Genomic DNA, 57,671 nt, shown 5'->3' on the forward strand with positions numbered 1-57,671 from the left:
CGCGAGATCCCCGACGCCCACGACCTGACCTCCCTGCGCCTGCTCGGCTCCGTCGGCGAACCCATCAACCCCGAAGCCTGGCGCTGGTACCGAGAGGTGTTCGGCGCCAACAAGACTCCGATCGTGGACACCTGGTGGCAGACCGAGACCGGCGCCATCATGATCTCCCCACTGCCCGGCGTCACCGCCGCCAAGCCCGGCGCGGCCATGGCTCCGCTGCCCGGCATCTCCGCGAAGGTCGTCGACGAGGAGGGCAAGCCGGTCGAGCTCGGCGAGACCGAGGCAAACGGCTACCTGGTGCTCGACAAGCCGTGGCCGTCGATGCTGCGCGGCATCTGGGGCGACATGGATCGCTACCGCGCCACCTACTGGGAGCGCTATGCCGAGCAGGGCTGGTACTTCGCCGGCGACGGGGCCAAGCTCGACGCCGACGGCGACCTGTGGGTCCTCGGCCGTGTCGACGACGTCATGAACGTCTCCGGACACCGCATCTCCACGGCCGAGGTCGAGTCCGCGCTGGTCGGACATGCCGCCGTGGCCGAGGCGGCGGTCGTCGGCGCCAGCGACGCGACCACCGGGCAGGGCATCGTCGCCTTCGTCATCCTCACCGGCGAGGCGGCGGGGCGGGCCGGGGACGGCCTGGTCGACGAGCTGAAGGCCGAGGTGTCCAAGCAGATCAGCCCGATCGCAAAGCCGCGCGAGATCCACATCGTGCCGGAACTGCCCAAGACCCGCAGCGGCAAGATCATGCGCAGGCTGCTGCGCGACGTGGCCGAGGGCCGCGAACTCGGCGACACCTCCACCCTGGTCGATCCCGGCGTCTTCGAGGCGATCCGCGCCGGCGGCAACTGAGACGGGGCGCGCCGCGAAGGCGCAGGATACGGCCGGTGACATGCGATGTCACCGGCCGTATCCGTTAGAATTCCGTAGAGGTGTGCCGGGAAGTCTGGTCGGCATGCGGTCGTGAATCTGTGTCACCGAAGGGTGGGATGAGCGCCCGCAGTCCGCCCGTACCAGCCGGAAGGCCCCGATTGTGATCACGCGCGTTCGCTCCGAACTCACCCGCTATCTACGCACCGAGACCGTGGGCGGTTCGCTGCTGCTGATCGCCGCGGCGGTCGCGCTGCTCTGGGTGAACTCGCCGTGGGCCGCGAGCTATCAGACGATGGTCGACACCCGGCTGAGCATCGACGCGCTGCATCTGGACCTGAGCCTGGCCGACTGGACCAAGGACGGGCTGCTGGCGATCTTCTTCTTCGTCGCCGGACTCGAACTCAAACGCGAACTCGTGGTCGGCGAACTCGCCGATCCCCGGCGCGCGGCGCTGCCGATCATCGCGGCCGTCGGCGGCGTCGTCACGCCTGCTCTGATCGCGATGAGCGTCGGCTGGGGCGTGCCCGGCATGAACAACGGCTGGGCGATCCCGGTGGCCACCGACATCGCGTTCGCGCTGGCCGTGCTCGCGATGACCGGCTCCCGGATCCCCGCGAGCGCGCGGGTGTTCCTGTTGAGCTTGGCCGTCGTCGACGACCTGCTCGCGATCGTGCTCATCGCGGTGCTGTTCACCGCCTCGCTGTCGATGCTGTGGCTGGCCGCCGCGCTGGCCTGCTGCGGAGCCTGGGCGCTGGCTCAGCGGTGGCGGCTGCATACGCCGTTCCTCTATATCCCGATCGCGCTGGTCTGCTGGTACGCGCTGCACGAGGCGGGCATCCATCCGACGCTGGCCGGTGTCGCCCTCGGCCTGCTCACCCGGGTGCGCCGGGATCCGGGCGAAGATCAGGCGCCAGCGACACACCTCGAGCACGTCGTGCAGCCGATCTCGGCCGGCTTCTGCGTCCCGCTGTTCGCGCTGTTCGCCTCCGGCGTGCCGCTCAACGGTGACGTGTTCGGTCAGCTGTTCACCGAGCGGCTCTCGCTGGCGATCATCCTCGGGCTGCTCGTCGGCAAGACGGTCGGCATCTTCGGGATCAGCTGGCTGGCGATCCGCTTCGGCCTGGCGAAACGCCCGGTGGGGCTGGAATACCGCGACATGTTCGCCCTGTCGGTCCTCGGCGCGATCGGCTTCACGGTTAGCCTGCTCGTGGCGGAACTCGCGCTGGCCGACGAGGGCGCGGCCGTCATCGATCTGGCGAAGGCGGCGGTCCTGGTGACCTCCATGGCAGCATCGCTGCTCGGATCGGCGCTACTGTTGCGACGAGGGCGTGTGCACCAGGCGCGCCGCGACGCGGACGAGCTACAACCGGACAGTGAGGCCTAGTAGTGCCAGGACAGGGAGAAGGGTCGACGAAGTGAGTTACACCCAAGGCGGAAATGACGGTCGCACGGTCACTTCCATCCCGTTGACCGACGCCAACCCGCCCGGATCGGCGAGCATCGGCAGCCTCGTCCGTGACGCGACCGAACAGATGTCAACGCTGGTGCGCGCCGAGGTGGCGCTGGCCAAGGCGGAGGTCACCGCGGAGGTCCGCAAGGGCCTGACCGGCAGTGTGTTCTTCATCCTCGCGCTGACCGTGCTGCTGTTCAGCTCGTTCTTCTTTTTCTTCTTCCTCGCCGAACTGCTCGACGTGTGGCTGTACCGGTGGGCGGCGTTCCTGATCGTGTTCGCGCTGATGGTGCTGACCACCGCGCTGCTGGCCCTGCTCGGCTGGCTCAAGGTACGCAAACTCCGGGCACCGGAGAAGACCATCGACTCGCTCAAGCAGACCGCCGAGGTGCTGCCCGCGGCGCTGACCCACCGCGAGAGCGCCACGCCCGCGCTGGAGAAGTCGACCAACCGATGACGCGCCGGGCGGGCCCGGTCGCCACGGCCGGACCCGCCTACTAGGCTCGATCGGCGTGTCGTCCAACTCATTCCCGGATCCGTCCAGCGTCCGTTACGACGGACCGTGGACGCACCGGGACGTGCACGCCAACGGGATCCGCTTCCACGTCGTCGAGGCCGACGGGGCGGATCGTTCCGATATCCCCCTGGTGCTGCTGCTGCACGGCTTCGCCGACTTCTGGTGGTCGTGGCGGCACCAGCTCACCGGGCTCGCCGGACACGGCTACCGCACCGTCGCCGTGGATCTGCGCGGCTACGGCGACACCGACAAGCCACCACGCGGCTACGACGGCTGGACCCTCGCCGGTGACATCGCCGGACTCATCCGGGCACTCGGGCACACCGAGGCCACCCTCGTCGGACACGCCGAAGGTGGGCTGGTGTGCTGGGCGACCGCGGTGCTGCACCCGCGGCTGGTCCGCTCGATCGGCCTGATCAGCTCGCCCCACCCGGCCGCGCTCAAGAGCGCGGTGCTGCGTGATTCCGCCCAGCGCGCGACCTGGCTGCCCGAGTTCCTGCGCTACCAGCTGCCCCGCTACCCCGAGCATCTGCTCACCCGCGACGGCGGGGCCGAGGTCGAGCGGCTGTTGCGGGCCAGGGTCGGCGAATCCTGGTCAAGGACCGCCGAATTCACCGAGACCGCCGCGCGCATGCGCACCGCCATCCGCATCCCCGGCGCCGCGCACAGCGCGCTGGAGTACCAGCGCTGGGCCTTCCGCAGTCAGTGGCGGCCCGACGGCAAGCGCTTCATGGCGACCATGCGCACCCCGATCGACATCCCCGTCCTCGGCCTGCGCGGCGAGCACGACCCCTACCTGCTGCCCGCCACGTTCCACCGTGGCTCCCGGCTGGCGACCGACCGGACCCTGGTCTCCATCCCGAACGCGGGCCACTACGCGCACCAGGAGAACCCGGACCGCGTCAACGAAGTGCTGACCACCCGCTGGCGCGAACAGAACGGCGTCAACGGCTCACCCCAGGACGACCTGGTCTCCCCCTGAGCCCTGGCGCACCCACAACCTCTCGAGCACTCCAACAAACCCGGGGCGCGTGGCCCGCGTGAGCGACATCGACCCCACACTCCACAGCGCCCGCACGACCCGACCTCGAGGAGGGTCCGCCGACGCAGTCGGCGGGTCGCGGCCGTCCCGCCGATCAGGCGCCGTGGCGCAGGCGACGGAGGAGCAAGCCACGCCTGATCGGCGGGACCAAGGGGCCGCGACCTCGAGCGCGCCAGCGCTCCAACAACTCAGCTCAGGACGCAGGCTCCGGTGGGCACGGGCACGCTGCTCGTCGTCGCGGCCGCCAGTTCGGGGCCGACCTCGTTCAGCGTGAGCACGTAGCCGGTGTCGTCGTCGGTGACCGCGGCGCCGAAGACCACGCCGAGCACCTGGCCTTCGGTGTCGACCAGCGGGCCGCCCGAGTTGCCTGCGCGGACCTGGCCGCGGACCGTGTACACCTCGCGTTCGACGGTGCCGTCGCGGTGGATGGTGGGACCGGTGAGGTCGAGGGTCTCGCGCACGCGCGCGGCACTGGCCGTGTACGGCCCGCCGCCCGGGTAGCCGAGCACGATCGCGCTCTCCCCGGAGTTCGCCGCTTCGGGCGCCTGCGGGATGACCGGCGCGGTCAGGCCCGGCACCGCGAGCACGGCGATGTCCTTGGACGGATCGAACAGCACCACGCTGGCCTCCATCGCACCGCGCGCGGTGTCGACGGACACGGCGTTGGTCCCGGCGACGACGTGCGCGTTGGTCATCACGCGTTCCGGCGCGATGACGAAGCCGGAGCCCTCCAGCGCGCGCTGGCAGCTGGGCGCGACGCCACGAATCCGCAGCACACTCTGCTGCAGCGACGCCGCGACCGGGCTGGCGAGCACGCTGGCGTCCGGCGGTTCGACCGCGGCGATCGGCGCGCGCCCGAACGCGCCGATCACGTCCGGCAACCCTGAGGTGTTGAGCATTTTGGAGAACTCGTTGGGCAGCTTGCGCAGCCAGCTCGGCGCGACCGAGTTGACGTCGGCCAGCACCTTCGACCCGTTGATGGCGGCGGCGACGCTCGGCTGCGAGGCCGTGGCCAGCGGCAGCGCGAGCAGCCAGGCCGCGACCAGCACGGTCACCGCCTGCAGCACGGCGCCGGTGACGCTGTCCACGCTGCGCGCGATCGGGTTGCGGATACCGCTGCGCGCAGCGCGGCCGAGCACCATGCCCGCCACCTCGCCGACGATCACCAGCAGCACGATCAGCAGGATGCCTGCGAGGAGCCTGCTGCGCCCCTCACTGAGGTGCTTGAGGATGTGCGGCGCGATCAGAATGCCCGCGACCGCACCGAGCGCGACGCCGAAGAAGGCGAGCGCCGAGGCCACCGCGCCCTGCCGCCACCCGGTCGAGGCTGCGACCAACGCGATCAACACCACCGCGATGTCGAGCCATACCGACGCGCTCACAGGGTCATTCCGACCGCAGCCAGCGAGCTCTCCAAGTCACGCACGTCGCCCCGATCCCAGTCTCGTTCCCAGCCAGCTGTTTTGATGATGCCGGCGAGGATACCGCCGGTGAGCCCCCAGACCAGCATGCCGTCGACCTGGAAAGCGGGACTCTGGTAGCCGAGACTGCCACGGACCATGAATCTGTGTGCGGGATCGAGCAATTCGGCGAGGGGAACCCGGACCACACGCTCGGTTTCGGCCTGGTCGACCACGCCGACCGGGCTGGGTGCCCGCCAGTAGCCGAGTACCGGGGTGACGTCGAACTTCGACGGCGGCACGAACAGTTTCGGCAGCACGGCGAAGGGCTGCACGCCCGCGGGGTCGAGGCCGGTCTCCTCGGCGGCCTCGCGCAGCGCGGTGCCGACCGGGCCGTCGTCGCCCGGGTCCTCCGCGCCACCGGGGAAGGCGACCTGCCCACGATGCTGGCGCATGGTGGACGCGCGCTGGGTGAGCAGGACGTCGGCGTCGGCGGGCAGGCCACCCGGCGCCGCCGGGTCGGGCTCGGCCGCGCCGCCGAACAGGACGAGGACCGCGGCCTGGCGCGGCTTGCCGGTGATCGACATGGCCCGGCGCAGGGCGCGCGAAGCGGCCATGGTGTCGGCGGCGTCGGGCCCCGCGTGCCGGATGGCCGGGTGCAGCCAGGACGGGAGGCCGGAATCGTCCAGCCGCATCACACCGTTCATCACAACGTCCTTCGTCATACCGCGATCCGAACGCCGAGTTCTTCGGCCACCGTGTCGGCGATGTCGGCGACATCGGCGAACGTGCGCACCTCGACACTGGCAATGGTGCCGTCCGCGCGGACGAGCACCGACACCGGGAGTACCGCGGGCGCCCCGGCGGCCGTGCGCACGCGCGCCGCCGGATCCTCGACGCCGGGCAGCGTGATGCCGAGGCCGCTCAGCCTGGCCAGCGCCTTCGCCTCGTCGGGATCGCTGTGCACGGTGAGCACGGTGAGTTCCGGACCCGCGCGGCGCGCGAATTCCTGCAGGTGGGGCAGCTCGACGGCGCAGGGGCCGCACCAGTAGGCCCAGAGGTTGAGCAGCGCGGGCTTGCCCGCCAGCGCGGCGGCGAGATCGACGGGGGCGCCGTCGGCCAGGCAGGTGAGCGTGATGCCGGCCAGCGGTCCGGCGCCGGGGCCGGACGAGGCCGGGCAAGGCGCGAGTCCGGCGGCCGCGCGTTCCTCGGCCGAGATCGCCGCCGGTTGCGGCGTGGTCCGCGTAACCGGGCTCGCGGTGTCGGAGCCGCCGCGCGGCCACAGCGCGATCGCGGCCGCGATCACCAGGATCAGCGCGACCAGCGCCCAGCGCAGCGCTGGCCGCCGCAGCAACGACGGTTCGGCGGGATCACTCACAGTCCGACCATATCGAGCAGGTGCTCGCGCTCCGGCCCCTTGATCAGTTCGGCCGCCACGGCGGGATCGGTGGGCCCCGTCCCGAACGACGGGCAGTCGTTGGCGAGCACGCAGGCGCCGCACGCGGGCTTGCGGGCGTGACACACCCGGCGGCCGTGGAAGATCACCCGGTGCGAGAGCATCGTCCAGTCCTTGCGCTCGATCAGCGCGCCGACCGCGTGCTCGACCTTGACCGGGTCTTCCTCCTCGGTCCACTTCCAGCGGCGCACCAGCCGGCCGAAATGGGTGTCGACAGTGATACCTGGCACATCGAAGGCGTTGCCGAGGATGACGTTGGCGGTTTTACGTCCGATGCCCGGCAATTTCACCAATTCGGCCAGGGTGTGAGGCAATTCACCGTCGAAATCGGCTTCCAGCGCCTCGCCGAGGCCGATGAGGGAGCTGGTCTTGTTCCGGTAGAAGCCGGTCGGCCGGATGTATTCCTCCAGCTCGGCCCGGTTGGCCTCGGCGTAGTCGCGCGCGCTGCGGTACTTCGCGAACAGGGCCGGAGTGGTGAGGTTCACGCGGACGTCGGTGCACTGGGCCGAGAGGATGGTCGCCACCGCCAATTCCAGCGGCGTGGTGAAGTCCAGCTCGCAGTGCGCGTCGGGGAACGCGGCCGCGAGGGTGCGGTTCATCCGGCGGGCCCGACGGACCAAGCCGGTCCGCGTTTCCGCCGCTAGCGCGCGGTTCTTGCGCTTTCGCGCCGCGGACAGACCGGCGGGCGCCGCGGCGGTTCCGGCATCGCTCGCCGCCGCGGTGGAGGGGGAAACGGGCACCGCTCCACCATACGGAACCGCTACGACAACATTGGGCGCCGAGTTGGCCTCCTGTGTTCCATCTGAGACCTGGAACGTGTTTACTGCCTGTCATGCAAGGACTCGCTGTGGTGCTCTTCCCAGTGCTGTTGATGCTGTTCGCACTGGGGATGGAGCGGGTCGAGAACCGGCTCCGCAAGCTTCTCGAACCCGACGAAGAGGTTCAGCAGTACCTGGACAGTGCCAGCAACGCCGAAGTGAAAGAGCTGACGAAGCTCGGCCTGCCCGCCGCGGTCGGACGGGTGCGCAAGCGCCGTACCCGCACCGCCGAACTCGACGTGGCCCGCGCCAGCTGAACCCCCGTCATGGTGTGCGCGCCTGTGCGCAATCCACTCTTTACGTGGTGTCTGTCACTGTGCTGCCGTGATGCCGCGTAGACTGCGCTGTTGGTCGATTCGCTCGACCAGGTTCGCAAGCCATATCCCATAAGGAGCACATTCGTGGACGAGGCCCTCGCCAGAGCAGGCATCTTCCAAGGCGTCGAGCCCACCGCGGTGGCCGCGCTCGCCAAGCAGCTGCAGCCCGTAGATTTTCCGCGCGGCCACGTCATCTTCAACGAGGGCGAACCCGGCGATCGGCTGTACATCATCACGACGGGCAAGGTGAAGATCGGCCGCCGTTCCCCCGACGGCCGGGAAAACCTGCTGACCATCATGGGTCCGTCCGACATGTTCGGTGAACTGTCGATCTTCGACCCGGGCCCGCGTACCTCGACCGCCACCACGGTCACCGAGGTCCGCGCCGTCACGATGGACCGCGACGCACTCAAGTCGTGGATCGATCAGCGCCCCGAGATCGCTGAGCAGCTGCTGCGCGTGCTGGCACGACGCCTTCGCCGCACCAACAACAACCTCGCCGACCTCATCTTCACCGACGTGCCCGGCCGCGTCGCGAAGGCGCTGCTGCAGCTCGCACAGCGCTTCGGCACCCAGGAAGCGGGCGCGCTGCGCGTGACCCACGACCTGACCCAGGAGGAGATCGCCCAGCTGGTCGGCGCCTCCCGGGAAACCGTCAACAAGGCGCTGGCCGACTTCGCGCATCGCGGATGGCTGCGGCTCGAGGGCAAGAGCGTGCTGATCTCGGATTCCGAGCGCCTGGCACGTCGCGCTCGCTGATCGAGTAGTTCAGTTCGTCGACGTCTCGGCACGCCGGGACCACCGGTGCGGCTCCGGAGGAAGAGGGCCTCGTCCGCACCACCGTGGTTCCGGCGTGCCGTCGTTGTCTCAGCGCGTCCATCGCGCACGCCTGGAGCCGACGTGCTGATCGATGCACGCCGGCTCTCGGACCGGGCTCAGGACTCGCGTTCTGCCCGTAGATATTCCAGTTGTGCCTTCACCGAGCTGCGCGCGGCGGGCCACAGGCGTTTGTCCACATCGGCGTAGACCTTGCGGACAACCTCGAAAGCGCCTGCGTCCTGCCCCAATTCGACCAGGGCCGCCCGGATCTGATCGAGCCGTTCGCGGCGGTGGTTCAGGTAGTACTGCACCACCGGCGCCGCATCGGCATGGTCGGGACCGTGCGCGGGCAGCAGTGCCTTGCCCGCGCCGCGCTCGAGCAGCAGCTCCAGCGAGGACAGGAAATCGGCCAGCGCGCCCGCGGTCGACGCGAGCACCGTCGTGCCCTCGCCGAGCACCGTGTCACCGGTGACGATCGCGTCGTCGAGCAGGAAACTCACCGAGTCGCCGGTGTGGCCGGGGGTGGCCAGCACGGTGATTCGCAGGCCAGCCGCCTCGATGACCTCATCGGCGGACAGCGCGGTCACCTCGCCGCGCAGATACTTCGGATCCACCGACCGCACCGGCGTCCCGGTGGCTTTCACCAGGTGATCGATGCCGCCGGTGTGGTCGGGGTGGTGATGGGTGATCAGGGTCAGCGCGATCCGGCCGCCGGTCGCCTCGACGATGGCGGCGGTGTGCTTCTTGTCCTTCGGCCCCGGATCGACGACGACGAAGTCGTCACTACCGGGTCCGCGCAGCAGCCAGGTGTTGGTGCCGTCGAGCGTCATCTGCGACGGATTGTCGGCGAGCAGCACCGATGCCGTCGGCGTGACCGCCCTGACCTGGCCGTACGCGGGATGTTCCAGTGCCATGACGGCTGCCTATCCGACCTCGACGATCAATTCCACCTCGACGGGCGTGTTCTTCGGCAGTTCCGAGACGCCCACCGCCGAACGCGCGTGCACGCCCGCGTCGCCGAACACCTCACCGAGGAATTCCGACGCGCCGTTGATCACGATCGGCTGATCGGTGAATCCCGGTGCGGAGTTGACGAATCCGACCACCTTCACGATCCGCACCACCGAGTCGAGTCCGACCAGGTCGTGCACGGCGGCCAGCGCGTTCAACGCGCACAACCGCGCGGCCTCCTTCGCCTGCTCCACATCGACCTCGGCGCCGACCTTGCCGACCGCCGACAGCGCACCGTCGACGAAGGGCAGCTGGCCGGAGGTGTACACCAGCGAACCGGTCTGCACAGCCGGGATGTAGGCGGCCACGGGGGCGGCGACCGGCGGCAGGGTGACCCCGAGCCGATCGAGCGCGTCCTTCCACGCGGTGGCCACGACTACTTCCGCCGCTTCAGGTAGGCGACGTGCTGTTCGCCGGTCGGGCCGGGCAGCACCGTGACCAGCTCCCAGCCGTCGGCGCCCCACTGATCGAGGATCTGCTTGGTCGCGTGCGTCAACAGCGGCACGGTCGCGTACTCCCACAGGGTGACTTCACTCATGGTGTGAGTTTAGGGCTCACCCCGACCGCCGACGAGAAACGGGTTATAGGCTCGGCCACGTGGGAGCACCAACAGCAGAGCCGGTTTCGTCGGTTCCGGGACCGTCGACCGGATGGCCACAGCGCGCGGCCAAGGCCCGCTTGCACTACGTGACCGGCAAGGGAGGCACCGGCAAGTCGACCGTTTCGGCCGCACTGGCCCTCGCGCTGGCCGCGGGCGGTCGCAGGGTGCTGTTGGTCGAGGTGGAGAGCCGTCAGTCCATCGCGCAGCTGTTCGACCGGCCGCCGCTGCCACCCACCGAGACCAGGATCGCCAGCGCCGAGGGCGGCGGTGAGGTGTTCGCCCTCGCCCTCGACATCGAGCACGCGTTCCTCGAATACCTCGACATGTTCTACAACCTCGGCTTCGCGGGCCGGGCGATGCGCCGGATGGGCGCCATCGAGTTCGTCACCACCATCGCGCCCGGCCTGCGCGATGTGATCCTCACCGGCAAGATCAAGGAATGCGCGGTGCGCGTCGACAAGGACGGCAGGCCCGCCTACGACGACATCGTCGTCGACGCGCCGCCGACCGGCCGGATCGCCAGTTTCCTCGACGTCACCCAGGCGATGGCCGAGATCGCCAAGGGCGGCCCGATCGCCTCGCAGGCCGAGGGCGTGTCCAAGCTGCTGCACTCCGATCAGACGATGATCCACCTGGTGACGCTGCTTGAGGCGCTGCCGGTGCAGGAGACCGCCGACGCCGTCGCCGAACTCACTGCCAACGATCTGCGGATCGGCACGGTGATCGTCAACCGGGCGGCCAAGGCGCAGTTCGGTCCCGCCGAGCGTGAGCTGGCCGTGCGCGGCGAGCTCGACACCACCGAGATCGCCGCGAACCTGGCCAAGGCCGGGATCACCCTGTCGGACGCGGATTTCGCCGGCCTGCTCACCGAGAGCGTCGACCACGCCGTCATGCTGACCGCGCAGGACGAGAGCGCCACGGAACTGGCGGGCGTCGACGTGCCCCAGCTGCACCTGCCCGCCCTCGACGAGGGCGTCGACCTGGGCGGACTCTACGAACTGGCCGAACAGCTATCCGCGCAGGGAGTGCGATGAGTGAGCAAGTGACGACGACCCGCCTGGATGTCTCGGGGATCATCGCCGATCCCACGGCCCGCGTGATCGTCTGCTGCGGTTCCGGCGGTGTCGGCAAGACCACCACCGCGGCCGCGATCGCGTTGCGGGCGGCCGAGGCGGGACGCAAGGTCGTGGTGCTGACCATCGACCCGGCCCGGCGCCTGGCCCAGTCGCTCGGCGTCGCCGATCTGGACAACACCCCGCAGCGCGTCGAGCTCGGCCCCGAAGTGCCTGGTCAGCTGCACGCGATGATGTTGAACATGCGCCGCACCTTCGACGACATGGTGCTCGAGCACACCAGCCCGGAGAAGGCCGAGCAGATCTTCGCCAACCCGATCTATCAGACGGTCGCCTCCTCGTTCGGCGGGACGCAGGAGTACATGGCGATGGAGAAGCTCGGTCAGCTGGCCGGGCGCAAGGAGTGGGACCTGATCGTGGTCGACACTCCCCCCTCGCGCAACGCGCTGGACTTCCTCGACGCGCCCAAGCGTCTCGGCACCTTCCTCAACGGCAAGATGATCCGGCTGATCATGGCGCCGGGGCGCGGCGTCGGCCGGTTCGTCACCGGCGCGATGAGCCTGGCGATGCGCGGGGTGTCGACGATCGTCGGTGGGCAGATGCTCAAGGACGCCTCGACGTTCCTGCAGTCGCTGGAGTCGCTGTTCGGCGGTTTCCAGGAGCGGGCCGAGCGCACCTTCGCGATGCTGTCCAAGCCGGGCACGCACTTCCTCGTCGTCGCGGCCGCCGAACCCGACGCGCTGCGGGAGGCGTCGTTCTTCGTCGACCGGCTCTCCACCGAGCGGATGCCGCTGGCCGGCCTGGTGCTGAACCGCACGCACCCCGCGCTGTCGGGGCTGTCCGGCGATCACGCGCTGACCGCCGCCGATCAGCTGCGTGAGACGGACCCGCTCACCGCGTCGGTGCTGCGCATCCACGCTGAGCGGGTGGCGACCGCGAAGCGGGAGCAGCGGTTGCTGCATCGCTTCACCGGCGCCCATCCGCGGGTCCCGATCGTTTCGGTCACCGCGTTGCCGTTCGAGGTCTCCGACCTGGACGCCTTGCGCGCGGTGGGAAACCAGCTGGCGGGCGAGCCCGCCGCGGTCTGATTCAGTCGAATCGGCTATAGCTAACAAACCCGTAACACCGGCCGACGGCGCCGATTCCGCAAACCCCGCGGTCTCGGCGCCGTGTGTGATATCGGCCTTGTCTCGTCCCCTAGATGGCCACCTGATGCTGCCGCTGGGCCTGGAAGAAGTCGGCCCACGACGTCACGTCGGGATGCTGCTTGAGCAGCGCGCGCCGCTGCCGCTCGGTCATCCCGCCCCACACTCCGAACTCCACCCGGTTGTCCAGCGCGTCGGCGCCACACTGCATCAGCACCGGGCAATGGCGGCAGATCGTTGCCGCCTTGCGCTGCGCCGCACCACGAACGAACAGCTGATCAGGGTCCACTTCCTTGCATCGCGCCTGGGCAACCCAAGCGATCCTTGCCTCGGCCTGCTCTACATCCAGTCGAGCGATGGGGGTTGTGATGTGCATTTTGATGTGCCCCTTTGCAGTCCGAACACCGTTGTGCGGCGCTCCAGAATCGCGAGCGCGGATCACAGCAACCCAACTACCGCTGCGGTCCGCACCACATTCCACTTTGAGTGTTAGCTCTATCACACTGGGTTCTCAATCTAGGTAAAGGTATGGCGCTTGCGCAAGACCGACCCCCGATTTTTTGGTACGGCCGTCCATTCAAATCGCCGTCGCGCCGGGTAGTCGCGCTGATCACCGGCGCGGCCGGGCGCGACACGCCGATGTGATCATTTTGTTGACACGCCCGAGCAACCCCCCTGGCACCGACCGGACATCCCCGGTCGAGCAGCACAGCAGTGAACACCGACACCCCACCCTTTAGGCTGGGCTGGTGCCGATCACTCAAACGCTCGCGAGGCTGGCCGGCAGCTGCGCGCTGGCCGCCGTGCTAGTCGCCGGGCTGTTGTTCCCCCTGGCCGGTGGATTCGGGTTCATCTCCAACCGAGCCGCCGACGCCGTCGACAACGTGTCCGCCGAGCTGGTGGAGGGCACGGTCCCGGCCGTCTCGACCATGGTCGACGCGGGAGGCGCGCCTATCGCGTGGCTCTACGAGCAACGGCGCTTCGAGGTGCCCAGCGACAAGATCTCCAACAACATGAAGCTGGCGATCGTGTCCATCGAGGACAAGCGCTTCGCCGACCACAAGGGCGTCGACTGGCAGGGCACGCTGCGCGCGTTCCTCACCAACACCTCCTCGGGCGAGGTGCAGCAGGGCGCCTCGACGCTCGACCAGCAGTACGTGAAGAACTTCAACCTGCTCGTGGTCGCCAAGACCGACGCCGAACGCCGCGCCGCGATCGAGACCACCCCCGCGCGCAAACTGCGCGAGATCAGGATGGCGCTCACGCTGGACCGCGAGCTCAGCAAGGACGAGATCCTCACCCGCTATCTGAACCTGGTGCCCTTCGGCAACGGCTCCTACGGCATCCAGGACGCGGCGCAGACCTACTTCGGCGTCGACGCTGCGGACCTGACCATCACCCAGTCGGCGATGCTGGCCGGCATGGTGCAGTCCAGCTCCAAGCTGAACCCGTACACCAACGTCCAGGGCGTCACCGACCGGCGCAACACCGTGCTCGACACCCTGATCCAGAACATCCCGCACCGTGCCGAGGAGTTCCGCAAGGCCAAGGCCGAACCGCTCGGCGTGCTGCCCGAGCCCAAGGGCCTGCCGCGCGGCTGCATCGCCGCCCAGGACAAGGGCTTCTTCTGCGACTACGCGCTGCAGTACCTCGAGGACGCCGGGATCAGCCGCGAGCAGGTCGACAAGGGCGGCTACCTGATCAAGACGACGCTCGATCCGGTGCTGCAGGAGTCGGTGAAGCGTTCGGTCAACGAGCAGGCCGACCCGAACCTCGACAACATCGCCGAGGTCATGTCGGTGGTGGCGCCCGGTCAGGACTCGCACCCCGTTCTCGCGATGGCGTCGAGCCGCACCTACGGCCTCAACCGCGACGCCAACGAGACGCTGCTCGGCCAGCCCTACACGATGGCCGGTGACGGCGCCGGCTCGATCTTCAAGCTCTTCACCACCGCCGCCGCGATGGAGAAGGGTCTCGGCATCGCCGCCCAGGTGGACGTGCCGGGCACCTACGCGGCCAGGGGCATGGGCTACTCGAACTCACCCGGCTGCCCGGCCGACTCGTGGTGCGTCAAGAACGCGGGCAACTATCCGGGCTCGATGTCGGTGACCGACGCGCTCGCGACCTCGCCGAACACGACATTCGTGAAGATGATCCAGGACGTGGGCGTCGAGGCCGCGGTGGACATGGCCGTGCGCCTCGGCATGCGCGCCTACACCCAGCCGGGCACCTCGGGCCACGGCAACACCAGCCTGGCCGACCACATCAAGAACAACAACATGGGTTCGTTCACCCTCGGCCCGTTCGCGATCAACCCGCTGGAACTGACGAACGTGGCCGCCACGCTCGGCTCGGGCGGCAAGTGGTGCCCGCCCTCGCCGATCAGTGAGGTCATCGACCGCAGCGGCAAGACCGTCCCGCTCACCCAGCAGGCGTGCGAGCAGGTGGTCGAGCCCGGCCTGGCCAATACCCTCGCCAACGCGATGAGCAAGGACGACGTCAGCGGTACCGCCGCGGGCGCGGCGCGGGCCGCGGGCTGGTCGGCGCCGATGTCGGGCAAGACGGGTACCACCGAGAGCCACCGGTCCTCGGCGTTCCTCGGCTTCACCAACTCGCTGGCCGCCTCGGTCTACGTCTACGGCGACAGCCCGACGCCCGGCGAGATCTGCTCGTTCCCGCTGCGCAACTGCGGCGCGAGCAATGCCTCCGGCCTGTTCGGCGGTAACGAACCCGCCCGCACCTGGTTCAACGCCATCAAGCCGGTGCTCGACCGCTTCCCGCCGCCCGCACTGCCGCCGGTGGACGACAAGTACGTCCGCGGCGCGAACAACTCCCAGGTCCCCGACGTGGCGGGCAAGTCGCAGGGCGAGGCCACCTCGATCCTGTCCGGCGCCGGATTCCAGGTGTCGGCGGTGACCAGCCCCGGCTCGCAGGCCAAGGGCACGGTGATGGGCAGTTCGCCGAACGGCTCGGCCATCCCGGGCTCGGTCGTCACCATCTACATCAGTGACGGCTCGGTCCGCGTGCCGACGCCGACCACGCCGCCGCCCGCGGCGCCGGCGCCGGTGATCCCCGGTTTGCCTCAGATTCCGCGACTGCCACCGATCCCCATCCCGGTGCCCAGGTAGTTCCCGAACGCGAAGGGCCGCCGTCCACTCGGACGGCGGCCCTTCGTCGTACCGGTCAGAGACGCGCTTTGACCGCCGCGGACAGCCGCGACCCGTCGGCCTTGCCCTCGGCGAGCGCGGTGGCCGCCTTCATGACCTGGCCCATCTGCTTCATGCCGGGCCGCTCGCCGATCTCCTCGGCGACCTGGGCGATCGCCGTGTCGGCGACGTTGGCCACCTCGGCCTCGGTCAGCTGCGTCGGCAGGTACTGCTCGATGATCTCTTCCTCGGCGCGCTCGTTCGCGGCCAGTTCACCGCGCCCGTTCTGCTCGTAGATGACGGCCGCCTCGTTGCGCTTCTTGGCTTCCTTCTGCAGCAGCGCGAGCACGTCGGCATCGGCGAGTTCCCGCGCCTGCGCACCGGAGACCTCGGCGTTCTGGATCGCGGCGAGCAGCATCCGCAGGGTCGACAGACGCAGAGTGTCCTTGGCTTTCATCGCGGCGGTCATATCCGCGCGCAGTTGCGCTTTCAGTTCCGACATGCGCCTCACGCTAGCTGTTCGACCACTCGAGTCTCATCACATTTTCATCGCGGCCGAAATTCGGACCGTTTGTGCGGAAACACACGCGCCGTTCCGGGAGGGGGTCGCCTATGCTGGGCAAATGCCCGTTATCTCGACGTCCGCTGTCCGCCGCACCGCGTGGGGAGCCGCCGGGGCCGCCGTCGCCGGTATCGGATACGCCACGCTGATCGAACGGAACGCGTTCGTCCTGCGTGAGGCGACGATGCCGGTGCTCGCGCCCGGCTCGCCGACGCTGCGCATTCTGCACGTCAGCGACCTGCACATGATGCCGGGGCAACAGCTCAAACAGCAGTGGCTGCGCGAACTCGACCGGCTCGAACCCGACCTGGTCGTGAATACCGGTGACAATCTTTCGCACCCCAAGGCCGTGCCCGCCGTCGTGCAATCGCTCGGCGCGCTGCTGGCCCGTCCCGGTCTGTTCGTGTTCGGTTCGAACGACTATTTCGCGCCGGTGCCGAAGAATCCGCTGAAGTATTTCAAGAAGGATCATCGCCGCGTTTACGGCGACCCGCTGCCCTGGCAGGATCTGCGCGCGGCGTTCACCGAGCGCGGCTGGCTGGACCTGACGCATACCCGTCGCGACCTCGAAGTGGCCGGCATCCGCATCGCCAGTGCCGGGGTCGACGACCCGCATCTGCAGCGCGATCGCTACGACACCGTCGCCGGCGCGCCGAACCAGCTCGCCCAGCTCAGCATCGGTGTCACCCATTCGCCGGAGCCGCGGGTGCTCGATCGCTTCGCCGAGGACGGCTACGACCTCGTCCTCGCGGGCCACACGCACGGTGGACAGCTCGTCGTCCCCGGGTACGGCGCGCTGGTGACCAACTGCGGCATCGACAAGTCGCGGGTCAAGGGCGCCTCGAAGTGGGGCGAGCACACCCAGCTGCACGTCTCGGCGGGCATCGGCACCTCCCCGTGGGCGCCGTACCGGTTCTGCTGCCGCCCCGAGGCCACCCTGCTGACCCTGGTCGGCGCCCCGCCGAAGCGTCCCGCGGCCGACACCGGCCACGGCATCTCCACCTCGGAGGCCGTCGCCCGCTAGGGTTTCGCCCCGAACGACTTCTGTCAGTAGGGGAACGACGTGAGCAGTGGATCCGACGACCGGACCGATTCCGGTGGGCCCGGACAGCCCGACGCGCAATGGCAACGCCCCGCGCCCAGCGATCCACCCGACCCCACCGCGGTGTGGACCCCGGGCGGCCCCGGCCTCCCGCCCACCCTGCGCTGGGCCGGGTCGGGCCCACCCCCTGGCCTCCCCGACCCGACACCGTGGACGCCCGCGGGCCCGCAACAGTGGAACCCGTCGGGCGCCCCGGCCGAGCCCACTCAACTGAGCGGCTCCTCCTGGCCGGACCCCACTCCGCCTGCCCCGCAACATGGCTCGCCACAGCCCGGCCATCCCGCCCCCGGCGCTCAGCCCGGGTCACCACAGCCCTGGCAGGCTGACGCGACACAGCTGAGCCAGCCCGCCCCTGGCTACCAACCACCTGCCGCACAACCCGGGTCACCGCAGCCATGGCAGACCGCGGCGACACAGCATGGCGGCCCGGCCGCCTTCGGCACGAATCCACCTCCAGCACAGCCGAGTTCGGCACCGGCATGGCAGCCCGGCGCCGCCCAGCACGGCGATTCAGGCGCGCCGGAATTCGGAGCGCCGCAACCGTGGCAGGCGGAGGCGACACAGCTCGGTCCCGCCGCCTACGGCAGGACTCCGTCGGCGATGCCACCCGGGCCGCAACAGACTGGGGCTGACCAGGCGGGCATACCCGGTGCGCCGTGGCCGAGTGCACATGCGCCCGGTCAGCCAACGATGTGGGGGCAGCCGCCGGCGGCTGGGAGCGGGTCGCGGCAGTGGGATCCCGCGCAGGAGTGGGGCCAGGCCTGGCAGCAGCCCGCCCCGCGATACGGCGAGGTTCCGCCGCTCGAGCAGTACGGGCGCCAACCGAATGGGCAGCCCCCCGGACCGAAATCCGGCGGCAAGGCCGCGATCTGGGTCGGTGCCGGGCTCGCCGCGCTCCTGCTCGGCGGCGTCGCGATCACGGCTGTGGCGCTGACCCGCGACGACAAGGCGGCCGAAGCAGCCGATTCCGGCGCGACACCGTCGATGGTCAGCGCGCTCACCACGACGGGCGCGCCGTCGTCGTCGAGCAAGCCCAAGCCGAGTTCGACGACACCGACCCCCACCGGCGCCGCCGCCAACCGCAAGCCGCTCATCGAGGGCTACCAGGTCGTGGCATCGCCCGATCGCGGCGCCGCCTACGACGTGCCGCCCAGCTGGACGGTCGCCACCGAGACCACCATCGGCGGCGTCGGCGAACCGCCCGGCGACGCCGTCATCGGCAAGGGCTACGCCACCGACGGCCGCGACTACTGCCCCGGTTCCACCCGAACCATGTCGCTGCTGACCGGCTCGAAACTCGACGATCACGCGGCCGCGGCCGCCGAACTCGGCAAGAAGGCCGCCCCGTTGGCGTACCAGGGCTCCACCGGCACCCCCGGCCCCGCCCAGCCGCTCAAATCCATCGACGGCAAAACCGACGGCATGTTCACCGAGACCGCCGGCACCGTCCCCAACCCGAAGCCCGGCTGCGGCCCCACCTACTCCATCTACACCTACGCCTTCAAGGGCGCCAAGGACGGCAGCTTCGTGATGGTCATGATCGCCGACACCGGCACCCCCGACGCCGTCGATGCCGCCACCGCCAAACGCATCTTCAGCACCATCCGAGCCCTCAGCTGACCCCCTCTGACCTCCCAATTTAACGATTCCGACCACCTCGTTGTAAGCTACTTCAGGTTCGCCTCACGGGGTGTGGCGCAGCTTGGTAGCGCGCTTCGTTCGGGACGAAGAGGTCGCAGGTTCAAATCCTGTCACCCCGACGTGTTGGTTGAGACACAGAAGAGCCCCTGATCAGTTCACTGGTCAGGGGCTCCTCGTATTTCCGGGCGAGCAGCACTGACCCGCCCTCGATCCAGACGGCTGAGGTCGCCGATCGGTAACTCATGCACAACCTCCCACCACAGACCGGGGCCCGGCGGGGCGGGTCAGGGACGGTCGGGGCGGGGGGACGGTGGAGTGCCGTGGAGGGCGGGCTCTTCGGGGGTTTCGCGGTCGAGGGGGTTCGGCCACCAGACGGTGACGGCGATGACGGCGCACAGGCCCAGGATGAGGGCCAGGATCGCCGCGGCGGATTCGGTCATGTTCGCCCTTCCGGGTGAGCGGAGTGGGAGGGTCGAAGAGAAGGGTGCGCGCGGACTGTGTCGGCTGAGGTAAGCGCGTGTTCGCGAGGGGTTGAGAAGTGCTCTCCGCGGTGACCGAGCCGCGGTGAGGGTGCGGGCTGTGAGCACCCGATAACCTGCCGCTTACTTTCTGTCACTTGATAGAAATTACTGATCGATAGCGTATACACCCATGTCGACAAGGGTGGATGCACCGGAAGACGGCGCGGGCAGGCCACTGCGGGAGGTCGTCTACGAGACGCTGCGCGCCGAGCTGATGAACGGCGACATCCGCTTCGGCACGCGGCTCACCGAACCCAAGCTGTCGGCGCGCTTCGGGATCTCCCGGACGCCGGTGCGCGAGGCGTTGACCATGCTCTGCTCGGACGGCCTGCTCGAACGCGAGGAGTACGGCTTCAGCCCGGTCCGGCCGAGCGTGGCCCGCATCCGCGACCTGTACGAGCTGCGCCTCACCCTCGAACTGGGCGGCATGGACCGTGTGCGCGCCGACCCCGCGCTCACCCACGACGAGCCGCTGCTGCGCGCCGAACAGCGGCGGTGGGAGATGCTGCGCGCCGATCCGCCCGCGCAGGAGCCCGGGTTCGTCGTCGTCGACGAGGACTTCCATGTCGCGCTGCTCACCGCGGCGGGCAATGCCGAGATGGTGCGCGCTCTGGTCGCGGTGAACTCCCGGATCCGGCACGTCCGCATGTATGACTTCATGATCAACAACCGCATCGAGACCACGATCAGCGAGCACCTCGGCATTCTCGACGCCGTCCTCGCCGGCGAACTCGAGTCGGCGCGCCAGCTCCTGCACACCCACATCGGGGACTCGCTCGATGTCGTACTCGACCGCATCTCGCGCGCCGTCGCCGCCATGTCCATGAGCGATTAGGAGAACAGCCATGCCAGCAAGCCCGACAGCCAGGGTGGCCGCCGCGTACGCGCGGATCGCCGAGGTGGACCGGCCCGAGGTCTGGATCACGCTGCGCCCACAGGACGAACTCCACATCGAGGCAGCGGAATTGGAGCGCCGCCTCGATGCGGGCGAGCAGCTGCCGCTGGCCGGGCTGCTGGTGGCCGTGAAGGACAACGTCGACGTCGCGGGCCTGCCCACCACCGCCGCCTGCCCCGAATTCGGCTATCCGGCAACCGAAACCGCCGCGGCCGTGCAGCGACTCGTCACCGCGGGCGCGCTGGTGCTGGGCAAGACGAACCTGGACCAGTTCGCCACCGGCCTGGTCGGCACCCGCAGCCCGTACGGCGCCGTCCGGCACGCCACCCACCCCGAATTGATCTCCGGCGGTTCGAGTTCCGGCTCCGCCGTGGCGGTCGCTCTGGGCATAGCCGACCTCGCGATCGGCACCGACACCGCAGGCTCGGGTCGGGTGCCCGCCGCGCTGCACAGCATCGTCGGTATCAAGGCCAGCCTCGGCGTGATCCCCGCGCACGGCGTGGTCCCGGCCTGCGCCGACTACGACGCGGTCACCGTCTTCGCCGCCGACCTGGACCTGGCCGTCACCGCCGCCAGGACCATGGCGGGGCCGGAGGCACGTGATCCGCGCAGCCGCGCCTGGCCCGCCGACGTGCGCCTGGCCGCCTCCGCCCGGCCGAAGGTGGCGATCCCGCGCCCGGAAGATCTCACCCCACTGTGCGACGCCTACAAGACGGCCTTCGCCGAAACCGTTGCCGCCCTGCGTGACCAGGGCGTCGCGGTCCACGAGATCGACATCTCCGCACTGCTCGACGCCGCCCGCCTGCTCTACGACGGCGCGATCGTCGCCGAACGCTACGCGGCGGTCGGCGAATTCGTCGACAAGGGCGCACCGGGCCTCGATCCGACCGTCGCCGGAATCATCGGCGCGGCAAAGGACCTCGACGCGCACGCCTTCGCCACCGACCTCGACACCCTCGCGCAGGCCCGCGCCGCCGCCACCGCCCTGCTCGCCGGCTACGACGGCCTGCTGTTGCCGACCACCACCGAACATCCGTCGATCGCCGAGGTCACCGCGGAGCCGCTCGCGATCAATCGGCGCCTCGGCACATACACCAACTTCTGCAATCTGCTCGACCTCGCCGCCGTCGCCGTCCCCGGCACGCCCACCGCCGACGGCCTGCCGTTCGGGGTGATGGTGGTGGTGCCCGCCTTCGCCGACCAGCTCGCCGTCGACCTCGCCGCCCGCCTGACCGGCACCGCGTCCCTGTTGCTCGTGGAAAACGCTGTGCCACTGGCGGTTTTCGGCGCGCACCTGCGCGGCCAGCCACTGCACTGGCAGCTCGAACAGCTCGGCGCCCGGTTCGCCGGGGAGATCACCACCAGCGACGCCTACCGCCTCACCGCCCTCGACACCACCCCGCCGAAGCCCGGACTGGTCCGGCACGGCGACGGCCTCGGTGCCCCGATCAGCGGCGAGCTGTTCCTCGTCTCGCCCGGCGGGCTCGGCGGCTTCCTCGCCGAACTGCCCCCGCCGATGGCGCTGACCAGCATCGACCTGGCCGACGGCCGTTCCGTGGTCGGCTTCGCGTGCAGCTACGACGCGGCGGTCGCCGCCACCGACATCACGGAGTACGGGGGCTGGGTGGCGTACCTACGGGCTCGCTGACCTCGATGCCGAGTTCGGCGAACAGGCCGAGCACGCGGCGGTGGATGTCGTCGCGGATCGGCCGCACCTGGGCCAGTTCCAGGCCGGCCGGATCCTCGATGATCCACTCGTCGTAGCGCACGCCGGGCACCAGCGGACAGGTGTCGCCGCAGCCCATGGTGACGATGACTTCGGCGGCGCGGATGATCTCGTCGGTCCACGGCTTCGGATACTCGCGCGAGATGTCCACGCCCACCTCGGCCATCGCCGCCACCGCGGCCGGGTTGAGCTGTCCGCCCGGTTCCGAGCCACCCGACCAGGCGACGGCGCGCCCCAGCGCCAGTTCCTCGAAGAACCCCAGCGCCATCTGTGATCTGCCCGCGTTGTGCGTACACAGGAACAGCACCGTCGGCCGTGGCTTGGCGACCTTGCCCTCCAGCTTGGCCAGCGCCTGCAGCCGCTGCCTGCCGAACCGCTCGGCCAGCAGCGGCAGATACAGGGTCACCGTGGCGCGCGCGGCGAAATTCTCGTAGGAGGAGTACAGGTAGCGATGGATGGTGTCCAGTTCGAACATCGTCGCGAACTCTTCGCGCAGCCGTGCCTCGGCACGATCCAGCGCGTCTCGGTGCTCGGCAATCTCGACCACTACTCAACCCTTACCGCTGATCGTGACAAACGCAAACGACCGGGCCGGTAACTCTCGTTGCGACCCGGCCCGGTCGGCGTACTCCGCGACACCCCCGTGGAACTTCTCCGGCCCAGTCCGTCGGTGTGGTTACCGTCGGCAGTGCGTCTTCAGCGTCTGGAAGAGCCACCTTCTGGTCTGCACCGCCGGGTCCGACTGATCACCCCTCGAGACCGGTCGGACCCGGTAGTTCCGGTGTCTGACAAAAGGATGCGACGCGCGTCTCTAGAGGTTCTTAAGAACAACTTGTCGGCCCGCGGCGATACATCAGCGAGAATGGAAGTACCGACAAGATGGAGAAACGACGATGGAGACCTTGATCGTCTGGGTGCTGGCCAGCCTGCTGTACTGGTTCAGCAACTTCTGACAGATACGACAAGAGGCAGGCACGCCGTCGGCGTACCTGCCTCGTTCACTGCCGGATGGTCAGGCGCCCCTGACTCCCTCCTCGACTCGCTTGCCGAGCTCGGCGTCGACATTGCGCCAGTACTCGAACACCCGGCTCAACACCGGTTCGCTCACCCCGGCGCTGACATGCCCGACGATGTTGTCGACCAGCCGCTGCCGCGCCGCGTCGTCGAGGACCTCGCGCACCAGCGTGCCCGCCTGGGTGAAGTCACCGTCCTCGGCGTGCTCGATGTAGCCGGCCCGCACCATCGACGGATCGAATTCCCACAGCCCGCCATCGCCAGCCACGGCCGGATCCGCGTGCGGACCGCCGTACGAATTCGGCGCGTACACCGGCACATCCGCGGCGTTGTAGTGGTACCGCATGGCGCCCTCCTTCGAATAGGAGTTCACCTCGGCGGCCTTCGCCTGGTTCGGCGGCAGCTGCGCGTAGTTGGTGCCGATGCGGTAGCGGTGCGCGTCGGCGTAGGCGAAGACGCGGCCGAGCAGCATCTTGTCCGGCGAGAAGCCGATGCCGGGCACGATGTTGGACGGCTCGAAGGCGGCCTGCTCGATGTCGACGAAGAAGTTGCCCGGGTTCCGGTTCAGCGTCCACTTGCCGACCTCGATCAGCGGGTAGTCGCGCTGCGACCACACCTTGGTGAGGTCGAACGGGTTGAAGCGGTAGCCCTCGGCCTCGGCGACCGGCATGATCTGGACCTTCAGGGTCCAGCTGGGGAAGTCCCCGCGTTCGATCGCTTCCCACAGGTCCTTGCGGTGGTGGTCGGGGTCGGAACCGGCGAGGGTGTCGGCCTCGGCCTGGGTGAGGAACTCGATGCCCTGGTCGGTCTTGAAGTGGTACTTCACCCAGAATCGTTCGCCCTCGGCGTTGATCCACTGGTAGGTGTGCGAGCCGAAGCCGTCCATGTGGCGGTAGGTCTTCGGCAGGCCGCGGTCGCCCATCAGCCAGGTCACCTGGTGGGCCGACTCCGGGCGCAGCGTCCAGAAGTCCCACTGCATGTTGTGGTCGCGCAGGCCGCTGCCGGGCAGGCGCTTCTGCGAGCGGATGAAGTCGGGGAACTTCATCGCGTCCTTGATGAAGAAGACGGGGGTGTTGTTGCCGACGAGGTCGTAGTTGCCGTCCTCGGTGTAGAACTTCACCGCGAAACCGCGCGGGTCGCGCCAGGTGTCGGGGCTGCCCTGCTCACCGGCGACGGTGGAGAAGCGGGCCAGGGATTCGGTGCGCGCGCCCGGCTGGAACAGCTTGGCCTTGGTGTAGCGGCTCACGTCGCCGGTCACGACCAGCTCGCCGTAGGCGCCCGAACCCTTGGCGTGCACGATCCGCTCCGGCACCCGCTCCCGGTTGAACTGGGCCAGCTTCTCGATCAGGTAGTGGTCGTGCAGCAGCACCGGCCCCTGGGTTCCGGCGGTGAGCGACTCGTCGTCGCTCTCGACGGCGCTTCCGGTGTTGGTGGTGGTCGGCTTGGTCATTTCGCGGCCTCCTGATTTCGGCAGTCGGGGCACAGCCCCCAGAAGACGACCTCGGCCTCGTCGATCGCGAAACCGTGATCGTCCGCGGGCTGCAGACAGGGCGCGGCGCCGACGACACAGTCCGTGTCGACGACCGCCCCGCAACTTCGGCACACCAGGTGATGGTGATTATCCCCGGTCCGGGTCTCGAACCTGGCAGGCGAACCGGCCGGTTCGATCCGGCGCAGGATCCCCACTCGCACGCAGGCGTTGAGCACGTCGTACACCGCCTGCGTCGACACCGTCCCCAGCGCGGCCCTGGCGGCGGCGGTGATCGCCTCCGCGTCCGCGTGCGGCCGCGCCGCGACAGCGTTCAACACCGCGAGCCTGGGTGCGGTGACCCGCAACCCGGCCTCGCGCAGCAGTCGGCGAGCGTCGATCTCCTCGGTGTGCACGTTCCCCACTCTCCTCCTTTTCTGGAATTAGTCAAGAATTGGATGGTTTCAATCTTGCGTTGCGCGGATCACATCCAGGCGCTGGAATAGCTCACCGGGTGCTGTGGTTGAACCCCACTGTCGGCGTCCGAACAGCCCCGGGCCTCACCCCTTTGTCGCTACGAGCGACCACTCGCCGAGAGGCGCTTGTGGGGCGTCGACACCCCTGACGGGCCGTCCACGCGGCGGCCCTTCGACTCGAAACGCCGCCAGGTCTCCCTCATCGACCTGGCGGCGTTTTTCGTGTCGGGAGGCGCCGAACCCGTTCATGCTCGAGGATGGGCGCATGGGAGCTGACGCGCCGTTGCGACGCGGTTTGGGATTGCGGGACTCGGTGGTGATCGGGCTCGGGGCGATGGTGGGGGCCGGGGTGTTCGCGGCGTTGGGGCCCGCGGCGGGGGTGGCCGGGTCCTGGCTGCTGGTGGCGCTCGGGGTGGCGGCGGTGGTGGCCTACTGCAACGCGATGTCGTCGGCGCGGTTGGCGGCGCTGTACCCGGTCTCGGGCGGGACGTACGTGTACGGGCGGGAACGACTCGGGGAGTTCTGGGGATATCTGGCCGGGTGGGGGTTCGTCGTCGGGAAGACGGCGTCGTGCGCGGCGATGGCGCTGACGGTCGGGAGTTACGCCTGGCCGGAGTACTCGCACGCGGTGGCGGTGGTCGCGGTGCTGCTGGTGACCGGGATCAACTACGTCGGCGTGCAGAAGTCGGCGCTGGCGACGCGGGTGATCGTGGGGCTGGTGCTGGTGGTGCTGGCCGCGGTGGTCGTCGTGGGGATCGGTGGGGATCATTCGGCGGCGGCGGTGCTCGACAAGGAGATCGGGCCGTACGGGGTGCTGCAGGCGGCGGGGCTGCTGTTCTTCGCCTTCGCGGGATACGCGCGGGTCGCGACGCTCGGCGAGGAGGTGCGCGATCCGGAACGCACGATTCCGCGGGCGATCATGCTCGCGCTGGCAGGCGCGTTGACGGTGTACGCGCTGGTGGCGGTGGCCGCGCTGCTGACACTGGGCTCCGGCGGACTCGCCGCCGCGCACGATCCGCTCGCGCAGGTCGTCACCGCGGCGGGCGCGCAGTGGCTGGCACCGGTGGTCCGCGCGGGCGCGGTGCTCGCCGCCGCCGGATCGCTGATGGCGCTGATCCTCGGCGTCTCCCGGACGACGCTGGCCATGGCCCGCGACGGGCACCTGCCGCGCGCCCTGGCCGCGGTGCACCCGCGCTACGCGGTGCCGCATCGCGCCGAGCTCGCGGTCGGCGCTGTCGTCGCGGTGCTCGCGGCGAGCGTCGACCTGCGGACCGCGATCGGCTTCTCCTCGTTCGCCGTGCTCGGGTATTACCTGGTCGCGAACCTGTCGGCGGCCACGCTCACGGCGGCGGAGGGCAGGCCGGCGCGCTGGGTGCCGGTGGTCGGCGCGCTCGGCTGCGTGGTCGTCGCGTTCGCCCTGCCGCTCGCTTCGGTGCTCGCCGGACTCGCCGTGCTGGCCTGCGGCGCGGTGGTGTACCGCGTTCGGGGCTTTACGGGTGTGTGAACATACCGGTGGTCAGGGGATCGCGCGGCCCCGCTTTACGGGTTACGGTCGACGCGGCGGTCTAGTCTCGGCCGTATGGGGCTGATCAGGGGATTTCTCGCGGGGACGTTCGCGGTCGCACTGGTTTCGGGGTGCCTGCTCGGCGCCCCCGCGCAGGCGGCGCCCGCCACCGCGAAGAGCTGCGAGGTGACGTCCGCGCGCGAACTCGAACGCGCCCGCCCCGAACAGGTCGGCCTCGATCCCGCGAAACTCGAAGCGGCGCTGCGGTTCGCGGCCACCCGCAATCGCAACAATGTGCAGGTGTTCCGGCACAACTGCCTGGTCGGCGAGGGCCTGCGCAACGACGAGACCGGCAAGGTGGCCTGGAACATCTGGAGCGTCACCAAATCGGTGGTGTCGATGCTCGCCGGAATCGCCTCCGACCAGGGAAAACTCGCGATCGATGCCCCGATCGACCGCTATCTGCCCGCCGGTCTCGGCGACGCGACGCATCGCGCGATCACGGTGGAGAATCTGCTCACCGAGACCTCCGGCATGAAGACCGGCGTGCTCACCGAGGGCATCACCGCGGTGATCCCGGTCGATCCGAACAGCGCGGTGCAGGCGCTCGCGGTCGAGCTGGCCAACCCGCCCGGCACCGAATTCAGTTACAGCCAGCGCAATGTCGACCTGCTGTCGTACGTGATCGAGCTGGCCGTCGGCGAGCCGCTGCAGCAGTTCGCGCAGCGGGAGCTGTTCGACCCGCTCGGCATCGCGAAGACCGACTACTACTGGGCGCGCGATCGCTCCGGCCACACCTACGGCTACGCCCATCTGATGATGCCGCCCGACAACCTGTCCAAGATCGGCCTGCTCGTCGCCAACGAGGGCGACTGGGCGGGACAGCGCCTGATCTCCGCCGACTACCTGCGCACAGCGCGCACCCCGTCGCCACAGAACAGCTGCTACGGCTACCTGTTCTGGATCGGCGAGAACTGCGCCGAGTCACCGGATTTCCTGCCGTCGGACACCTTCTTCATGTCCGGCCTCGGCCTGCAGAACGTGTGGTTCATGCCGAGCCTGGACCTGATGGTGATGTGGACCGGCGCGTTCGGCAACGAGACGAAGTACGGACCGAGCGGGGTGATCGCGCACACCGAGGAGCTGCCGCACGAGTTCTTCCGCAGGCTGTTCGAGGCGTTCACCGACACGAAGGCGCCGACCGCCCAGCCGTACGTGGAGCCGCCGGTGCAGTTCGATCCGGCCACCCTCGTCGACAGCAACATCCTGCTCGCGGTCTTCGGCATCGGGCCGGGCGCGTACCCCGGCTGCACGGTGTTCGACTGCCTGAACCAGCCGCTGGCCGCGCCGTTCGCCAGCATTCCGCCGGGGTGCGCGATCCTGGTCTGTCTCGGCGACGACCCGCGCACCCCCGGCATCCGCTAGCGGTTCAGCTCGGTCGTCCAGCCGTGGTCGGTGTCGCCGCGCAGGGCGTCGGCGTGCCGCTTGCGCAGGGTGGTGGTGACCGGGCCGACGACACCGGCGCCGACCGTGCGCCCGTCGACCTCGAACACCGGCGCGGCGCCCGCCGAGGTGCCGGTGACGAACACCTCGTCGGCGATGTAGAGCTCGGTGAGATCGACGGTGCGCTCCTGCACCGGGATGCCCTCCTCGCGGGCGAGGGTGAGCACGGTGCGCCGGTTGATGCCGTCGAGGATGTCACAGGAGACATCGGGGGTGATCAGGGTGCCGCCGCGGACCAGGAAGATGTTGGCCGCCGACAGTTCGCAGACGTGGCCGTTGACGTCGAGGAAGACACAGTCGTCGTAGCCGCTGTCGATGGCGTCCTGCTTGGCCAGCACCGAGTTCACATACGCGCCGTTGACTTTCGCGCGCGACGGGATGGCGTTGTCGGGGATCCGGCGCCACGGGCTCGACTTCAGGCGCATGCCGTCCTGCGGCACGATCGGCACCGCGTCGTAGACGAACATGCTCACCTCGATGGCGCATCCGCGCACCCTGGTGCCCGGAATCGACTCCACCACATGCACACTCACGCGCACGAAGACGTCATCGGCCGGATCGTTCGCCGCGACGAGGTCGACCACGGCCGCCTGGAAGCGCGCGTAGTCCCACTCCTGGGCGAACCGGTCGATCCCGATGATCTTGCAGGACTCCTCGAGCCGGCGGAAGTGGTCGGCCAGCCGGAAGGCACTGCGCGCGCCGTCCGCGACCCGCACGGGGAACACCGTGTAGACACTGAGCCCGTAGAGCACTGCCGACGTGGCGATGCCGACAGTCGCCTGAGCAGCGGGAACGAGCTTGTCACCGAGGAATACGTGCGGATGCGGTTGCGCCATCCGGCAAAACTAACAGCAGCCACCGCCCCCGGCTAACCGTTTACCGAGCCGTGACCGGCACGGACACCGGCGACGCGCGGGGCGGTCGGGCGCGACGACGGGCCGGAACCTCGCAGCCCGGCCCGTCGTACGGCGACACTCAGCGGTTGTTCAGCAGAACTTCCGCGATCTGAATGGTGTTGAGCGCGGCGCCCTTTCGCAGGTTGTCACCCGAGATGAACAGGGCAAGACCGCGACCGCTCGGGACGCCGGGATCCTGGCGGATGCGCCCGACCAGCGAGTCGTCCTGACCGGCGGCGGCCAGCGGAGTCGGCACGTCGACCAGGCGCACGCCCGGCGCCTTGGCCAGCAGCTCGGTGGCCCGCTGCACCGAAAGCGGCTCGGCGAACTCGGCATTGATCGACAGCGAGTGCCCGGTGAACACCGGAACGCGCACGCAGGTGCCGCTGACCAGCAGGTCGGGCAGGCCGAGGATCTTGCGGCTCTCGTTGCGGAGCTTCTGGTCCTCGTCGGTCTCGCCGGAGCCGTCGTCGACCAGCGAACCCGCGAGCGGGATCACGTCGAACGCGATCGGGGCGACGTACTTGTTCGGCGCGGGGAACTCCACGGCCGAACCGTCGTGCACCAGCTTCTCGGCGTCGTCGGCCACCGCGCGGATCTGCGAGGCGAGCTCCTCGACACCGGCCAGGCCGGAGCCGGAGACGGCCTGGTACGACGACACGATCAGGCGCTGCAGGCCCGCCACGTCGTGCAGCGGCTTGAGCACCGGCATCGCGGCCATGGTGGTGCAGTTGGGGTTCGCGATGATGCCCTTGGGCAGGTTGCGGGTGGCCTCGGGGTTGACCTCCGAGACGACCAGCGGCACATCGGGATCTTTGCGCCAGGCCGAGGAGTTGTCGATGACCGTCACGCCGGCGGCCGCGAAGCGCGGGGCCTGCACGCGGGACATGGTGGCACCGGCCGAGAACAGCGCGATGTCCAGACCCGACGGATCGGCGGTCTCGGTGTCCTCGACGACGATCTCGCCGCCGCGCCACGGCAGGGTCTTGCCCGCCGAGCGAGCCGACGCGAAGAAGCGCACCTCGTCGGCCGGGAAGTTGCGCTCTTCCAGCAGTTTCCGCATGACGGCGCCGACCTGACCGGTCGCGCCGACAACGCCTACCCGTACACCCATGTCTTAACGCCCCGTTCCGCCGTGGACGACAGCGGCCTCTTCGCCGCCGAGATCGAAGGCCTGGTGCAGAACCTGCACGGCCTCGTCGAGTTCGGTGTCGCGCACGAGCACCGAGATCCGGATCTCCGAGGTGGAGATCAGATCGATGTTCACGCCCGCGTTGGCCAGCGCCTCACAGAAGGTGGCGGTGACGCCAGGGTGCGACTTCATGCCCGCGCCGACCAGGGACACCTTGCCGATGTGGTCGTCGTAGAGGACCTGCGCGAAGCCGATCTCGTCCTGCCGCTTGGTGAGCATCTCGACCGCGCGGGCGCCGTCGGTCTTGGGCAGGGTGAAGGTGATGTCGGTCTTGCCCGTGTCGACCTTGGAGATGTTCTGCAGCACCATGTCGATGTTGATCTCGGCATCGGCCACCGCACGGAACACCTTGGCCGCGTAGCCCGGCTCGTCCGGCAGGGCGACGACGGTCACCTTGGCCTCGCTGCGGTCGTGCGCGACGCCGGTCAGGATTGCCTGCTCCACGGGAATGTCCTCCATCGATCCGAAAACAGTGGTGCCGATCTTGTCGGTGTAGGACGACCGAACATGAACGGGAACGTTGTAGCGGCGCGCGTACTCTACGCAGCGCAGCATCAGCACCTTCGAGCCGCAGGCCGCCATCTCGAGCATCTCCTCGTAGGAGATCTTGTCGAGCTTCTGGGCGTCGCCGACGATGCGCGGGTCGGCGCTGAAGATGCCGTCGACATCGGTGTAGATCTCGCAGACATCGGCCTTCAGCGCGGCGGCCAGGGCGACGGCGGTGGTGTCGGAACCACCGCGGCCCAGCGTGGTGACGTCCTTGCTGTCCTGGCTGACGCCCTGGAACCCGGCGACGAGCACGATCTGCCCCTCGTCGAGCGCCTCCTTGAGGCGGCCGGGGGTGACGTCGATGATCTTGGCGTTGCCGTGCGCGCCGGTGGTGATCACGCCGGCCTGCGAGCCGGTGAACGAGCGCGCCTCGGCGCCGAGCGAATGAATCGCCATGGCCACCAGCGCGTTCGAGATGCGCTCACCGGAGGTGAGCAGCATGTCCATCTCGCGAGCCGGCGGCGCGGGCGCCACCTGCTCGGCGAGATCGAGCAGTTCGTCGGTGGTGTCACCCATCGCCGAGCAGACCACGACCACGTCGTGGCCCTGCTTCTTGGTCTCCACGATCCGTTCAGCGACGCGCCGGATCCGCTCGGCGGTGGCCACCGAGGATCCTCCGTACTTCTGAACAACGAGAGCCACGGCTAGGTCCTTCACGATCGACAGCAAGGCTTGGTATCAGCGACCAAGAGTACCGGCCCGAGTCCACCGGTTTCGCCGCTACCTCCCCAGCCTGTGGAAAACGACACAGGCTTGTCACCTGTGGATGACCACGGGATTCAGGCCCGTTCGAACCAGGTGACCAGGGCGCCGTTGCCGAATTCCTTGCGCCGCACGGGACGGAAGTTTGTCGGTTTGAAGACGCCGGTGAACGCCGCGACACCGGAGCCCGCGACCACCGGATAGCTCTTGACGACCATCTCGTCGATCTCGTCGAGGAGCTGCCCCGCCAGGTTTCCGCCGCCGCACAGCCAGATGTCGCCGCCCTCCTTGCCCTTGAGCTCGCGCACCAGCTCGCCGGGGTCGCCCGAGTAGATCTCGACACCGGGGTGGTCGGCCTGCTGGAGCGAGGACGAGACGACGTACTGCTTCAGGTGCGAGAACGGGCTCTCGATGTGCTCGTCCGGCAGGACGTAGGTGCCGCGACCCATCAGGACGGTGTCCCAGCGCTGGGCGGGCAGCTCGGGGTCCATGCCGAAATGGCCACGCAGGTGAGTGGGGATGGAGTCGGGGAACTCGTCCATCATCCACTCCACGTATTCGGGCGGCGTCGGATAGAAGTCGACCTCCCCGCCCGGGCCGGCGATGTAGCCGTCGAGGGAGACGCCGATGTAGTAGACGAGCTTTCGCATGGGGTACCGCCTCAGTTGTTGTACTCTGTCTGTAGTGATTTGAACCGTAGTACTACAGACGGAGTGGTGTCAAGTGCGAACTAACCCCGAACGACGACAAGCCCTGCTCGACGCGGCCATCGAGGTCCTCGCCGACGACGGCGCCCGCGGCCTCACCTTCCGCGCCGTGGACAAGAAGGCGGGCGTGCCCCTCGGCACCGCCTCCAACTACTTCGCCAGCCGCGACGACATGCTCACCCAGGCGGGCACCCGCTTCTACGAGGTGGTCGAGCCGACCGCGGAGACCATGGCGCTGGTCGATCAGGGACCCAAGACGGTCGAGAACATCACCGCGTTGATGAAGGAGGTCGTCGGCAGGCTGGAGTCACACCGCACCGCCTACCTCGCGCTGCTCGAATTGCGCCTGGAAGCGACCCGGCGTCCGGAACTTCGCAAAGTTCTCACCGAACGGGTACGCGCGGACCTCGACTTCAACATCCGCAACCACCTGGCGTCCGGTCAGCCCGGCGACGAGTCGACGGTCATCCTGCTGTACCTGGCCCTGAACTGGCTCGTCGTCGAACACCTCACGCTGCCAACCCTGTTCACCGAGCAACAGAGCATGGAGCTGATCGAAACCGCCGTCGAAAGGGCCATACGCAGCTGACACGGTCATTTGTCCAGACCATAGACGTGTTGACGATCACTGGTACAGCTGTGCACAATCGGGCGCGAAAGACAGCGGGGGTTTCGGAGGATAGACAAGATGCGCGCGAAGACCGACATCCGATTCACCGTTGATGCCAGCGTGGACCAGGTCATGGATGCCCTGCTCGCGGTCGATCGCCTAGCGGACTGGTCGCCGTCGTACAGTGATGTCCGCATGGGCCCGCTCGACGCCGACCGCAGGCCGCGCCGCGTCTTCGTCACCGCGCACTTCATGGGCGACTCCGACTCGCAGGTCCTCGAGTACACCTGGGAGCCCCATCGGGTCTCGTGGGAGGTCGTCGACAGCAGCCGCGGTTCCAAGGGCGGCGGCTCGTTCGACCTGTTCGAGACCGCGGAGGGCACCGAGATCGACCTGCACGTCGAGCTCAAGTACCCGCTGCCGGTCCCGGGCATCCTGTTCAACCGCACCCTGCGCAAGCAGTACGACGAGGCCGTCGCGAACTTCATCGACTTCGCCGAGCGGTACCCCGAGGTCGAGGGCTACGCCGTCGGCTAGTTTCTTTCCGCGCGTACCCGCCTGCGCAGTGCGACGATGAGCGCATGATCGGTACTCGACGGGTTCGGTTCCAAACGGTGTCCGAGGGCGCCACGGTGACCCAGCTCGAACTGTTCTTCGACCTCGTCATCGTGTTCGCGTTCACCATGGTCACCGCGCTGGCCGCCGACGATCCCACCGCCGCCAACCTGCTGCGGGCCGGGCTGGTCCTTGCGCTGATGTGGTGGCTGTGGATCGCCTACTCCTGGCTCGGCAATGTCGTGAAAGCCGACGAGGGCATCACCAGGGTGGCGATGTTCGTCGCCATGGGCGGCGCGTTCATCGCGGCGCTCACCATCCCCGAGGCGTTCAGCGACATGCCGGGCGGGTGGTTCGGGCCGCTGGTCTTCGCGATCGCGTACCTGGTGGTGCGGCTGGTGCACGTCGGCATCTTCTGGGTGATCAGCGCCGAGGACCCGCAGCTGCGCGGGCAGCTGCTGCGCTGGGCGCTCGGCTCGATCACCTTCGGCACCACCCTGCTGGTGGTCGCGGCGATGACCGAGGGCATCGTCCAGATCGCGCTGTGGATCGCGGCCATCGTCGGCGACATGGTCTGGACCTGGGCCGCGGGCACCGACTGGCGGATCAACTCGGCCAAGCACTTCGCCGAACGCTACGGGCTGATCGTCATCGTCGCGCTGGGCGAATCCATCGTCTCGATCGGCATCGGCGTGGCCGGGCTGCCCGTCTCCTGGCCCATCGTGCTCGGCTCGATGCTCGGTCTCGCCGTCTCCGGACTGCTGTGGTGGCTCTACTTCGACGTCGCCGCGATCTCGATCGAGCACGCCTTCGCCCACGCCAGGGGCGCGCACCAGATCAAGATCGCCCAGAACAGCTACACCTACGGGCACTTCCCGATGATCGCCGGCGTCATCGCGCTCTCGCTCGGGCTCAAGAAGGTGCTGTACTACGTGGGCGATTCCTCGCACCACACGCTCACCGACGCGCTCTACGGCATCCCGCTCGGCGCGCTCTACGGCGGACCGGCGCTGTTCCTGCTCGGCGTGGTCGCGGCGAAGTACTACGCCGTGAAGTCGGTGTCGATCGGCCGGGTCGTCACGGCGGTGCTCCTGGTCGTACTCGCCCCGCTGGCGTCACAGCTGCCCGCGCTCGCCTCGCTCGCCCTGCTCTGCGCGGTGCTCGCGGCACTGGTGGTCTTCGAGACCGTGCGCTACGCCACGCCACGCGACCAGATCAGGCACGCTTGATCTGACTGAGGTGGTGGCGCACGCCGTGTTCGGCGGGCGTCGCCCCCTTCTGCGAGGGCGGCACCTTGATGCCGGCGCGGACCGCCTCGTTGATCTGGTCCAGGTTCTCCCTGAGCATGTCGGCGACCAGCTCGTCGGTGCGCGGGTCGGCGAGCAGCTCGTGCAGCATCCGGTAGACGGTGGCCGAGATCAGCCGGACGATCTCGTCGTGGAAGGGCACGTAACGCAGCTTGCTGGTGGCCGGGTCGTTCTTGATCAAGTCGACGATCATCTGGTCGACCTCGGCGTGGTTCTCCTCCAGCGCCGCGGCGATGTTCTTGGTGTAGTGCCCGGCGCGCAGCACCTTGGACACCTCGTCGAGGATCGCGACCGTCATCGGCCGCTTGATCACGTCGACGATGGTGCCGACGAAGCGGTTCACGATCGTCGCGGTGACCCGCTCCCCCAGCGCGCGATCGGCCACCCGGCCGAGCCGGATCAGGATGACCACGATCCGGAACAGCCGGAATCCGCGGAAGATCGGGCTGGTCACCGGGATCATGCCGAGCACTTCGTACCAGTAGACGAACGGGAAGGTCCACGGCCAGCCCGCGCGCCGCCAGCGCCACAGGAACTCGATCAGGAAGATGCCACAGATCGTCCAGTCGACGACCACGATCGCGTGATAGGTCTGCCCCGAGACGGGGAAGAAGGTGATCCACACGACCAGCACCACCGAGATGATCGCCAGGACCAGCATCAGCAGGTCGGTGCGCAGCGACGGCGTCTTGGAGCGCACGTCCGGCAGTGCCTCGACCCGCTCGATGCCCGGTGAGGCCACGTGCATGCTCCCTTCGAACGCCGTCGTCCTGCCGAGGGTAACGGCCTGATCGGCGCCCGCCGGTCAGATCGGCGTGATCTTGTGCGGTGTCAGCGACCGGCGGACACGATGGCGGCGATATTGCGTTCGGCCAGCGCGGCGATGGTCAGCGAGGGGTTCACGGTCGCGGTGCTGCCCGGAATCGCCGCGCCGTCCATCACGTACAGGCCGGGGTGCCCGTGCACGCGGCCGAAGGCGTCGGTGGCCTTGCCGAGCACGGCGCCGCCGAGCGGATGCGCGGTGAACTGGGCGTTCGCGTCGTAACCGAGCGCGCCGTACTCGGCGAGGGCGCCCGCGCGCTCGGCGATCCGGTGATCGACCGCGCGCGCCGCGTCGACGACGGCGTTCTGCGCGCCCGCCGACCAGCTCAGCCCGACCCCGCCCGAGCCGGCGTCGTAGCCGAAGCGGGCCCTGGTCGGGTCGAGCACCATGCCGAGCGAGGCCAGCGCGCCGGTCTCGAACGGGATGCCAGGGATGTACCAGTTCTCCAGGGTGAGCGGCACGCGCGACTCGTCGAAGATGCGGCTGGCGCTCGGCACGCCCTGGCCGTGGCCGGAGACGGCGCTCGCGCCGCGGGCGAGCACCACGTCACCGTTGGTGCCCCAGCCGTCGCCGATGTGCTCGTTGAGGTGCGGCAGCGCGCCGGTGGCCTGGGCGCGGACCAGCAGCTCGGAGGTGCCGACCGAACCGGCGCCGAGGAAGAGCTTGTCGCAGGTGAGCGTGCGGGTCCCCAGGACCTGTCCGGTCGGGTCCAGTTTCGTCACCGTGACCACGAACTTGCCGCCCGCGTCCTGGGCGATGCTGTCGACGCGGTGGCCGGGGTACACCTGGGACCGGCCGGTGTCCCTGGCGTAGCGCAGGTAGTTCTGGTTCAGGTCGAACTTGGCGCCGTTGGAATTGCCCAGGTTGGAGCGGGCTGCGGTGGCCGAGGCGCGGGAGTTTCCGGCCAGTTCGGCGCGCAGGACGTCCCAGGTGAAGATCGAGTCGTTGGGCAGCGGCTGGTAGCCGGCCGCGCGCACCTGCTCGTCCCAGGCGCGCGAGTGGGCGAACGGCCCGGACTGGTAGATGTCGGCGGGCATGGCGTCCAGGCGCAGCATCTGCCGCACCTTCGGGTAGTAGACGCGTTCCAGCTCGCCGTAGTCGACCACACCGCCGAAGACCTGGTCGAACAGCCTGCGCTCCGGCGCGACCATGGCGCCGGTGAAGATCACCGAACCGCCGCCGACGGCCGCCGCGCGCCACACGTCGATGCCCGGGTACTCGGTCACGTCGAGCACGCCGCCGAACGCGCCGAAGCTCATCGGCACCTTGGTGACGCCGGTGAAGCTGGTGCGATGCCAGAAACCGCGACCGTCGGGCAGGTCGTCGCCGGTGAAGATCTCCCGCCACGGGTCGTTGGGCCAGCGCGAACCCCGCTCGAGCACGGTGTTGACGATCCCGGCCTCGGCCAGGCGCAGCGCGGTGACCGCGGCGCCGAAACCGGACCCGATGACGATGGCCTGCGTGTGCGCGGGCGGGTCGGGGAGGGGTTCGAAGATCTCCGGTACCCAGGTCCGGAACATCGCCTCGCGCGGATCGGCCGTGGCCACCGTGTTCGTCAGCGTCGTTCCCACGGCACCGGCGATCGTCGCCAGTCCCGCCGCCTTGAAGAAGGCACGTCTGTGCACCAGGCCACCTCCCTCATCACGCATGGCCGAGCGCAGGATACCCCGTGTGAAACACCAATGGTGTTCAACGGAGCGGCCTTTGGTGGAAGTCACGAACAGCCACACACGACCCGACCTCGAGGAGGGTCCGCCGCGCAGCGGCGGTCGCGGCCCGTCCCGTCGATCAGGTGCCGTGGCGTAGGCGACGAAGGAGCAAGCCACGGTGCCTGATCGGCGGGACACCAGGGGGCCGCGACTCGAGCGCGCCAGCGCTCCAACAGCTCAGAGCAACCTGATCACCGCGATGGTGCCGACGATGACGATCACCGCGCGCAGCACGTTCGGCGGCAGCTTGCGGCCCACCCGCGCACCCAGCTGACCACCGATGATCGAGCCGACCGCGATCAGCGCCACGGCCTGCCAGTTCACCTCCGCGATGACGATGAAGATCACCGCCGACACCGCGTTCACGATCAGCGCGAGCACGTTCTTCACGGCGTTGAGCCGCTGGATGTCCTCGTGCACGAACACGCCGAGCAGCCCGAGCAGCAGCACGCCCTGCGCCGCGCCGAAGTAGCCGCCGTAGATGCCGGTGCCGAACACCGCGACCAGCAGGATCGGCCCGCCGTGCGCGGGCGCGGGCGCGTCACCGTCGGCCCTGCGCCGCTTCACCCAGGCCGCCAGCCGGGGCTGGACGACCACCAGGACCAGCGCGGCGATGATCAGGACGGGCACGATCGCCTTGAAGGCCTCGGCGGGCATGGTGAGCAGCAGGATCGCGCCGGTGATGCCACCGAGCAGCGAGGCGGTGCCCAGCTGCAGCAGTCGCGACCGCTGCCCCTCCAGTTCGCGCCGATAGCCGATCACGCCGCTCATCGAGCCGGGGACGAGGCCGATCGTGTTGGAGACGTTCGCCGTCACCGGCGGCAGCCCGAAGGCGAGCAGCGCCGGGAAGGTGATCAGGGTGCCGGAGCCGACGATCGTGTTGATGCCGCCCGCGGCGACACCGGCCACGAGCACGGCCAGTTGCTCATACCAGGTCATTCGAATTCCTTTGTGCCGTCTCGTCGGACGCGGTGGTCCGTACAAGCGTGCGTTTCCGCCCCCGAACCGTACCGGCTGGTAGGGGCGATGGATTCGCCAGGCCGCTTACCAGCGGCGCATCACACACGGTAAGCTCGGGGAATCATGCAGCGGGCACTTCTTCTCGGCCGCCGCGACGGGTTCTGATACGGACCGGCTCCCGTCGCGGGGTTCCAACGCGCCGGTCGACCCGCTCCCACCCGGGAATACATCACACCCCACGGAGAAACTTGCATGTCCTCGGCTGACGCATTCGTATCCGCTTCGCGCACCATCACGGCCCCCGGCAAACCCGCTCCGGCCGACCAGCCCGCCTGGAACCACCAGAAGAACTCGTCGATGCCCGCGTTCCGGTACCGGCCCTTCGCCGAAGAGGTCGAGCCGATCACGCTGCCCGACCGCACCTGGCCCGACAAGATCATCGATCGCGCCCCCGCGTGGTGCGCCGTCGACCTGCGTGACGGCAACCAGGCCCTCATCGACCCGATGAGCCCCGCCCGCAAGCGCCGCATGTTCGACCTGCTGGTGCGGATGGGCTACAAGGAGATCGAGGTCGGGTTCCCGGCCGCGAGCCAGACCGACTTCGACTTCGTCCGCGAGATCATCGAGGACGGCGCCGTGCCCGCCGACGTCACCATCCAGGTCCTCACCCAGTGCCGCCCCGAGCTGATCGAGCGCACCTTCGAGGCCTGCAACGGCGCCCCGAACGTGATCGTGCACTTCTACAACTCCACCTCCATCCTGCAGCGTCGCGTGGTGTTCCGCGCCGAGCGCGACGCGGTGAAGAAGATCGCCACCGACGCCGCGACGCTGTGCCTGGAGATCGAGAAGCGCTACCCCGACACCGAGTGGCGCTACGAGTACAGCCCGGAGTCCTACACCGGCACCGAGCTGGACTACGCCCGTGAGGTCTGCGACGCCGTCTCGGCGATCATCGCGCCGACCCCGGAGAAGCCGCTGATCATCAACCTGCCCGCCACCGTCGAGATGGCGACGCCGAACGTGTACGCCGACTCGATCGAGTGGATGCACCGCAACCTGGCCCGCCGCGACTCCATCGTGCTGTCGCTGCACCCGCACAACGACCGCGGCACCGCCGTGGCCGCCGCCGAGCTGGGCTACCAGGCCGGCGCCGACCGCATCGAGGGCTGCCTGTTCGGCAACGGCGAGCGCACCGGCAACGTCTGCCTGGTGACGCTGGGTATGAACATGTTCTCCCGCGGCATCGACCCGCAGATCAACTTCTCCGACATCGACGAGATCCGCCGCACGGTCGAGTACTGCAACCAGCTGGCCGTGGCCGAGCGCCACCCCTACGGCGGCGACCTGGTCTACACCGCGTTCTCCGGCAGCCACCAGGACGCCATCAACAAGGGCCTGGACGCGATGAAGGCCGCCGCCGACGCGCAGAACGCCGACGTGGCCGACATCGTCTGGGAGGTCCCGTACCTGCCGATCGATCCGAAGGACGTCGGCCGGACCTACGAGGCCGTCATCCGGGTGAACTCGCAGTCCGGCAAGGGCGGTGTCGCCTACATCATGAAGACCGATCACGGCCTGGTGCTGCCGCGCAGGCTGCAGATCGAGTTCTCGCAGGCGATCCAGGCGATCACCGACGGTGAGGGCGGCGAGGTGACGCCCAAGGAGATGTGGGACGTCTTCGCCACCGAGTACCTGAACCCGATCCTGCCGCTCGAGCGGATCAAGCAGACGGTGACCGCGGCCGAGACCGACGGCGGCGTCGACTCGATCGTGGCGACCGTGAAGGTCGACGGCGTCGAGCAGGAGATCAGCGGTTCGGGCAACGGCCCGCTCGCCGCGTTCGTCGACGCCATCGCCACCGTCGGCTTCGACGTGCGGGTGCTGGACTACAGCGAGCACGCCATGTCGGCCGGTGACGACGCCCAGGCGGCCGCCTATGTCGAGGTCGCTATCGGCGACAAGGTGGTGTGGGGTGTCGGCATCGCCACCTCGATCACCACAGCATCGCTGCGCGCGGTCGTCTCCGCGGTGAACCGCGCCGCGGCCGCACGCTAGTTCTTCCCGACGCGGGCCGGGTCTCCCCTGTGGAGATCCGGCCCGCGTCGTCTTGTGGACAACTTCCAGACCTGTGGACAACTCCGCACCCCGCCGGGCCGATCCGCCGTGTGAACTGGGCTCATGCGCCGTCGCGGCGGTCGGCGGGCTCGCCGCCCCCAGCGCGCGAGAATTAGCACCGTGCTAGCGTTTTAGTGCACATTCAGCGCCGAGCTTCCTGCTCGTTCGAGCGAGCAAGTGGGGGAACTGTGACCAACAACGACCATAATCCGACCTCTCCGCCCTGGCTGCAGAGTCCGTCGGCTGAAACGGCCGACGCTGCGTCCGGTCCCGCCGGCGTGCAAACGGTGGGCGACGAGGACATCGAGCCCGCCGAGGCCGCGCCAGAGTCGAAGCCGACCCCGGCCGACCAGCTGCCTCCCGAGCCCGACGGGCTGCCCGGTCCGGCGGAGCAGACGGTGTTCCACCCCGGTGGCTTCGTGCCCGGCCCGTTCGCGCCGAGTTCGGTGCCCGATCCGTATCAGAGCGGTGGCGCGCATCCGCTGGCGCACGCGCCGGAGCAGCAGCCCTACCCCGGCCCGCCGGTCACCGGTGAGCAGCCGTATCCGGGCCCGCAGGGCCCCGGCGAACAGCCCTATCCCGGCCCGCAGGGCACCGGCGAGCACCCGTACCCGGGTGCGCCGCAGTACCCGGGCGCCGAACCGCAGCCGCAGTACCCGGGTGCCGAGCAGACCTCGCAGTACCCCCAGGAGCAGCCGCCGCAGGGCCCGCAGTCCGACGCCATCTACAGCTGGGCGCCTCCGCCGCCGCCGATGTACCAGCCGCCGATGGCTGGTGGGATGCCCGGTCCGGTCCCCGGTCAGCCGGGTCAGCCGCCGCAGGCCGGGCCCGGTCCGCAGCCGATGGCGCCGCAGCCGGGGCAGTGGCACGGTGGCCCCGGCCAGCAGCCGTTCCAGCCGCAGCATGTGCCCGCGCCCGGTCAGCCGGGCCATTCGGTCAATGATCTGAACCTGCTCAAGCGGGCCCGCAAGGCGCCGCGCAGCGGGTGGCGGCGGGCCGTGCACAAGGCCTCCGGCGGCATGATCAACCCGGGCGAGTCCGCGGCCGACGTGGTGCACCGCGACCTGGCCGAGCGGGTCAACCAGCCGGTCCGCGGCGATTACCGGATCGCGATCCTCTCGCTCAAGGGCGGCGTCGGCAAGACCACCACCACGGTCGGTCTCGGCTCCACCTTCGCCTCGCAGCGTGGTGACCGCGTCATCGCGATCGACGCCAACCCCGACCTGGGCACCCTGGCCCACCGGGTGCCGCGCCAGACCCGTTCGACGGTGCGCAACCTGCTCGAGGACCAGAACATCACGCGCTACTCCGATGTCCGCGCGCACACCTCGCAGGCGCCGAGCCGGCTGGAAGTCCTTGCCTCCGAGCAGGATCCGGCCGTGTCGGAGGCCTTCAGCGAGGCCGATTACCGCAAGGCCATCGGCATCCTGCAGTCGTTCTACAACATCATCCTCACCGACTGCGGTACCGGCCTGATGCACTCGGCGATGTCGGGTGTGCTCGACATGGCGAGCTCGCTGGTGCTGGTCACCTCGCCGGCGATCGACGGCGCGCGCAGTGCCTCGGCGACGCTGGACTGGCTCGACCACCACGGCTACTCCAAGCTGGTCGAGCGCACCGTCGTGGTGGTGAACGCCTCGCGGCGCGGCGCCTCGACGGTCGACCTGGACCAGCTGCGCAAGCTGTTCCTCGACCGCACCCGCGCCGTGCAGATCGTCCCGTTCGACGATCACCTGGCTGAGGGCGCCGAGATCGACCTCGAGCTGGTCAGCAAGCCCACCCGCCGGGCGCTGCTCGAGCTGGCGGCCATGGTCGCCGACGACTTCGGCTACCACGGTCAGCCGCAGGGTCAGCAGTTCGCGCCGCAGGGTCAGCCGTATCCGGGGCAGCAGCCCTACCAGGGGCCGGGGCAGTTCTGAGCAACCGCGCGGTCAGTTCGCGCTGACCGCGCGTGCCGCGTTTTCGAACGCCTCGAGGACCGCGGCGATCGCCGGTCGGCGGTGCGCCTGCGGCCGGGTGAGGATCTCGTACACCCGCGCCGCGCGCACCCCGGCCAGTCGCAGCACCGACAGCTCGGGGTGGGCCACGGCGTACCTCGGCATCAGCGCGACACCGTAGCCGGACGCGACCACCGTCTCGATCACCCGGAAGTCGTTGAGCCGCTGAGCGATCCGGGGACGCACCCCGGTGACGGTGGCGATCGAGTTCAGCACGTCGTCCACCGGGAACCCGCCGCGCACGCTCACCCAGGTCTCCTCGGCGAGTTCCTCCGGCCGCACCGACGCCCGGCCCGCCAGCGGATGCGTCGGCGCGACGACGACGTCGATCGGCTCGCGCATCAGCACCCGCGCCGAGAGCCGGGGCCCGGCGGGTGAGGGCGCCCGCTCGTCGCGATGCGTGAGCACGATGTCGTAGTCGGCCAGCAGTTTTCCCGCGGTCGAGGGCGGCAGGTCCTCGTCGCCCGCGACGATCTCCACGCCGCTGTCGGCGAGCGCCGTGAGCACCGGCGGCAGCAGCAGCGCGGCGCCGGACGGGAACAGCCCCACCCGCACCTGTCCGCGCGGCGAGCCGCGGTAGTGCGCCATCTCGGCGGTGGCCCGTTCCATCGCGGCGAGCACGTCGTCGGCGCGCAGGACCAGCGCGTGGCCCGCGTCGGTGAGCCGGACCCGGCGGCCGTCGGGTTCGAGCAGGGCGACGCCCGCTTCCCTGGCGAGCACCTTCAACTGTTGCGACACCGCCGACGGGGTCATCGACAGCGTTTCGGCCACGGCGGCCACGGTGCCCCGGTCGGCCAGCTCCCGCAGGATCCGCAACCGCTCGATGGAGAACATGAAGTAAAACTACTTCATCAATCCACTTTTATTAGATTGTCCTGAACCTTCAGCGGCCCGCACGATGAATGCGTGACCACCCGCGACCGCCTGCTCGGACTGACCGTCGTCGTGCTCTGGGGCCTGAACTTCCTGGCCATCCGCATCGGCCTCGATCACTTCCCGCCTTTCTTCTTCGCCGCGCTGCGGTTCGCCGTCATCGCGGTTCCCGTGCTCGTCTTCATTCCGCGCCCGGCCGTGCGCACGCGCTGGCTGCTGCTCTACGGCACCGGGTTCGGCATTCTCCAGTTCGCGTTCCTGTTCACCGCCATGCGGGTGGGCATGCCGACCGGCCTCGCCTCGCTGGTGCTGCAGTCCTCGGCGCCGTTCACGGTGGTGCTCGGCGCGGTGCTGCTGCGCGAACGACTGCGGCCGGTTCAGGTCGCCGGGCTCGCGGTGGCGGTGCTCGGCATGGTCGTCATCGGGGCCGACCGGCTGGCGAACGCGACCCTGCTGCCGGTGCTGCTCACGCTGGCGGGCGGGCTGGGCTGGGCCTTCGGCAATATCGGCGCCCGGCAGGCCGGCGCCGACTCACCCGGCTTCGACCCGCTGCACCTCACCCTGTGGATGTCGGTGGTGCCGGTGCTGCCGCTGCTCGCGTTGTCCATGGCTGTCGAGGGGCCTGACACCGGATTCCGCGCGCTCGGCGCCGCGGTCACCTCGAGCGACGGGCTGCCCGCGCTGGCCGCGCTCGCCTACATCGCGGTTCTCGCCACGGTGTGCGGGTCCGGCCTGTGGACGTACCTGATGAGCCGCTATCCGGCGGGCACCGTCGCGCCGTTGTCCCTGCTCGTGCCGGTGGTCGGCATCGCCGCCGCGTGGGCGGTGTTCGGCGAGGAGCCGTCGGCGGCGGCGCTGATCGGCGGGGTGATCGTCATCGCGGGCGCCTTCGCCGCGACGACCACCCGCACGATCGGCCGTGCGCCGAAGCAGACGCCCGAACCGAGCCTCGTCCAGGTCTGACGTCCAATTCCGCCTCTGACCGCAGGGGTGCTGGCTAGCATGTGACCGATCGCGCGAGCCGTTATCCGCGCGACCGGTCGGTTTCGGGCGCGGGTGAACGACGCGACAGGTCGTCACAGCCAGGTCTTCGCCGCGCTCTAGAGTGTGAGCAAACAGCAGGCAAAACACGAGCAAGGCAGCTGAACAGCGTATGGCGGAACAGCGGTTGCCCGTCTCGCGGAGAACCTTTCTCCGCGGCACGGTCGCGGCGGGGGTGGTATCGGCGGGGGCTGTCGCGGGCGCGTCCGGGATCGCGCTCGGCGCACCACCCGGACGCAGGGTCGCCGTGCTCGGCGGCGGTGTCGCCGGGCTGACCGCCGCCCACGAACTGGCCGAACGCGGTTTCGAGGTGACCGTCTACGAGGCGAGGGCGCTCGGCGGCAAGGCACGCAGCGTGGCCGTGCCCGGCACCGGCCGCGACGGCCGACCCGATCTGCCCGGCGAGCACGGATTCCGGTTCTTCCCCGGCTTCTATCAGAACCTGCCCGACACCATGCGCCGCATCCCCGTCGCGGGCAACCCCGACGGCGTCTGGAACAACCTGCTCAGCGTGCCGGAGGCCAGATTCTCCCGCCGCGACGGCGACGACATCTCCCTGGCCCTGCCAGGCAGCTTCACCGGAGCGAACTTCCATCCCGACGCGATCAGGGAGACCCTCGCCGCGACCATCGCCACGGGCTCGAAGATGCCGCCTGCCGAGGCCGCCTACTTCGCCAACCGGCTGCTGGTCTTCAACAGCAGTTGCGACGCGCGCCGGTTCGGGCAGTGGGAACACACCTCCTGGCAGGACTTCGTGCACGGGCACGAGCGCTCGCACGAGTTCCGCGCGATCGTGTCGCGCTCGCTCACCAGCATCATGGTCGCGGCCAAGGAGAATCTGGCCAGCACGCGGACCATCGGCAGCATGGGCGAGCAGTTCCTCGGCAATCCGCTCGGCCTCGGCAACGACGGCGGCCTGGACCGGGTGCTGAACAACGCGACCAACATCGCCTGGATCGATCCCTGGGTCGAGCATCTGCGCGGGCTCGGCGTTCGCTTCGAACTCGGCGCGCGGGTCGAGGAACTCGTGGTGCGGGACAAGCGGATCGGCGCGGCCAGGATCGCCGGGGCGGGCACCGTCGAGGCGGACTATTTCGTGCTGGCCCTCCCCGTGGAGCAGGCCAGGAAGCTGTGGTCGGCGCGGGTACTCGAACTGGCGCCGGAACTGGCGGCCACCGAGCGCCTGTTCGTCGACTGGATGAACGGCATCCAGATCTATTTCCGCACGCCACTGCATATCTCGCGCGGGCACGCCGCCTTCGTCGACTCGCCGTGGTCGCTCACCTCGATCAGCCAGAACCAGCTGTGGACGCGCAAACTGCCGTCCTTCGGCGACGGCACGGTGGCCGATTGCCTCTCGGTCGACATCTCCGACTGGCACACTCCCGGCGTGCTGTTCGGCAAGCCCGCCGAGGTGTGCACGCACGAGGAGATCTTCCGCGAGGTGTGGGCCCAGCTCAGCGCCCACCTCAACGATCGCGAACAGCTGCTGCGCCCCGCCGACGTACATTCGTGGTTCCTCGACCCCGGCATCACCTGGCAGGGCGAGCGCAATACCAACGCCGATCCGCTGCTGATCAACACCGCGGGCTCGTGGGACGCGCGGCCCGAACCGCACGGCTCGATCGAGAATCTGTTCCTCGCCGGTGATTACGTGCGCACCGACGTCGACCTGGCGACCATGGAGGGCGCCAACGAATCCGCGCGCGCGGCGGTGAACGCGCTGCTCGACGTCGCCGGGTCGGGGGCCGAGCGCTGCCGCACCTTCCGGCTGCGCCGCACGCCCGAACTGGAGCCGCTGCGCCGCATCGACGCCGACCGTTACGCCGCCGGCCTGCCGAACATGTTCGACGAGCCGGTCTGACCTGCGCCGACGCACCTCACACCGCTCCCCTACCCGGCCCGTAACACGGCGCACATAGACTCGCGGCGTGGCAGACATCTCGGTGCGTGGGCGCCTGGCTTTGCGAGCGGCGGCGGCAGCGTCGTGGGCCTCGCAGAAGGCGGGCCGCGGCAAGGGTTCGATGATCGGCGGCCTGATCGCGTTGAAGATCGATCCGACGATCATGACGCAGCTCGGGCGCGGCAGGCGGACGGTGCTGATCACCGGCACCAACGGCAAGTCGACGACCACGCGGATGACCACCGCGGCGCTGGGCACCCTCGGCCGGGTCGCCACCCAGGCCGACGGCGCCAACATGGACGCGGGCATCGTCGCCGCGCTGAGCGTGCACCAGGGGGTGCCGCTGGCCGCGATCGAGGTCGACGAACTGCACCTGCCGCACGTCTGCGACGCGCTCGACCCGTCGGCCGTGGTGCTGCTGAACCTGAGCCGCGATCAGCTCGACCGCGTCGGCGAGATCAACATGATCGAGCGCAAGCTGCGCGCGGGCCTGGCCAGGCATCCCGACACCGTGGTCGTCGCCAACTGCGACGACGTGCTCGTCGCGTCCATCGCCTACGACCACCCCAATGTGGTCTGGGTGGCGGCGGGCAGCGGCTGGGCCGTCGACGCTACCAGCTGCCCGCGCAGTGGCGAGCCGATTCTCTGGGAGGGCGAGAACTGGCGCTCCACCGGCGCCGATTTCCATCGCCCGCAACCGGATTGGTGGCTCGAGGGCGAAGACCTCTGCGGCCCGGACGGTTTCCGCGCGCCCCTGCACCTGGCGCTGCCCGGCCGCGCGAACCGCGGCAACGCGGCGCAGGCCGTGGCCGCGGCGGTGGCCATGGGCGCCGAGCCGGTCAAGGCCACCGATGCCACCGGGACCGTGCGCGAGATCGCGGGCCGGTACCGCACCGTCACCGTCGGCGAGCACGACGCCCGGCTGCTGCTGGCGAAGAACCCCGCGGGCTGGCAGGAGGCGCTGTCGATGATCGACCCGGCCTCGGCAGGTCTGGTGATCGCGGTGAACGGGCAGGTGCCCGACGGCGAGGACCTGTCCTGGCTGTGGGACGTGCGGTTCGAGCACTTCGAAGGCGTGCAGGTGGTGGCCGCCGGCGAGCGCGCCACCGACCTCGCGGTCCGCCTGACCTACGCCGGGGTGGAGCACACCGTGGTGCCGAATCCGCTGCGCGCGATCGAGTCCTGCCCGGCCGGGCACGTCGAGGTGCTGGCCAACTACACCGCGTTCCGCGATCTCAACCGTGACCTGGAGGGCCGCGCGTGAGCGACACCATCCGCATCGGCCTCGTCCTGCCCGACGTGATGGGCACCTACGGCGACGGCGGCAACGCGCTGGTCCTGCGGCAGCGGCTGCGCATGCGCGGCTACGAGGCCGAGATCATCGACATCACCCTCGCCGATCCGGTCCCCGACTCCTTCGACATCTACACCCTCGGTGGCGCCGAGGACTCCGCGCAGCGCCTGGCCACCCGCCACCTGCAGAAGTACCCCGGCCTGCAGCAGGCCGCCGCCAAGGGCGCCCCCGTGCTCGCGATCTGCGCGGCCATCCAGGTCCTCGGCAACTGGTACGAGACGTCCTCGGGCGAAAAGGTCGACGGTGTCGGCCTTTTCGACGTCACCACCTCACCCCAGGCCACCCGCGCGATCGGCGAGGTCACCACCTCGCCCGTCCTGGACGGCCTGAAGGCCCCGCTGACCGGCTTCGAGAACCACCGCGGCGGCACCCTGCTCGGCGCCGACGCCGCCCCGCTGGCCAAGGTGACCCGCGGTGTCGGCAACGGTGTCGGCGACGGCACCGAGGGCGTCGTCCAGGGCTCGGTCATCGGCACCTACCTGCACGGCCCCGCCCTGGCCCGCAACCCCGAACTCGCCGACCTCCTCATCGCCCGAGCCCTCGGCATCCCCACCACCGACCTCGTCCCCCTCGACCTCCCGATCGTCGACCGCCTCCGCCGCGAACGCCTGCGGGCGTGATCGGACATCTATATCTGAACTAGTTCTGACATACTGGTGGTATGAGCGCGACAGCCACCTGGTCCGAGTTCCTGCGCGACCCGAATCGGATCATCGAGGAGATGGAAGCCAACGGCGACGTGATCCTCGTTCGCCGGTCGGCGCCGCCGGTCCGGCTGTCGAGCGCGGACACGGAGGCGGCGGCGGCCGACGCGCTCGGCGTACTGATGCAGTTGCTCACCGTCGCGATGGACGATGAGCTGCTCGAACGAATGGTGTCCCGCCTAGCCGTTGTCTTCCCGTGGCTCGAGCTTCTACCCGAAACCGCCCGGATCGAGTTCGTCGGCGAGTTCCTCGCGATCGCGCGCGGGGGACTGTCAGTCGGCCGGGTCGACCGACTGAGCACCACACTCGAATCCTGGAAAGAGACGGCACGCGCGTACGCCGACCCGGCGATCGCCATCGACGGTTCGGACCTGCACTACCTCGAAGACCCTGAAGCAGCAGTTGCTCCAGGGGAACCGGAGTGAGCCGCCGTTCCGACGTACCCCGACCACTGAAGCGGGCGGAATTCGAACTCGTCTTCATCACCAGCCAGGCACAGAAGGGCTGGACCGACTGCCTCGCGGCGGCTCGCAACGCGATGGTCGACGCGTGGGACCAGCTCACTCGCGAGCCTGAAGCCGTCTCGGCCCGGCTCTACCCGCTCAAGGCGGACCTGCGGTACGGCCGGTACCAGGGGCGCACCTTCGAGCGATTCCAGTACAAGTTCTCCGACGGCGGTCGGCTCTGGTACTTCGTCGACCACGCGCCCAAGGGCAGTCGCACCGCGGGACGTGTCCTCTTGGAACGCTGCATGCCGAGCCACCCGAAGGAAACCGACTAGCGCTCGGCAGGTCCGACTTCCGCTCACGGCGACTTTTACCCTCCCGGAGTCGCTACCTGCGCCGATAGCGTCGGGTCTCGTTGTGTCGGGCGCATCGGCCGGGGCACCGAGGAGCAGGAGTGCGGGCGTGACCGGAGTGCTGATCGAGACGGCGGGGGCGCGGGGTCTCGGGGCCAAGGTCACCCGGACGGCCGGGCCGCGGCGGGGGCGGCGGGCGCTGGCCTCGGTGGTCGCGGTGGGGCTCGTGCTGGCCGGGTGGACGGTGATCTCGGCGGTCGGGGTGGTGGATCCGCTGTATCTGCCGTCGCCGGGTGCCGTGTGGGACGCGTTCGTGCGGGCCAACACCCGGCACCGGATCGCCGACGGGGTTGACCGGTTCGTCATCGGCGAGCAGGGCTACTACCTCTGGGAACATCTGCTGGCGAGCCTGCAGCGGATCGCGGTCGGGGTGGGCGCGGCGATTCTGCTCGGTCCGCTGGTGGGGTTCGTGATGGGCATGGTCGCGCCGGTGCGCTGGGTGGCCGAGCCGGTGCTGAACTTCCTGCGCGCCCTGCCGCCGCTCGGCTACATCGGTCTGCTGATCGTGTGGTTCGGCATCGGTGACACCTCCAAGATCTGGCTGCTGTTCCTGGCCGCGTTCCCGCCGATCGCGATCGCCACCCTGGACGGGGTGCTCGGCGTGAAGCAGGACTACCTCCATGCCGCGCGCTCCCTGGGAGCCCGTCGCGCCCAGGTGGTTTCGCTCGTCGTGCTGCCCGCGACGCTGCCGAACGTGCTCAGCGGCATCCGGATCGCGACCGCGTTCGCCTGGACGACGGTCGTCGCCGCCGAACTCAACAACGGTATCCCCGGCATCGGCGGGCTCGCGTATATCGCGGGCACGCAATTGAATACGCCGCTCACCATCGCCTGCATCATCGTGATCGGCGTGGCGGCACTGCTGCTGGACGCGGTGATCGCGTTCATCGGCGCCAGAGTCGTCCCCTGGAAAGGCAAAGCATGACAACCACTGTGCGCAAGGTCGTGGCGACCGCGGCCGCGCTCTCCGCCGTTCTCGCGGTCACCGCCGGCTGTGTGGAATCCGGCCGCGCGGACACCGGCCAGGGCGCGGCGAGCTGCCCGTTCGCCGCCGATCCGAGCGTCACCAGCACGGTCCGGCTCGGGTTCCAGGCCATCCCCAACGGTGACCTGCTGGTGAAGGACCGCAACCTGCTGCAGGCCTGCCTGCCCAACGCGAAGATCACCTGGAGTCAGTTCGCCTCCGGCGCCGACGTGGTGCAGGCGTTCGGCGCAGGCAGCCTGGACATCGGCACACTCGGCTCGAGTCCGGCGACCAAGGCGCTGTCGGCACCGCTGAACCTGCCGGTGCAGGTCGTATGGATCCACGACGTGATCGGCGCCTCGGAATCGCTGGTCGCCAAGCAGAAGTCGGATCTGGCCGGGCTCAAGGGCAAGCGCATCGCCACGCCGTTCGGCAGCACCTCGCACTACAGCCTGCTCGCGGCGCTGGACAGAGCCGGTCTCACCGGTCAGGTGGAGCTGATCAATCTGCAACCGGAGGCGATTCCCGGTGCGTGGCAGGGCGATCAGATCGACGCGGCCTGGGTGTGGGATCCCACCCTGTCCAAGCTCACGGCGGCGGGCGGCACGGTGATCACCACCAGCGCCGAGACCGCGGCCGCCGGGGCGCCGACCTTCGACGTCGCGATCGCCGACAAGAAGTTCCTCGCCGACAACGCCGCCTTCGCTGTCACCTGGGCGAAGCTGCAGAGCTACGCCGTCGAGCAGATCACCACCGACAAGGCCGCGGCGGCCGTCTCCATCGGCGCCCAGCTGGGCATCGCGCCGGACAAGGTCACGCCGCAGCTGGCGGGCTACCGGTATCTGACCGCCGCCGAGCAGGCTGACCCGCGCTACCTGGGTGGCGGATTCGCCGCCGACCTCGCCGGCACCGCGGGCTTCCTGCTGAGCCAGGGCGGCATCGCCGCCGTCGGCAGCGAACAGCAGTACCGCGACGGCATCGCGGTGGCGCCCGCGAGGGGTGCGGCGGGGTGAGCGCCGAGCGGGTGACGCTGACCGGGGTGCGCAAGAGCTACCCCGGTCCCGAGGGTGAGGTCGAGGTGCTCGCGCCGACCGATCTCACCATCGAACCCGGCGAATTCGTCTGTGTGGTCGGCCCTTCCGGCTGCGGCAAGTCGACGCTGCTCAACATCCTGGCCGGATTCCTCGCGCCCTCCGCGGGCGAGGTGCGGGTGGGTGACCGCGTCGTCGACGGTCCCGATCCGGATCGCGGCGTGGTGTTCCAGCAGGCGAATCTCTATCCGTGGCTGTCGGTGCGCGGCAATGTGGAGTTCGGTCCGAAGGTCCGCGGGGTGGACAGGGCGACGCGCCGCGCCGAGGCCCAGCGATTGCTGGCACTGGTCGGGCTGGACCAGCTCGGTGATCGCAGGCCCTACGAGCTCTCCGGCGGACAGCAACAGCGCGCGCAGATCGCGCGCGTGCTGGTGAACGATCCGGGCATCGTGCTCATGGACGAACCGTTCGGCGCGCTCGACGCCCTCACCAGGGAGCGGCTCCAGCGCGAACTGCGCGCGCTCTGGCGCGGTGGCGACAAGACGATCCTGTTCGTCACCCACGGCATCGAGGAGGCGGTGCTGCTCGGCACGCGCATCCTGGTGATGGCGCCCGGCCGGATCGTCCACGACACCTCGCCCACCTTCAAAGCCGCCGACGACGACTTCGAGACGATCCGCGCGCACCCCGAATTCGCCGCGCTGCGCGACGAATTGGCGCGTCACATCTACGCCGCCTGACTCACTCGGCGGCGACCACCGCCCTGGACCGACCCCGGGTGATCAGGTAGCCGAACGCGGCGGCGATCGGGAACATCAGCACGCCGTACACGGCGGCGGGCACGGCCAGCTCGGTGCTGTCCAGGACGCTGATGGCGATGGTGATGGCGATCGTGCTGTTGTGGATGCCCACCTCCATCGAGCAGGCGATGGCCTGGCGTTCCGGCACGCCGAGCAGGCGCGGCACGAGGTAGCCGAGGGCGAGGCTGATCAGGCAGAACAGCACGGTGATCGCCCCGACCTGGCCGAGCGAATCGGCCAGGGTGTCGGATTCGGCGATGATCGTGCCGACGATCACCAGCAGCAGGGTGAGCGCGGACCCGATGCGCACCGGACGGTCCATCCGGTCGGCGAACGCGGCCGACCAGCGGCGCACCAGCATGCCGACCGCGACCGGGACGAGCACGATCGCGAACACCTGCACGACCTTGCCGAACTGCAGGCCCACCGACCCGCCACCGTCGGCGGGCTCGAAGTAGCCGATCGCGAAGTTGGTGACCAGCGGCAGGGTGACGACCGCGATGATCGAATTGACCGCCGTCAGCGACACGTTCAGCGCGACATCGCCGCGGAACAGGTGACTGAACAGATTCGCCGTCGTCCCGCCCGGCGAGGCGGCGAGCAGCATCATGCCCACGGCGAGGACGGCGGGCAGATCGAACAGCAGCACCAGCCCGAAGGCCACGGCCGGGAGCGCGATCAGCTGGCAGAGCAGGGCGATGGCGACGATGCGCGGGCTCTTCGCGATCCGGGTGAAGTCGGCGGGCGTGAGCGAGAGCCCGAGGCCGAACATGATCACGACCAGAGCCAGGGGCAGGCCGACGGAAACCAGGGGTGAGTTCATAGCCATCCTCATCGAGCAGTCCGGGCCCGCGACCCAGCTTGAGACGCGCTCGTCTCAACAATGAGAGTAGCCAGCTGTGACCCACGTCGCAGTGGAACGGCGAAATCGCTAGGCGGGCACCGAACTCCGCTCACACAGCTCGTGCACGAAGCGCATCTTCTCCAGCACCCGCTCCGGGAGGACGAAGGGGTACAGGTCGTCGTGCCCCATCGAGCGGTTCACCATGTTCAGCGACCAGGCCAGCGGCAGCCACAGCTCGATGATCTTGTCGAAACCGGCGCGGCCCACCTGCGGGCGATCCAGGGTGGCACCGGCGGGCGCGAAGCCGAAGGCGGCGGCGGTGTCGAGGGTGTCGCGGATGTGCAGGTAGTGTGCGAAGGTCTCGGCCCAGTCCTCGGCCGCGTGCATGGTGGCGTAGGAGGAGACGTAGTCGTCCTCCCAGCCGGGCGGGGCGCCCTGGGCGTAATGCGCGTCGAGCGCGGCCTGGTAGTCGGCGTAGGGGTCGCCGAACAGGTCGCGGAACCGTTGCAGCTCTTCGTCTCCGCCGACCAGCACGGTGAAGTAGTAGTGCCCGATCTCGTGCCGGAAATGGCCGAGCAGCGTCCGGTACGGCTCGGCCATCTCGATCCGCAGTTGCTCGCGGTGCGGGTCGTCGGCCTCGGCCAGATCGAGGGTGACGACGCCGTCGAGATGGCCGGTGAGCACCCCGTCGGTCCGGCTGGAGAGCAGGTCGAAGGCAAGGCCGTGCGCGGGATCGGCGTCGCGGCCGACGATCGGCAGCTCGAGTTCGACCAGCTCGAAGATCAGCCGGCGCTTGGCCGCCTCGGCCTCGGCGAAGGCGGCCAGACCCTCGGCGTCGTTGTCGTTGGGCCTGGTCCTGGTGAGGGCGCAGGACTCGCACAGCGTCGGCCCATCGGCGGGATCATCGGTGGACACCAGCCAATTGCACTGCGCCACATGCAGGTTGTCGCAGAGGCGGAAGCGGTCGCCGTCGACGACGCCACCCGCGTGGTCGATCGCCGCGTCGCCGGGCGGGTCGCCGATCACCACCAGCGCCCGCTCCCGCAGGCTGAACCCGAGCGGGCTCGAGCAGGACAGGCACACCGAATTCTCGAAAGCCAGTTGCTGGCCACAATTCGGGCAGACGAAATCGCGCAAGGGACTACACCTCCACCGGGGCTACATCGACCGAGACCGTGATCGTGGACTGTTTGGCGTCGGTGTAGATGATGCCACGCAGCGGCGGCACATCCTGGTAGTCGCGACCCCACGCCGCGGTGACGTAGCGCTCGTCGGCGAACTGGTCGTTGGTGGGGTCGAAGGCGATCCAGCCGCCGGTGCGGTCGCCCGCGTCGGTGCCCGGCAGCCAGACCGCGGCCCAGGCATGGGTGGCGTCGACGCCGACCATGCGCTCCTTGCCCGGCGGCGGGTCGGTGGCGAGATAGCCCGAGACGTAGCGGGCGGCCAGACCGTGCGAACGCAGGCACGCGGCGCCGATGCGGGCGAAGTCCTGGCAGACGCCCTCGCGGGCGGCGAACACGTCGGCGACGCTGGTGCTCACCGTGGTCGAGCCGGAGCGGTAACGGAAGTCGCGGTGGATGCGGGTGTTCAGTTCGGTGACCGCCGCGAGCAGCGGCCTGCCCGGCGCGAAGCTCTCCGCCGCGTACGCGGTGACCTCGTCGGTGATCTCGGGCGGCAGCAGGTCGAGGGTGAACTCCACCGCGAGCGGTCCGCTCGCGGTGGTCGGACGCGCTGCCTCCCAGGGGATATCGGCCCCGTCGGGGGTCGACCGGCGCTCGACCTCGACGAGCGACTCGCCGGTCACCTCGAGTGTCCGATGCTCCGCGGTGACGTGGAAGTACGTCGTCGTATTGCCGTAGACGTCGGTGCCGACGGAACGGTCCGAGGGCACCGGGTCGATGTGGATGTCGTGCTCGAGCAGCCGTTGGCCCGCGAATTCGCGCGGCGTCAGATAGGCGCGGCCGTAGGAGCTGGTGACCTCGTCGGAATAGCTGTAGGTGGTGCGGTGGGTCACCAGGTAGCGCCTGTTCATCCGACCATCCTGGTATTGCCCCACAGCGGCTGGATGCTGACCGGCACCGCGAGTTTCGTCGCCTCGAACGATTCCGACAGCTTGCGCAGCCGCAAGTGCACCCCTTCCAGCAGTTCCACCAGTTCGGTGCGGACGCCGTCGGCGTCGGTGTGCGCGAGGTCGTCCGGGTCGACGCGGCGCAGCATGCGCTGGGCGTCGGCGAGCAGCCGTTGCGAGCGGGAGGCGCCGGAACCGCCTGGCAGCGCCTGGAAGTCGGCCTCGAGCCGGTCGAGCTGATAGACCAGCGAACGCGGATTGCCCGCGTCGAACAGCAGCAGCGCGGCGAGTGCGCCGACATGGGCCGACCCGCGATGCCTGCGCCGGTAGATCACCGCCGACTCGGTGGCGGTGAGGACGGCCTCGGCCACCACCCGCTCCACCTCCGGCGGATTCACCTGCGCCAGCGCGGCATTGACGAGCGCGGTGACGGCGAGCCCGCGCTCGATCCGCTTGCCGATGTCCATGACGTACCAGCCGGTGTCGCGCACCAGCGACTCCGCGCCGATCCCCGACAGCGACAGCAGCGCGGCCAACGTCAGCGAGTGCACCGCCGACAGCGCGTTCTCCTGTTCACTGCTGGCAGAACGGAATTCGGCAAGCGCGCGGTCGACCGCGCCGATGATCATCCAGGTGTCACCGGAGAGCTGATCGCGCACCGCCCGCGCGGCCGACCCGTAGTGATCCACCGCGTACGAGAGCGAGCCGGGCAGATACCGGTCTCCGGTGAGCGAGGCCAGGTAGTGGTACCCCTCCGCCGAGGCCCCCGCGACCGCCCGCGGTTGGGCCTGCCCCCGCTTGGCGCGCGCACGTGCCTTCCCGCGCGGCTGCCGCGGGGGCTCATCCGACTCTCCCGGCTCGTCGCTGCCCGCCGAATCCGTGCCGCGCTCCGCAGTGGTCCCGGTGGTACGCAGAGCACGCGCGAGCGCACTGGTCCCCCGCTCCCACACCGCGCCACCCTCAGCACCGGCGGTCGCGTCAGCGTCAGCGCCCGCGCCGGCCGTCGCGTCACCATCAGCGGCGACACCGGTTGTCACGTCAGCGCCCGCGCCGGCCGTCGCGTCACCATCAGCGGCGACACCGGTTGTCACGTCAGCGCCCGCGCCGGCCGTCGCGTCAGCGTCAGCGCCCGCGCCGGCCGTCGCGTCACCATCAGCGCCTGCGCCAGCCGTCGCGTCACCATCAGCGCCCGCCGCTGCGGCACCGTCGGCGGCCGCGCTCGCGCCGGGCGTCGCGTCACCATCGGCAGCCGCACCAGCCGCTGCGACACCATCAACCACCCCGCCCGCGCCAGCCGTCGCGTCACCGTCAGCGGCGGCGGCTGAGCCGGTCGCCGAATTGGAGCCAGGCACCGAATCGGAGCCGACCACCTCATTCGGCGGGCGCACAGCCTCGTTGGTGGATTCGGGTGGCTCGACGCTGCTGAGCTGGCCGGTTCCGTTGGGCAGCACCGATTCCGGGGCGTTGGTGCCGGTGGTCACCGAGAGGGCGCGCATCAGGATGGGTAGGGCCTCGGCGCCGTCGAGCCAGGGGCGGTAGCGGTAGTCCTGGTAGACGTCGTGGGTGGCGGCGAGCAGGCGCACGATCGATTCGGCGCGTTCGCTGTAGCGGCCCATCCAGAACAGGTCGTTGAGCACGCGCGGGGAACTGATCGCCTCGACCACCGGCATCGCCCGGCGCAACCGGTCCTCGTGCGGCGCTTCGCTGCCGACGGCGGGCGCGGTGGCGGGAGCGGCGCGCACCCAGACGTCCTTGGCGGCCACCTTGATCACGCTGCGGGTCGGTTCCAGCCGCATCCGCTGCTGGCCGAGCCCACCCGACATGGCGGTGTACCCACCGCGCCTGGCCATCGAGAACAGCCGCATGCCGACCGGCGCCGGCGCCAGCCCCGAGCCGCCCTCGATCGCGGGCGCCACCGAGAACTCGGCCGGTTCCTGCCCGACCCACTTCCACCGTTCGGCCTCGATCCGGGCCGCCAGATCGGTGCGCTCGGCGGCCGACAGGCTCGGCCCGAAGATGGTCGACCCGTCGACGGCGGAACGGATCACCAGGTCACCGAGGTGCGCGACGAGATGGGAGCGCTCGCTGTCGTCGCCACCCCAGTACGCGGGCGTGCCGTCGAGCAGCAAGTCCGCGCCGAGGACCGAGCGGGCGATCCGCGGCAGGAAGGCGCTCAGCGCGGGCGATTCCAGCAACCCGCTACCGAGCGTGTTGACCACCGTCACCGCCCCGCGCCGCAGCACCTCGACCAGCCCGACCACACCGAGACGCGAATCAGGGCGTAGATCCAGCGGATCGGAGAACTCGGCGTCGACGCGGCGCAACACCACATCGACCCGCTCCAGACTGCCCAGCGACCGCATCCACAGGGCGCCGTCGCGGACCACCAGGTCGGCGCTCTCGACGAGCGGGAAGCCGAGCACCTGCGCGAGATAGGCCTGATCGAAAGCGGTTTCGGAATACGAGCCCGGGCTCAGCACCACGACCACCGGCTCCTCGCCGTCGGCCAGTTCGGGCGCCGCCTCCGCCAGCATCAACCGCATCGCGCGGGCGAACGGGGTGAGCGGACGCGGTCCGGCATGCTCGAACGCCTCGGGAATGGCCGAGGCGACGACCCTGCGATCGGCCAGGGCGTAGCCGGCCCCCGAGGGCGCCTGCGCCCAGTCGGCGAGCACGCGGAACTGCCCGTCGCTCCAGCGGCTGATGTCGCAGGCGTGCAGGAACAGCTGGTGGGTGCCGGGGATGGTGATGCCGTGCGCCGCCCGCACATACCCGGTGTTGCCGAACACGATCTCCGGCGGCAGCAGGCCCGAACTCAGCAGCCTGCGCGGCCCGTACACATCGGTGAGCACCTCGTCGAGCACGAGCGAGCGCTGGACCAGGCCGGTTTCCAGGCGGGTCCAGTCGTCGGCGGAGACCAGCAGCGGAATGGGATCCAGGCGCCATGGCGCCGCGGTCATGGTGTCGTCGGCGCCGACCTCGGTGTAGGTGACGCCGTCGTCCTCGATCTGCCTGCGCACCCGCAGGT

54 protein-coding genes and 1 tRNA gene (1 of these 55 running past the window's edge) are annotated in these 57,671 nt (G+C 69.5%); 30 read left to right on the forward strand and 25 right to left on the reverse strand.

From position 1 onward, the window contains the following. The 4 genes from AB0H56_RS17355 to AB0H56_RS17370 all read left to right on the forward strand — a co-directional run. Positions 1-852: AMP-binding protein (locus AB0H56_RS17355; protein WP_357163817.1), on the forward strand; the 852-nt coding region annotated here is incomplete at its 5' end. Positions 853-1,033: 181 nt separating this feature from the next. Then, complete coding sequence (gene nhaA / locus AB0H56_RS17360; RefSeq protein WP_357163820.1) at positions 1,034-2,257, forward strand: Na+/H+ antiporter NhaA; 1,224 nt, start codon at positions 1,034-1,036, stop codon at positions 2,255-2,257. A 31-nt stretch (positions 2,258-2,288) separates the two neighbouring features. Beyond that, positions 2,289-2,780: a phage holin family protein gene (locus AB0H56_RS17365; RefSeq protein WP_357163823.1), complete on the forward strand. Its 492-nt coding sequence runs from the start codon at positions 2,289-2,291 to the stop codon at positions 2,778-2,780. Between the two features lie 55 nt (positions 2,781-2,835). Beyond that, a complete protein-coding gene (locus AB0H56_RS17370; RefSeq protein ID WP_357163826.1) occupies positions 2,836-3,822 on the forward strand; it encodes an alpha/beta hydrolase in 987 nt (328 codons plus the stop codon). 248 nt (positions 3,823-4,070) lie between these two features. Here AB0H56_RS17370 and AB0H56_RS17375 read toward each other — a convergent pair whose 3' ends face one another. The 4 genes from AB0H56_RS17375 to nth are packed head-to-tail and all read right to left on the reverse strand — an operon-like array spanning position 4,071 to position 7,337. Further along, positions 4,071-5,264 carry a MarP family serine protease gene (locus tag AB0H56_RS17375; RefSeq protein WP_357163829.1) on the reverse strand — a complete coding sequence of 398 codons (1,194 nt, stop codon included), beginning with the start codon at positions 5,262-5,264 and terminating at the stop codon, positions 4,071-4,073. Next, positions 5,261-6,007, reverse strand: a complete 747-nt coding sequence (locus tag AB0H56_RS17380) for a CoA pyrophosphatase (RefSeq protein ID WP_357163832.1) — start codon at positions 6,005-6,007, stop codon at positions 5,261-5,263. The genes AB0H56_RS17375 and AB0H56_RS17380 overlap by 4 nt, the downstream gene beginning before the upstream one ends. Then, a complete protein-coding gene (locus tag AB0H56_RS17385; protein WP_357163835.1) occupies positions 6,004-6,660 on the reverse strand; it encodes a TlpA disulfide reductase family protein in 657 nt (218 codons plus the stop codon). Before AB0H56_RS17385 ends, AB0H56_RS17380 begins: the two co-directional genes overlap by 4 nt. Continuing rightward, positions 6,657-7,337 (reverse strand): endonuclease III, encoded by a 681-nt coding sequence (nth, locus tag AB0H56_RS17390; protein WP_357164493.1) that lies wholly within the window; start codon positions 7,335-7,337, stop codon positions 6,657-6,659. Before nth ends, AB0H56_RS17385 begins: the two co-directional genes overlap by 4 nt. Positions 7,338-7,570: 233 nt before the next feature. Here nth and AB0H56_RS17395 point away from each other — a divergent pair, with 233 nt between their 5' ends. Both AB0H56_RS17395 and AB0H56_RS17400 read left to right on the forward strand, forming a co-directional pair. Further along, positions 7,571-7,813 (forward strand): hypothetical protein, encoded by a 243-nt coding sequence (locus AB0H56_RS17395; RefSeq protein ID WP_232996180.1) that lies wholly within the window; start codon positions 7,571-7,573, stop codon positions 7,811-7,813. Between the two features lie 144 nt (positions 7,814-7,957). Continuing rightward, positions 7,958-8,632 (forward strand): Crp/Fnr family transcriptional regulator, encoded by a 675-nt coding sequence (locus AB0H56_RS17400; RefSeq protein WP_040703546.1) that lies wholly within the window; start codon positions 7,958-7,960, stop codon positions 8,630-8,632. Positions 8,633-8,808: 176 nt separating this feature from the next. On the opposite strand, the gene AB0H56_RS17405 is transcribed toward AB0H56_RS17400, so the two are convergent. From AB0H56_RS17405 to AB0H56_RS17415, 3 genes are read right to left on the reverse strand one after another with little or no spacing between them, the layout of a single operon-like run. Further along, positions 8,809-9,606 (reverse strand): MBL fold metallo-hydrolase, encoded by a 798-nt coding sequence (locus AB0H56_RS17405; protein WP_357163838.1) that lies wholly within the window; start codon positions 9,604-9,606, stop codon positions 8,809-8,811. A 9-nt stretch (positions 9,607-9,615) separates the two neighbouring features. Beyond that, the gene (locus AB0H56_RS17410; RefSeq protein WP_357163841.1) at positions 9,616-10,077 is read right to left on the reverse strand and encodes a RidA family protein; all 462 of its coding nucleotides are present in this window, start codon (positions 10,075-10,077) and stop codon (positions 9,616-9,618) included. Positions 10,078-10,079: 2 nt separating this feature from the next. Further along, entirely contained in the window at positions 10,080-10,241 is a 162-nt protein-coding gene (locus AB0H56_RS17415; RefSeq protein WP_110038224.1) for a DUF4177 domain-containing protein, read from the reverse strand. A gap of 59 nt (positions 10,242-10,300) precedes the next feature. On the opposite strand from AB0H56_RS17415, the gene AB0H56_RS17420 reads away from it, so the two are divergent. Together AB0H56_RS17420 and AB0H56_RS17425 are read left to right on the forward strand one after the other, a co-directional pair. Continuing rightward, on the forward strand, positions 10,301-11,338 hold the full coding sequence (locus AB0H56_RS17420) for an ArsA-related P-loop ATPase (protein ID WP_357163844.1): 1,038 nt from the start codon (positions 10,301-10,303) through the stop codon (positions 11,336-11,338). Then, complete coding sequence (locus AB0H56_RS17425; protein ID WP_357163847.1) at positions 11,335-12,465, forward strand: ArsA family ATPase; 1,131 nt, start codon at positions 11,335-11,337, stop codon at positions 12,463-12,465. Before AB0H56_RS17420 ends, AB0H56_RS17425 begins: the two co-directional genes overlap by 4 nt. Positions 12,466-12,574: 109 nt before the next feature. Here AB0H56_RS17425 and AB0H56_RS17430 read toward each other — a convergent pair whose 3' ends face one another. Beyond that, entirely contained in the window at positions 12,575-12,898 is a 324-nt protein-coding gene (locus AB0H56_RS17430; RefSeq protein ID WP_019044565.1) for a WhiB family transcriptional regulator, read from the reverse strand. A gap of 373 nt (positions 12,899-13,271) precedes the next feature. Here AB0H56_RS17430 and AB0H56_RS17435 point away from each other — a divergent pair, with 373 nt between their 5' ends. Continuing rightward, a complete protein-coding gene (locus AB0H56_RS17435; RefSeq protein WP_357163850.1) occupies positions 13,272-15,650 on the forward strand; it encodes a transglycosylase domain-containing protein in 2,379 nt (792 codons plus the stop codon). 55 nt (positions 15,651-15,705) lie between these two features. Here the strand turns inward: AB0H56_RS17435 and AB0H56_RS17440 are convergent, their stop codons facing one another. Continuing rightward, the gene (locus tag AB0H56_RS17440) at positions 15,706-16,170 is read right to left on the reverse strand and encodes a GatB/YqeY domain-containing protein (protein ID WP_110038220.1); all 465 of its coding nucleotides are present in this window, start codon (positions 16,168-16,170) and stop codon (positions 15,706-15,708) included. 121 nt (positions 16,171-16,291) lie between these two features. On the opposite strand from AB0H56_RS17440, the gene AB0H56_RS17445 reads away from it, so the two are divergent. The 3 genes from AB0H56_RS17445 (at position 16,292) to AB0H56_RS17455 (ending at position 19,092) form a co-directional block, all read left to right on the forward strand. Further along, a complete protein-coding gene (locus AB0H56_RS17445; RefSeq protein ID WP_357163853.1) occupies positions 16,292-17,254 on the forward strand; it encodes a metallophosphoesterase in 963 nt (320 codons plus the stop codon). Positions 17,255-18,022: 768 nt separating this feature from the next. Next, a complete protein-coding gene (locus AB0H56_RS17450) occupies positions 18,023-18,952 on the forward strand; it encodes a hypothetical protein (protein ID WP_357163856.1) in 930 nt (309 codons plus the stop codon). A gap of 66 nt (positions 18,953-19,018) precedes the next feature. Continuing rightward, positions 19,019-19,092: transfer RNA gene (locus AB0H56_RS17455), tRNA-Pro, on the forward strand. A gap of 165 nt (positions 19,093-19,257) precedes the next feature. On the opposite strand, the gene AB0H56_RS17460 is transcribed toward AB0H56_RS17455, so the two are convergent. Then, positions 19,258-19,413: a hypothetical protein gene (locus AB0H56_RS17460; protein WP_357163859.1), complete on the reverse strand. Its 156-nt coding sequence runs from the start codon at positions 19,411-19,413 to the stop codon at positions 19,258-19,260. A 211-nt stretch (positions 19,414-19,624) separates the two neighbouring features. On the opposite strand from AB0H56_RS17460, the gene AB0H56_RS17465 reads away from it, so the two are divergent. Beyond that, positions 19,625-20,329: a GntR family transcriptional regulator gene (locus tag AB0H56_RS17465; RefSeq protein WP_357163862.1), complete on the forward strand. Its 705-nt coding sequence runs from the start codon at positions 19,625-19,627 to the stop codon at positions 20,327-20,329. Positions 20,330-20,339: 10 nt separating this feature from the next. Next, positions 20,340-22,037: an allophanate hydrolase gene (atzF, locus tag AB0H56_RS17470; protein WP_357163865.1), complete on the forward strand. Its 1,698-nt coding sequence runs from the start codon at positions 20,340-20,342 to the stop codon at positions 22,035-22,037. Here atzF and AB0H56_RS17475 read toward each other — a convergent pair. The 3 genes from AB0H56_RS17475 to AB0H56_RS17485 form a co-directional block, all read right to left on the reverse strand. Further along, positions 21,994-22,662, reverse strand: a complete 669-nt coding sequence (locus tag AB0H56_RS17475; RefSeq protein WP_357163868.1) for an arsenate reductase ArsC — start codon at positions 22,660-22,662, stop codon at positions 21,994-21,996. The two genes, atzF and AB0H56_RS17475, sit on opposite strands and share 44 nt — an antisense overlap. Positions 22,663-23,127: 465 nt before the next feature. Beyond that, entirely contained in the window at positions 23,128-24,579 is a 1,452-nt protein-coding gene (locus tag AB0H56_RS17480; RefSeq protein WP_357163871.1) for a catalase, read from the reverse strand. Continuing rightward, the gene (locus AB0H56_RS17485; RefSeq protein ID WP_357164496.1) at positions 24,576-25,013 is read right to left on the reverse strand and encodes a Fur family transcriptional regulator; all 438 of its coding nucleotides are present in this window, start codon (positions 25,011-25,013) and stop codon (positions 24,576-24,578) included. The genes AB0H56_RS17480 and AB0H56_RS17485 overlap by 4 nt, the downstream gene beginning before the upstream one ends. Before the next feature lie 325 nt (positions 25,014-25,338). Here AB0H56_RS17485 and AB0H56_RS17490 point away from each other — a divergent pair, with 325 nt between their 5' ends. Together AB0H56_RS17490 and AB0H56_RS17495 are read left to right on the forward strand one after the other, a co-directional pair. Further along, on the forward strand, positions 25,339-26,577 hold the full coding sequence (locus AB0H56_RS17490) for an amino acid permease (RefSeq protein ID WP_357163874.1): 1,239 nt from the start codon (positions 25,339-25,341) through the stop codon (positions 26,575-26,577). Positions 26,578-26,652: 75 nt separating this feature from the next. Further along, the gene (locus tag AB0H56_RS17495) at positions 26,653-28,002 is read left to right on the forward strand and encodes a serine hydrolase (protein ID WP_357163876.1); all 1,350 of its coding nucleotides are present in this window, start codon (positions 26,653-26,655) and stop codon (positions 28,000-28,002) included. Here the strand turns inward: AB0H56_RS17495 and AB0H56_RS17500 are convergent. The 4 genes from AB0H56_RS17500 to AB0H56_RS17515 form a co-directional block, all read right to left on the reverse strand. After that, positions 27,999-28,916: an aminotransferase class IV gene (locus tag AB0H56_RS17500; protein WP_357163879.1), complete on the reverse strand. Its 918-nt coding sequence runs from the start codon at positions 28,914-28,916 to the stop codon at positions 27,999-28,001. The two genes, AB0H56_RS17495 and AB0H56_RS17500, sit on opposite strands and share 4 nt — an antisense overlap. 139 nt (positions 28,917-29,055) lie before the next feature. Then, positions 29,056-30,090: an aspartate-semialdehyde dehydrogenase gene (locus AB0H56_RS17505; protein WP_357163883.1), complete on the reverse strand. Its 1,035-nt coding sequence runs from the start codon at positions 30,088-30,090 to the stop codon at positions 29,056-29,058. 3 nt (positions 30,091-30,093) lie between these two features. Continuing rightward, positions 30,094-31,359: an aspartate kinase gene (locus tag AB0H56_RS17510; protein WP_280344256.1), complete on the reverse strand. Its 1,266-nt coding sequence runs from the start codon at positions 31,357-31,359 to the stop codon at positions 30,094-30,096. A gap of 137 nt (positions 31,360-31,496) precedes the next feature. Further along, positions 31,497-32,069: a dihydrofolate reductase family protein gene (locus AB0H56_RS17515; RefSeq protein ID WP_357163886.1), complete on the reverse strand. Its 573-nt coding sequence runs from the start codon at positions 32,067-32,069 to the stop codon at positions 31,497-31,499. Between the two features lie 73 nt (positions 32,070-32,142). Between AB0H56_RS17515 and AB0H56_RS17520 the strand changes: the two genes are divergently transcribed. The 3 genes from AB0H56_RS17520 (at position 32,143) to AB0H56_RS17530 (ending at position 34,520) form a co-directional block, all read left to right on the forward strand. After that, entirely contained in the window at positions 32,143-32,715 is a 573-nt protein-coding gene (locus AB0H56_RS17520) for a TetR family transcriptional regulator (protein ID WP_357163889.1), read from the forward strand. Between the two features lie 99 nt (positions 32,716-32,814). Next, positions 32,815-33,273, forward strand: a complete 459-nt coding sequence (locus AB0H56_RS17525) for an SRPBCC family protein (protein WP_357163892.1) — start codon at positions 32,815-32,817, stop codon at positions 33,271-33,273. A gap of 44 nt (positions 33,274-33,317) precedes the next feature. Then, positions 33,318-34,520, forward strand: coding sequence for a low temperature requirement protein A (locus tag AB0H56_RS17530; RefSeq protein WP_357163895.1), 1,203 nt, complete (start codon positions 33,318-33,320; stop codon positions 34,518-34,520). Here AB0H56_RS17530 and AB0H56_RS17535 read toward each other — a convergent pair. From AB0H56_RS17535 to AB0H56_RS17545, 3 genes are all read right to left on the reverse strand, one after another. Continuing rightward, entirely contained in the window at positions 34,507-35,340 is an 834-nt protein-coding gene (locus AB0H56_RS17535) for an ion transporter (RefSeq protein WP_357163898.1), read from the reverse strand. The genes AB0H56_RS17530 and AB0H56_RS17535 overlap by 14 nt on opposite strands. A gap of 89 nt (positions 35,341-35,429) precedes the next feature. After that, positions 35,430-37,046 carry a GMC oxidoreductase gene (locus tag AB0H56_RS17540; protein ID WP_357163901.1) on the reverse strand — a complete coding sequence of 539 codons (1,617 nt, stop codon included), beginning with the start codon at positions 37,044-37,046 and terminating at the stop codon, positions 35,430-35,432. Positions 37,047-37,307: 261 nt separating this feature from the next. Further along, a complete protein-coding gene (locus AB0H56_RS17545; protein WP_357163904.1) occupies positions 37,308-38,069 on the reverse strand; it encodes a sulfite exporter TauE/SafE family protein in 762 nt (253 codons plus the stop codon). Between the two features lie 273 nt (positions 38,070-38,342). On the opposite strand from AB0H56_RS17545, the gene leuA reads away from it, so the two are divergent. Further along, positions 38,343-40,145, forward strand: a complete 1,803-nt coding sequence (leuA, locus tag AB0H56_RS17550; RefSeq protein ID WP_357163907.1) for a 2-isopropylmalate synthase — start codon at positions 38,343-38,345, stop codon at positions 40,143-40,145. A 338-nt stretch (positions 40,146-40,483) separates the two neighbouring features. Next, positions 40,484-42,124: an AAA family ATPase gene (locus AB0H56_RS17555; RefSeq protein WP_357163910.1), complete on the forward strand. Its 1,641-nt coding sequence runs from the start codon at positions 40,484-40,486 to the stop codon at positions 42,122-42,124. A gap of 12 nt (positions 42,125-42,136) precedes the next feature. Here AB0H56_RS17555 and AB0H56_RS17560 read toward each other — a convergent pair whose 3' ends face one another. Continuing rightward, positions 42,137-43,036 (reverse strand): LysR family transcriptional regulator, encoded by a 900-nt coding sequence (locus AB0H56_RS17560; protein ID WP_357163913.1) that lies wholly within the window; start codon positions 43,034-43,036, stop codon positions 42,137-42,139. Between the two features lie 72 nt (positions 43,037-43,108). Here AB0H56_RS17560 and AB0H56_RS17565 point away from each other — a divergent pair, with 72 nt between their 5' ends. The 9 genes from AB0H56_RS17565 to AB0H56_RS17605 all read left to right on the forward strand — a co-directional run bounded on the left by AB0H56_RS17565 (position 43,109) and on the right by AB0H56_RS17605 (position 51,671). Next, positions 43,109-44,038 (forward strand): EamA family transporter, encoded by a 930-nt coding sequence (locus AB0H56_RS17565; protein ID WP_357163916.1) that lies wholly within the window; start codon positions 43,109-43,111, stop codon positions 44,036-44,038. A gap of 190 nt (positions 44,039-44,228) precedes the next feature. Continuing rightward, complete coding sequence (locus AB0H56_RS17570; RefSeq protein ID WP_357163919.1) at positions 44,229-45,980, forward strand: FAD-dependent oxidoreductase; 1,752 nt, start codon at positions 44,229-44,231, stop codon at positions 45,978-45,980. 67 nt (positions 45,981-46,047) lie between these two features. Continuing rightward, positions 46,048-47,283 carry a MurT ligase domain-containing protein gene (locus tag AB0H56_RS17575; protein WP_357163922.1) on the forward strand — a complete coding sequence of 412 codons (1,236 nt, stop codon included), beginning with the start codon at positions 46,048-46,050 and terminating at the stop codon, positions 47,281-47,283. Then, complete coding sequence (locus tag AB0H56_RS17580) at positions 47,280-47,993, forward strand: glutamine amidotransferase (protein WP_357163925.1); 714 nt, start codon at positions 47,280-47,282, stop codon at positions 47,991-47,993. The genes AB0H56_RS17575 and AB0H56_RS17580 overlap by 4 nt, the downstream gene beginning before the upstream one ends. A gap of 101 nt (positions 47,994-48,094) precedes the next feature. Further along, a complete protein-coding gene (locus tag AB0H56_RS17585) occupies positions 48,095-48,502 on the forward strand; it encodes a hypothetical protein (RefSeq protein WP_357163928.1) in 408 nt (135 codons plus the stop codon). Beyond that, positions 48,499-48,858, forward strand: coding sequence for a hypothetical protein (locus AB0H56_RS17590; protein WP_357163931.1), 360 nt, complete (start codon positions 48,499-48,501; stop codon positions 48,856-48,858). The genes AB0H56_RS17585 and AB0H56_RS17590 overlap by 4 nt, the downstream gene beginning before the upstream one ends. Positions 48,859-49,075: 217 nt before the next feature. After that, positions 49,076-49,861 carry an ABC transporter permease gene (locus tag AB0H56_RS17595; protein WP_357164499.1) on the forward strand — a complete coding sequence of 262 codons (786 nt, stop codon included), beginning with the start codon at positions 49,076-49,078 and terminating at the stop codon, positions 49,859-49,861. After that, positions 49,858-50,913 (forward strand): glycine betaine ABC transporter substrate-binding protein, encoded by a 1,056-nt coding sequence (locus AB0H56_RS17600; RefSeq protein WP_357163934.1) that lies wholly within the window; start codon positions 49,858-49,860, stop codon positions 50,911-50,913. The genes AB0H56_RS17595 and AB0H56_RS17600 overlap by 4 nt, the downstream gene beginning before the upstream one ends. Continuing rightward, the gene (locus AB0H56_RS17605; RefSeq protein WP_357163937.1) at positions 50,910-51,671 is read left to right on the forward strand and encodes an ABC transporter ATP-binding protein; all 762 of its coding nucleotides are present in this window, start codon (positions 50,910-50,912) and stop codon (positions 51,669-51,671) included. Before AB0H56_RS17600 ends, AB0H56_RS17605 begins: the two co-directional genes overlap by 4 nt. A gap of 1 nt (position 51,672) precedes the next feature. Here AB0H56_RS17605 and AB0H56_RS17610 read toward each other — a convergent pair whose 3' ends face one another. The 4 genes from AB0H56_RS17610 to AB0H56_RS17625 form a co-directional block, all read right to left on the reverse strand. After that, on the reverse strand, positions 51,673-52,554 hold the full coding sequence (locus AB0H56_RS17610; protein ID WP_357163940.1) for a bile acid:sodium symporter family protein: 882 nt from the start codon (positions 52,552-52,554) through the stop codon (positions 51,673-51,675). Between the two features lie 108 nt (positions 52,555-52,662). Further along, the gene (locus AB0H56_RS17615) at positions 52,663-53,712 is read right to left on the reverse strand and encodes a putative zinc-binding metallopeptidase (RefSeq protein WP_357163943.1); all 1,050 of its coding nucleotides are present in this window, start codon (positions 53,710-53,712) and stop codon (positions 52,663-52,665) included. Between the two features lie 4 nt (positions 53,713-53,716). Next, entirely contained in the window at positions 53,717-54,607 is an 891-nt protein-coding gene (locus AB0H56_RS17620) for a transglutaminase family protein (protein WP_357163946.1), read from the reverse strand. Continuing rightward, positions 54,604-57,671: the 3' portion of a circularly permuted type 2 ATP-grasp protein gene (locus AB0H56_RS17625; RefSeq protein WP_357163949.1), read on the reverse strand. The gene runs 244 nt beyond the window's last position; only the last 3,068 of its 3,312 coding nucleotides appear in the window; its start codon lies beyond the right edge, outside the window — the gene reads right to left on this strand; its stop codon occupies positions 54,604-54,606. The genes AB0H56_RS17620 and AB0H56_RS17625 overlap by 4 nt, the downstream gene beginning before the upstream one ends.

This window comes from Nocardia sp. NPDC050717 (assembly GCF_040654275.1).
Classification (GTDB): domain Bacteria; phylum Actinomycetota; class Actinomycetes; order Mycobacteriales; family Mycobacteriaceae; genus Nocardia.

Coding starts and splice junctions, on each gene's coding strand:
- AB0H56_RS17380 (WP_357163832.1), bottom strand. CDS start 6,007: ATGACGAAGGACGTTGTGATGAACGGTGTGATGCGGCTGGACGATTCC.
- nth (WP_357164493.1), bottom strand. CDS start 7,337: ATGAACCGCACCCTCGCGGCCGCGTTCCCCGACGCGCACTGCGAGCTG.
- AB0H56_RS17395 (WP_232996180.1), top strand. CDS start 7,571: ATGCAAGGACTCGCTGTGGTGCTCTTCCCAGTGCTGTTGATGCTGTTC.
- AB0H56_RS17405 (WP_357163838.1), bottom strand. CDS start 9,606: ATGGCACTGGAACATCCCGCGTACGGCCAGGTCAGGGCGGTCACGCCG.
- AB0H56_RS17415 (WP_110038224.1), bottom strand. CDS start 10,241: ATGAGTGAAGTCACCCTGTGGGAGTACGCGACCGTGCCGCTGTTGACG.
- AB0H56_RS17425 (WP_357163847.1), top strand. CDS start 11,335: ATGAGTGAGCAAGTGACGACGACCCGCCTGGATGTCTCGGGGATCATC.
- AB0H56_RS17430 (WP_019044565.1), bottom strand. CDS start 12,898: ATGCACATCACAACCCCCATCGCTCGACTGGATGTAGAGCAGGCCGAG.
- AB0H56_RS17440 (WP_110038220.1), bottom strand. CDS start 16,170: ATGTCGGAACTGAAAGCGCAACTGCGCGCGGATATGACCGCCGCGATG.
- AB0H56_RS17445 (WP_357163853.1), top strand. CDS start 16,292: ATGCCCGTTATCTCGACGTCCGCTGTCCGCCGCACCGCGTGGGGAGCC.
- AB0H56_RS17450 (WP_357163856.1), top strand. CDS start 18,023: ATGTGGGGGCAGCCGCCGGCGGCTGGGAGCGGGTCGCGGCAGTGGGAT.
- AB0H56_RS17460 (WP_357163859.1), bottom strand. CDS start 19,413: ATGACCGAATCCGCCGCGGCGATCCTGGCCCTCATCCTGGGCCTGTGC.
- AB0H56_RS17465 (WP_357163862.1), top strand. CDS start 19,625: ATGTCGACAAGGGTGGATGCACCGGAAGACGGCGCGGGCAGGCCACTG.
- atzF (WP_357163865.1), top strand. CDS start 20,340: ATGCCAGCAAGCCCGACAGCCAGGGTGGCCGCCGCGTACGCGCGGATC.
- AB0H56_RS17480 (WP_357163871.1), bottom strand. CDS start 24,579: ATGACCAAGCCGACCACCACCAACACCGGAAGCGCCGTCGAGAGCGAC.
- AB0H56_RS17490 (WP_357163874.1), top strand. CDS start 25,339: ATGGGAGCTGACGCGCCGTTGCGACGCGGTTTGGGATTGCGGGACTCG.
- AB0H56_RS17495 (WP_357163876.1), top strand. CDS start 26,653: ATGGGGCTGATCAGGGGATTTCTCGCGGGGACGTTCGCGGTCGCACTG.
- AB0H56_RS17500 (WP_357163879.1), bottom strand. CDS start 28,916: ATGGCGCAACCGCATCCGCACGTATTCCTCGGTGACAAGCTCGTTCCC.
- AB0H56_RS17505 (WP_357163883.1), bottom strand. CDS start 30,090: ATGGGTGTACGGGTAGGCGTTGTCGGCGCGACCGGTCAGGTCGGCGCC.
- AB0H56_RS17515 (WP_357163886.1), bottom strand. CDS start 32,069: ATGCGAAAGCTCGTCTACTACATCGGCGTCTCCCTCGACGGCTACATC.
- AB0H56_RS17525 (WP_357163892.1), top strand. CDS start 32,815: ATGCGCGCGAAGACCGACATCCGATTCACCGTTGATGCCAGCGTGGAC.
- AB0H56_RS17530 (WP_357163895.1), top strand. CDS start 33,318: ATGATCGGTACTCGACGGGTTCGGTTCCAAACGGTGTCCGAGGGCGCC.
- AB0H56_RS17545 (WP_357163904.1), bottom strand. CDS start 38,069: ATGACCTGGTATGAGCAACTGGCCGTGCTCGTGGCCGGTGTCGCCGCG.
- leuA (WP_357163907.1), top strand. CDS start 38,343: ATGTCCTCGGCTGACGCATTCGTATCCGCTTCGCGCACCATCACGGCC.
- AB0H56_RS17560 (WP_357163913.1), bottom strand. CDS start 43,036: ATGTTCTCCATCGAGCGGTTGCGGATCCTGCGGGAGCTGGCCGACCGG.
- AB0H56_RS17570 (WP_357163919.1), top strand. CDS start 44,229: ATGGCGGAACAGCGGTTGCCCGTCTCGCGGAGAACCTTTCTCCGCGGC.
- AB0H56_RS17585 (WP_357163928.1), top strand. CDS start 48,095: ATGGAAGCCAACGGCGACGTGATCCTCGTTCGCCGGTCGGCGCCGCCG.
- AB0H56_RS17600 (WP_357163934.1), top strand. CDS start 49,858: ATGACAACCACTGTGCGCAAGGTCGTGGCGACCGCGGCCGCGCTCTCC.
- AB0H56_RS17610 (WP_357163940.1), bottom strand. CDS start 52,554: ATGAACTCACCCCTGGTTTCCGTCGGCCTGCCCCTGGCTCTGGTCGTG.
- AB0H56_RS17620 (WP_357163946.1), bottom strand. CDS start 54,607: ATGAACAGGCGCTACCTGGTGACCCACCGCACCACCTACAGCTATTCC.